Below are 46,238 nucleotides of genomic sequence, written 5' to 3'. Positions count from 1 at the left end.
CCCGTGGACAAACCCATCATACCGAGGCGCTCCTTTTTTGGCAAAGGCTATTTCTTAGCCCTAACAGGAAGGTTCAATGAAACTCAAAAGGAGCTGTCCTTGGGCAGCTCCGCACTAACGTTCCCCGATATCTGAAAAAGTCATAAAATACATTTTCTATGCAAATAGAGTCAACTTTGTAAAGCGAAATTTTTACTAAAAGGTAGGAGCAGGTGGTTCGTCTATTTTCATACGGAGTAAACTATAAGGCTTCTGCCGCAGGTCATTTCCATAATGAAATCTTGCCTGCCGATGTAATTGGTTCACGATGAAATATAAGTATTGATCTGGACCAATAGAAAAAGTATCCGGCCATAAAATTCTCGGATCATGTGCGATGGTTTCCATTATTCCATTCGGCAATATCTTTCGAATACTATTGTTTTCATAGTCTCCAGCGTAAACGTTTCCTTTTGCATCGGTGATCATTCCATCTGAAGCACCTTTTTCTCCCCAATACTTCACGTGATCCTGTAAATTCATATCCGGTATCGTTCGGTCTCTTAGGGCTTCCGTTGAAATCGAGTACAGATGACGACTGGAGAGAGGACAAAAATACAACATCTTGCCGTCCGGGGAAATCGCTATACCATCGGATGCCAATCTAAAGGGTGAAGTAGATCCGTCTTTGTTTCGATTCATCAGGATTTTACCTTCAACTTTCGGTAAGAGAAAGAGATCGGGCGAAGTTGAATTTGCCCCGTTTAACCGTCTCCAGGCATAACCGGTTTCTAAATCAACGACAATAATGGCTCCTGGTCCTCGGGAAGACGAATCCGTTATATAAGCATAACCTGCTTTACCAACACGAAAATCAAATCGGACATCATTCAGATAAGTGGTTGGCAGGACAACATCTTCCGTAAATGTATATACACTTCTTATGGTATTTGAATATAAATCTACAGCGACTAACTTCGCCCCCCCTTTGATGGGTTCAGAGAAATTAGGAGCTCCTGTATCCAGTACCCAAAGCGTACCATTTCCATCAGCAACGACACTTTGGACACTAATGAAGGACGTTGTGATATTCGATGGACTTACCACATTAGCGTCTAAACTAGGATACGGCTGTAATGTATCGTGAATGATTTCAGCCACCGTAAATTTAACGTCGTCTCCCCATTTCGGAAAGCAAATGAAAATACGCCCGGTTTCAGAAACAGTAACGCCTGTAGGCATGGCTCCGTAAAACAAAAAAACCGCCTCAAACTTACCGAAATACTTTTCACTCGGTAACATCACTTGTATAAAATCCTCCTTAACAGGTTCGAACTGCTATCACCTATTTATATGACTGTTTGTTGTTCAAGTGCCTGCATAATAAAATATTTTTACGGGAACCCCGCTGTACTGACGATAGTTGAGGTGCTGCTCGTACAATATACCGATCTGATTCGGTGTGTTCGTTGGAACTGGTTTTGGTCGTGGGACACGATTTTTCTCACATTCCTGATGACTCGAGCGTTCTGCGTGATCTACTTCGGAACCATGACACGAGTGGAAACGGCAACACAAAAGAACGCAGCCAGTACGACACGTTCCTAAATGTCGGGCTATGCCCCGAAGACGTCGCCCCAGCTTGCGCTGGCCGCGCTCCTGCTGCCGCCGCGCGTGGTGCTGAAGAACGTCGGCATTTTAATGACCAACCCGTAATAATAGGAAGCAGAAGAAAGAGGGAGTCCCCTTAAGGGCCTCCCTTTCGCTTGTCATGATTCGCTGTGCTCAGGCGCGTTCGCCGAAGTGCAAAAATGTCTCATTGAAATGGGGGCAATTTCCGTAGTCTGCTTATATCCACTTAAACATCATACGCAATAGACAGACGACCATACCTCGACATTGATGAGCTTGATTCCACTTGTATACGGCGAAAAAAGAAAGAGAATCTCGCCACTACCAAAGCTACCGTTTTATTGTTGGTCCGGCAGACGTAATGCGTTTGCTGAAGTTTGCGCTTGATCTAAAAATTCCTCAGCTTGGGTCAATTGCTGCCGGGCCGTCTCCAAAGCTTGTGAATTTGTTGCCGCATTAGATTCACTTATCGAGCTTATTGCCTGATTTAAAGCCGTTTGCGCCTCAGAAACCGCGTTAGATGCATGCTGCTCGAGCGTATTGCCGCTCGAGTTAAGTGTACCTTCCGCCGGTTTTCTTGCATTTTCGGTGGCTAGATCAATTTTGTTTTCATTGGGCAAGGTGAGTCCTCCTTCCTTGAGCAAAGATCAATAACTTTAACAGAAATATTAAACAGAAATAAGTATGCGGTTGAGATTTTGTTTATATTCTTACGACTGCATGGGAATATCCGGACCCCATATTTCCGGCAATCATTTTTAGTATAAGATCCGATGAGTCGGAGAATCTAACGTTGATGAAAAAGGAGGGAATAATTTCTCAATGAATACGCCAACGCTAGCGCCGCATGAATCAATGGAACTGCATGAAGCGTTAAACTTTAAAACGCTCTGCCTGGCTAAGTCAAAACTTATGCAAGGCTTGGTCTTTGACCAAGAGCTAAAAGCGTTAATGCAGAAGGACGTCATTCAATCCACGCAACAGATCGCCGAGCTGCAAGCAATCTACGCAAGAGCTCCTTTCCAAGCGTCTGTTCCGAATAGCCCCACACCTATAACACATTAAAGGGGAACGCAAATGAATACTGATTATCTAGACCCGATTAATTCATTAAATATGCCGGAAATGGCAGATATGACTTTTGCAATGGACTTCCTTCTTCGTGCCAAGGAGGGTGTGCGAAATTTGTCCATCGCCCTGACGGAAACGGCTTCTCCGGATGTAAGAGCTCTGCTGCGCAATCATCTTAAGCAGGGGATTGCTATGCACCAAGAAATCACGGAGCTCATGATTCGCAAAAAATGGTTCCATCCTTACGAGCTGAACGAACAGTACCAACTCGACCAGCTTTCGGCGAAAAATACGGTGATGATCGGGCAGATGAATTTGTTCCCGGATGATACGTCGCGTAAAGGGATGTTTGATCGGACCCCAGATGAACATATTGGAGGACATAATGCATGAAGGCGGTAACGTATCAAGGGATTAAAAATGTCGCGGTCAAAGAGGTACCGGATCCGAAGATTGAGAAACCGGACGATATGATCGTAAAGATCACCAGTACCGCCATTTGTGGTTCTGACCTTCACCTCATTCACGGGATGATTCCTAACCTTCAGGAGAATTATGTCATCGGGCATGAACCGATGGGGATCGTAGAAGAAGTAGGCCCCGGCGTGACAAAGGTAAAGAAAGGCGACCGGGTGATCATCCCGTTCAACATCGCGTGCGGAGAATGCTTTTTTTGCAAAAATCAGCTGGAAAGCCAATGTGACAAGTCAAACGAACACGGGGATATGGGGGCATATTTCGGCTACTCCGGAACGACCGGCGGGTACCCTGGCGGGCAAGCCGAGTATTTACGAGTCCCGTTCGCAAATTTTACCCACTTCAAGATTCCCGAAAACTGCGAACAACCGGACGAAAAGCTAAGCTTAATCGCCGATGCAATGACGACGGCATTCTGGAGCGTAGATAACGCCGGCGTAAAAAATGGAGATACGGTCATCGTGCTCGGCTGCGGTCCGGTCGGACTTCTGGCCCAGAAATTCTGCTGGCTGAAGGGAGCAAAGCGGGTCATCGCCGTTGACTATGTCGATTACCGCTTACAGCATGCGAAGCGAACGAACAATGTGGAAATCGTAAACTTCGAACAGGATAAGAATATCGGCAACAATCTCAAGGAAATGACCAAAGGCGGCGCCGATGTCGTGATTGATGCGGTAGGAATGGACGGCAAGATGAGCGATCTCGAATTTCTAGCCAGCGGTTTGAAACTGCAAGGCGGCACCATGAGCGCATTTATCATTGCGTCTCAGGCTGTCCGCAAAGGCGGGACCATCCAAGTCACTGGGGTATACGGCGGACGCTATAACGGATTCCCGCTCGGCGACATCATGCAGCGCAACGTGAATATCCGTTCCGGACAAGCTCCGGTCATTCATTATATGCCGTATATGTACGAGTTGGTTACGTCGGGGAAAGTGGACCCTGGAGACATTGTTACGCACGTCATTCCGCTCAGCGAGGCCAAGCGCGGCTATGAAGTGTTCGATACAAAAACGGACGATTGCATCAAAGTCGTCTTAAAACCTTGAATATGGATAAATAAATGGGGGGACAATCCAAATGAATTCCAATTACGCCTTGCATGAGATGCTGGAGGTTCATGAAATGGCTGCGTTCAAGACCGTTTGCATGACCAAATCCAAAACCATGCAAGCTCTGGTAACCGACCCGGAGCTCATACAAATTTTGCAGCAAGACGTGCAATTATCACAGCAGCAGCTTCAGGAGCTCGGTGGAGTGCTGTCTAAAGTGACCCTAACCTAAAGGAGATAGAAACATGAACACCCTAATAGAACACTTGACAGGGCTTCATATGCTGACCGACGATGTGATCGCAATGGATTTTTTGATGAACGCCAAGAGCGGAGTCAGAAACTACGCCATGGCCGTAACCGAATGTGCCACCCCCGAAATCAAGCAAATTTTGATGAAACAGCTCGACGAAGCTATAGACTCCCATGAAAAGATAACAAACTACATGATGCAGCGGGGCCTATACCATCCCTACCATATTCCGGAGCAAATTCAGCTCGATCTGAAAAATATTCAGACCGCTATGAACATTCCGTCCTGACTCCGTATTCGTCCCGACAAAACGCGCAAACCACCATGGTTCAGGCGCGTTTTTTGATTTTAGCCGAAGACTTTAGAGAATAAAATGTTCCCGTGTCAGGCTACGGGGCGCTGTTATTCGAGCCGCTGGTCCTGGAGGAACAGCCCCGGTTCTCCCGCCGCAGCGAAGAAGTGGGGATTGTTCGGATAAGCCTTCGAACCGGATATTACCCATTAGGATAACCCGTTTATGCGCAGAATCGTTGCGACCTTATTCAAATCGGACACCGCCTATAGGGTACAGAAGTGCACGAGTATTTCCGTAAACAAGATTGGATGGTGATGATGGAAAAAACGTTCGGATTTCAGAAAGATCGACTCCAACAAGCACTTCAGTTTATTGTTGACCGCAGGGACCCGCTGTTTTCGGAAATCTAATGGTGTAAAAAGAGCCGCCCCAAATGGCAGTTTGCCAGGGACAGCCCTTATCGGGAAAGTCTTATGGATTAATCAGTTTTGCAGCTTGCAGCAAGCGGCGTACAAGAGCAGCCGTTTCGGCACGAGTCAGATTAGCGTCAACTTCCAGCTTTTCGCCTCGTCCGTTCATAAGGTTAAGGCTGATCGCAGCGGCGACATTCGTCCGTGCCCAGCTCGCTACCTCGCTGCCGTCCTTAAAGGCTGACAAGACGAGAGTAACCTCTGAAGCCGGCAGTTCCGAATTCAGCTTGGCAATCTTTGCAGCGCGTGCCAACACAGCCGTTGCTTCTTGTCGGCTGATGTTCTGATCCGGACGGAATGTACCGTCCTCGTAACCGTCTATCAGCTTGTAATGGATCGCGGCTTGTACCGTTCTCGCATACCAGCTGTTGATAGTAACATCACTGAAGGAATCGGCATACTCAGCTTCTTGAATGCCAAGACCTCGTGTGACGATTGCCGCGAACTCCGCTCTCGTAATCGAGGCGTCAGGGCGGAATTCCGTTGCCGTCACGCCATTTACGATAAGGCGGGAGCTCATGTCGTTGACATCGGCTTGCGCCCAATGCCGCTTTACGTCATCCATTTCGCGAGGGCTGTAAACGACGGAATAGGTGCTGTTGGTCAAGCTATTGATAATGGCGTAGGTTTTGCCGTTCTCTTTCACGACCATGGTCGGCACATGGCTTAGCGTACGGTTCTCCGTCAATACTACACCTGTAGTCAAATCCCTTGCATCGGTTCCGTCAGGAAGAACAATCTTCCGTTCTACATAGCTGTTAAATTGGTTCGCCAAAACCGTCTGGGTGCCGTAGGAAGCCGTAACCTCGAAGTCAACGGGTGCTCCGACAAGCGTGTACTGATTTTGCTTAGCCGCGCCCTCTACTTGGGCCGCCTTGTCTTTAGGCGTTTCGGAGATTTGGATTCGGATCGTAATGTCCTCAAGCTTCACGCCTGCTCCAACCTGTGTGGAAATGCTGTCGATATTGATTTGCGATGCCGGCAGCGTGTAAACCGCTTTGTCGGTTACGATCTGGATTTGCGCATCCTTCGATTGCATCGATTTAACCAAGCTTGCGTTCAACTGCCCGACCGCAACATCGCTGTCGCCGCTTACGGGAATGGTAATCAGCTTGTTGTTTTCCTTCTCCAGCTTCTCCGTTACTTTCTTGCTATCCAGTGTAACCGTTGTAACGGACTGTCCGTTCACCGTTTTTCGCTCAGCGGTCGCCAGTTGATCCTGTCTCACGCCGTCGACGATGATTTCCACGCCAGGTTTAGCTGGCGTGGAGCCGCCGCCACCACCGGAGGATTCGGGCGTATGGACCGTTACAATCGCTTGAGCCTGCTTACCTCCATATACGGCGGTAATGACCGTCTGTCCGTCGCTGAGGGCAGTCACCAGTCCGGAGCTGTTCACCGAAGCAACAGCCGCACTACTCGAGGAATACGTAACGCCCGAGGAAAGCGTAAACGTGCTGTTGTCGGAATAGACGGCAGTCGTTACGGTTTGATGGGTAGAACCCGGCTCCAATGTATAGCCTGCACTGTCCAGTATTAGGTTGGATAAGGTTACAGGAAGCATAAAATAAGCCGTATACGTAATATCTCCTGTTACAACCGTAGCGGCCAGCTGGTCGCTTGTCAGGAGTGTCGCTCCTCCATCTTGGCTCCAGCCCAGGAACGTATTTCCTAACTCAGGAGTGGCTGTCGGCACTGAAACCGGGAACCCTCCGCTGTAAACCGATTCGGTGACCGAGCCGACCGAGCCGTTCAGGTTTCCACCGGTTCCAGCCTGGTAGGTAACGGTAAATGCAGAGCTTTCAATCCACTTCGCATAAAAAATAACAGGGTCCGTAATCGTGAATGTGTCGCCAGGGGCATAAGTAGCTTCTGTGACGCCAGTCCCTGTGGTCCATCCACCGAAGGTGTGATAGGTTTTCACGAGGTTGCCCGTATTGCCGTAAACCGTTGCGGTTTCGCCTTGTCTGTAGGATCCGCTATCAACCGGGACGGTTCCGCCCGTATTGCCGTTGCCGTTGTAGGAGATGGTCGACACCGGCGTCCAATTGGCATACAGCGTTATGTTTTGTGTCATAGTGAGCGTATCGCCCGGAGCGTACGTGATCCCCGTAACCGTACCAGAAGTGGTCTTCCAGCCGTCAAATACATGCCCCGTTTTCACCAAATTACCTGTGTTGCCGTACACGACAGCCGTTACACCCGACTTATGTCCAGGATCAATAGGAACGCTTCCGCCCGTATTGCCGTTACCGTTGTACGTAATCGTTAACGCCGGAGACCATACGGCATATAGGGTCACGCTTTGCGTCAAAGTGATCGAATCGCCAGATACATATTCAGGAACAGTTGCATTGGAGGTGGTGGCCCAACCTTCAAACAGATAGCCCGGTTTCACTAGACTGCCTGCGCCTGCAACGATGGCCGATCCATACGGCTTGTACCCGACAGGGTCAACCGGTACGGTTCCGCCCCCGCCATTGGCGTTATAAATAACGGAAGCCATCAGCTTGGAAACATTGCCGTAACCGAGATTGGTAAGGTATAGGTAACCGGAGCTGTCTGCGGCTGCATCAAGTCCGATGCTTGTTATAGAATTGGATATAGTCGCAATCGAGGTCCAATCGGTCTGGCCGCCATTGTACTTCAGTTTTTTTATACCGCCGCCCATTGCATATAGATTATCGAATTTATCGACGCTGATGCCGTTAGCACTAAATGAATTGCCTTGCCCTGCTGCAGGCGCGACATTCGTCCAGCTGTTTCCTTGAGCGGGAATGGGAGGACCGGGAGGACGCTTTTGAATGATCGAGATGCCGTTCACAGGCGAAGAATCGCTTACGAATACATTCCCTTTACTGTCGGCCGCAAGGTCCCACGGAATATAAAACGACGTACCTCCATTAATATTAAGCCATGTATTCCCGCCGTTAGGCAGCATAAAAATATTCCCGCTAGGTGGAGTTGGGTTGTTAACCCCACTGTATTCACCGAAAAACACATTGCCTTGGTTATCCGCTGCAATCCCTAGCGCAAATCTGAATGTTTGTCCGTATGTTATAGGTACCCATGATTCCGTTCCATGAGGCAGCATCATGATTTTGACAACATTATTTGAGCTGCTGAGGGAGCTATTATCGGTGACATAGATGTTGCCGTCTTTGTCTACCGCTATCCCCCGCGGATTGGTCAGACCGGAGTTGTAGGTAATGTCTTCGACCTTCTGGCCGTTGTCGGATATTTTCTCTACCACACCGGTTATAGTGCTTAAACCTGTAGTACTTCGTTGCCCTACCGTATAGACGGCATCATGGTCGTCAATATCCAACGCATACAGATTATAAGTGTAAGTCCCTGGAGCCGGGACGATACTGGTGTTCCTCGGAGCGGAATAATGATTCCAGCTCAAGGGGCCCGTATAAGCGGGTGATACGGTCACATCCGACCAATAGGCTATTTTCTTGTCGCCGTCCTGCTCATACTCCGCTACGACGTAAATGTGTTGTCCCGGAGAAACGGCCAGAGCTTCATCCGGCTGCAGCTCCGTGTCGTAGCCGAGATCGGACGGATTCTCGCCGACATAGGGCTGCCTGATGCTGCCCGCATCGCCGATCCGGTATTTCAGTGTCAACTCGCCGTAGCGCTCGTCCTGCAGATACCCTTCCGCGATTCTCGCCGTCGTCTTGCCGTTCTCGCTGACGGGCGACCATGACAATCCTCCGAAGGCGGGCGCCGGGGTAACCGTCTCGCCGTGTCGATTGTTCCCCCAGCCGACCAGGGTGCCGTCCGACTTCAGCGCGATCAGGTGAGACCTTCCCGCTGCGATGGCTACGACGCCGTCAAGCCCGGGCGGCGGTTGCAATTGTCCGCCGTCTCCCCATACGACGAGATGTCCGTCTCGTTTAAGCGCCACGGAATAGTTGTCATTCGCATCGATCGCCACGACGTCCGACAAATGTTCCGGAATCCTCTCAAGGTAATAGGGCCCCCACCATCTAACCGTCCCGTCCGACAGCAGCGCCAGCGTGTGATTGATTCCCGACGCAATGGCCGTCGTTTCCGGCAGATCCACAGGCACACTCGTCTGCCCCATCGAACCGGCGCCCCAACTGACGACATCATGATCCCACGTCAGCGCCGAAGCATGGCTGTTCCCGCCAGCGATGGACTTGAACGGAGCATGGATGCTTCTCCATTCCTCCGGGAATGCATAGCTCCCCCAGTTTATAGTCGTCCCGTCGCTCTTCAAGGCGGCAGAGGCGTACCCGTCGAGTACGAGCCCGACAACGCCGGTTGCAGGAACTTCTGCGGGAACCGTGCATCCTTCGCCCAAGGCCGCAACGGAACCATTGGCCTTAATCGCATAGCCGCAGACGTTGGACGCGTAAACCGCTTGCACGCCGGTCAGGCTGTCCGGCACTTGAATCTTGTGTCCGTTGATCCAGCCATAGGCTTTGACCGTTCCATCATCCTGAAGCGAAAGCGTAAATCCGTCCCCAGCTGCAATCCGCGTATGAGGAATGGGCAGTTGAACGGGCGATGCCGTGTAGGCAATATTAAGCTTGGGAGCGGAGGACCCTGATGTTAGAAAGCGGAATAAGCGCTTGTCCGGAGCCTCCGCCCAAGAGCCCTCCAGTACGAGGACCAGTTCGTCCTCTCCTTTGGCGATACTGTCGCGCACCAGCGGCGCAATATTGAATTTCTTCCATTGGCCTTCTTGACCCGACAGGGCAAAAGTTCGCGATTGCAAATTGCCGTAAATAGGCCGAACAGCCGGGGCTTCAGAATTCAATGCGGGTTTTGTCCAGCTCCCGATATGCTGATAAACCGTCAACTCGGGGCTGCCTTCGGCATTGGCGTAATGTTCGTTTACGAACAGCTCCAGATCGGCCTCAAGCACCGTCCCGGCAAAGCCGCTCAACCCGAATTTGAGTACGCTGATGTACGAGTAGCCCGCATCGGTGCCGATTGATATCGTATCCGGGCAAGACGAGGTTGTGCTCATGGTATCCACGTCACTTTTGTACTCGCAGCTTGCCAGCAGCTCGCCGGCAAACGTAGCCGTCGAATTCGTCTCCGCGCTCGCCGTGCCGGCCATCGCGATTGGCGGAACGGCCAAGACAAAAGCCAGCAATAGTTGAAGTTTTAATCTGAACAACAGGCGGAACATCGATCGCACTTTCAATGAAACTCTCCCTTTCTGCACTGGAATCATAGGTTGCATGGGGGTAGAGTAACAATCGACCACTAAACACTTTCCAAACATTTCGATCGTTCAAGATTCATTCTCATCGAAATTCAGTCCCAAGTCGGTCCGAAATGTCATTACTTTTAGGCGATTGACTTCCTCTGCGGCCGCAGCGTCTCCTAGGAACGTCAAATGCAGCGCCAGATGGTCATAATATTTCTCCTGGTAAGGATGCAGTTCAAGCAACCTGCGCAGCAGACGTTCCTTCAGCAAAGCGTCAAGCTCATGCTCCGCCCCTGACTCCAGAAAACGAATGACGGCCGCACGCAGCTCGTATTTTCTGCTATTCGCCCAACTGTAGTTTTCCGTCTCGAAATAATCGCCGCGATAAAGCGACAGCAGTTCCTCCACATCGCTCGTCGGCCGCCCTCTTCCGATCAACTCTTCCAGCCGCGTCACATCGCATGCGACCTCGTCCGTCCGCATCCAATAGCGTTCGTCCCCGAAACCGATCATGTCCGGACAGCCCGCCAGCTTCAATGTATTCCGCACATAGTACATCGTCGTATGGAAAAGCGCTTGCGCACGTTCGGAATCGAGTTCCGGCCACAGGTGCTCGAGGATGCGATACCTATACACGGGAGTACCGCCATGGTGCCACAAATAACCGAACAGTTCTTTCGACTTCTTCGTCCTCCAGGTGATCAAACGACCATCGGCATCGTACAGCTCCATGCTCTCGAGAAGCTTTAGAGACAACGTTCGTCTGGAGCACTCGGGGGATTTCACGCTATCCCGGCTAGAGATCAAGCTTCCAGCCCGCAGCGCGGCTTTCTCACGGAGCTCTGTATGCTTCTCCAATGTTTTGATGAGCCGGTGTTTAACTACGGGTTTGAGCAAATAACCGATCGCCTTCGTATCGAAAGCATCCACCGCATATTGGTGGTGAGCGGTCACATACACGATATCCGCGTCCGGAAAAATCGCGAGAAGGGCGGCCGAAGCCGCAAGCCCGTTCGTCTCCGGCATCTCGATATCGAGGAAGATCAGATCCGGCTGCATCCCTTCCGACTGCGCGATCGCCTCGGACACCAGGCGGAACTTGCCGAGTACCGTGACCCCGCCGACTTCCTGCAGCACAATTTCCATCACGTCGAGGGCGATTTCCTCGTCGTCAATCAAGATCGCTTTTATCATCGCTTTATTTCGCCTCCGGTATTTGCAGCCTGATCTGCGTGCCATGGCCGGCGCTGCTGCGAATGTCCAATCCGCCGCCGCAAACGATTTGAAGGCGACGGTGGACATTGCCGATTCCAACCCCGGCGGCTCCCCCTTCTTTCAGCACACGCAGCAATTCCTCGCCGATGCCGACACCATTGTCTTCCACGGTTATTTCCGCTCCGCTTTCGCGCCTGCATGCGGCAATCCGCAGCGTGCCTCCGGACGGGATCGGCCCGATGCCGTGCCGCACCGCATTTTCTACGATGGGCTGAAGCGTCAGCGGCGGCAGCATGCACTGGAAACCCGCTTCAATCTCCATTCGGACTGCCAGCCTGCTGCCGAAACGCAGCTGTTCGATCGCCAAATAGGCCGTGACCAATTCCATCTCGCGTTCGAACGGAACGAGTTCTCCAGAGAAGACGAACGTAAATTTAGCCCGCAAGTAGGTCGTGAGATGATGAATCGTCTCCCGCAGCTTGTCCACATCTTTATAACTGAGCCCTACGAGAGCATTCATGCTGTTGTACAGGAAATGCGGCGTAATCTGCGCCTGCAGGAAATCCATCTCCCGGCGCACCGCACGTTCGGATGAGCTCTTCATCGCGAGCAGCGACTGTACCCTCGCCCTCAATTCGGCCAACTCAAACGGCTTCTGCACAATATCGTTCGCGCCGGCAGCAAACGAGGCCACGATATCGCCCGTCTGTCCGGAGGCGGTCATCATCAGGACCGGCAGCTCCGCAAGTCCTTGCAGCAGTCGAATCTCCCGGCATACGTCAAGGCCGGAGACACCCGGCATCATCAGATCGAGCAGCAGCAGGTCCGGTTTTATCTTATTGCGGCGCAATGCTTCAATCGCTTCCTCTCCGCTTCCGACCGCCGTATAGCCATAACGCATGGAAGAGACCTCATCGATCAATATTTTCAGGTTGGACGGCTCGTCGTCTACGATAAGAAGGTGAAAGCCGCCCTCCTGATGGTCCTGCATCGGTCCTGTCATCGGGAAGGACATCGTCTCCTCGGCAACTGTGGAAGCAGCCGCCTCCTCTGACGCCAGATCAATCGGCAGCGTAAAAGTAAACCGCGAACCCATTCGGACTTTGGATTCAACCTCCAACCGCCCCCCTTGCAGCTCCACAAGCTGCTTCGCAATGCTCAGTCCGAGACCAAGTCCCTCCACGGCCTCCCCGTCTTCCTCTAGCTGAACGAACGGCTGGAATAAGCCGGCAAGCTTATGCGCGGGAATACCTCTCCCCGTATCCGCGACCGAGATGGCAAGCTCGTCGCCCCTCCGTGCAGCGGTAATGCTCACCGTCCCTTTTTCGGTATATTTCAGTCCATTTTCCAGCAGGTTGTACAATATTTGCTTCAGCCGGTTCTCATCGGCGAGGAGGAGCGGAATCTTCGTCGGCAGTGCATTGACCAGCTGCACCTCCTTGTTGACCGGCGAGATGGATAGCGTCTCCATCACGAACCGGACGGACATGCCCAGGTTGACGGATGTCGTATGGATCCTTAGTTGTCCGTGGCGAATCCGGTTTAAGTCGAGAATATCGTGAACGAGACCCGAAAGCCGTCTGCCCAGCAGATGCAGCATCCGAATATTCTCGCGATGCTCCGCTTGAAGCGGTCGAGTCCGGTTATCCAGCAGCGCCTGCGATAAATTTACGATTCCGTGCAACGGCGTTCGCAGCTCGTGCGAGGTTTTGACCAGAAATTCGTCTTTCTGGCGGTCGTATTGCAGCAATCGTTCGGAGAGCTGTTGGCTTCTCCTAAAGCTAAGCTGAAGTTGATCGGACATGAGCAGCGCTTGCGACAAGACAAGCAGCGCCGGCGTTACGATCATATGATAGGGGTTGTCGAGCGCAAGCTGATAGCGCAATTGAGCATAGAGCCAACTGACGAGCAAAAAGAAAATTCCCAGCGTTATGTAATGACTGCTATGGTCGCCGCGGCTTCGGCTTCGGCTTCGGAAGACGGCATAGAACATAACCCCAAAGGCGGCCGCTTCAACCGCAATCCCGGCCACGAAGAAGTGGACCAAATAACGATTGGGAACCAGCAGAAGGATCGTCAGGTAGACATAAATCAATCTGCGAAGCCAAACAAATACAAACGCGTGCTCCTTCTCCAACAGGTACCGATACACATAATGCGTGAAGAAGAAAATGGATAGGACCGGCAAAAAGAATAGCATTTTTTGAATCCATGGAAACGTTAAACCGGGGACAAAATCAAGCGCCAAGATTTCATTGTCAATGCTGAAGAACAGTCCTAGAGACAGACAGAACAAGCAAAAATGCATTAGATGCGGCTCCCGGCGCCATTGCCTGAACATGCCTGCATAATATAATCCGAATGCAAGAAGAATCGTAATTTGAATCATATCGGCGAGCTTCGAATCCTCGCGCCGCTTCATCACGTCATCTGCGAGTCCAAATTCCGGCGGTTGAACCAAACCGCCTTCCAAGTAGTTAAAGCTGGCGACCTGAATAATAATTTCTACGGTTCCCGAGTCGGCTTGGACCGTGCCGAAAAAAGGCGCGTTGCTGGGCACGAAGCCTTCCGCCGATAAGGAAGGACGGCCGTTGCCTCCCAATTCGATGCCATTCATGAAGATACGGCTGGACATTCGAATTTTCTTCGCCCGAATACTGTACAATGCCGCTTCGTTCGTCCGGATGAGCAGCCGGTACGTTCCGGCTCCATAACCGTTTTTGTCTTGTGAAGCCAGGTTGTTCTTCCAGCCTCCGGGTACTTGAACGAAACGGCCTCCGATTTCGCCGCCAGTCCGAAAATCTTCCGGCCCTAGCAATTTCCCTTCATAAAACTCCCACTGCCCGCGCAGCAAGAGGACTCCCTGCTCCGAGAAATCCCATTGCGTCGCGTCGAGCAAGCCGCTGCTCGCCCTCATGGCATGCGCCGGAGGAGTAAGCCATTGAAACACATTCACGATCGTAACGATGACAAACACGCCAATCATTCCGAGCAATATGGCATTTTTCTTAACCATGATTCACCATCTTTTCAAGCGAATACGTTGACATATCCAGTATACTTTATACGCCCTGCCATCCGCAGCATACCGCACGGCTAGGAATCACTCGGAAAGACATGCCGAAAGCACAAAAAAGAAGACCGCCAATAGGCAGCCTTTTAAACCGAATCTGGCGTTTCGGCAAATCCTTCCCCGCAACCACCAGCGGGGAGGGATCCATGAAGGGCCGATTATATCGCGTTATAAGCGTCGGTGAGCGCCTTAAGCGCGGCTTCGCCACCCGCCTTTTGCCACTTGGAGACGAATTCGTCGAAGGCCGAGATCGGCATCGCGCCGGTGATAATTTTCAAGAAATACGACTAAAATTTAATGAATCGGACGAATTCTAGAGCTACGAATGAGACTTTTTACAAAATCATTTGAGACTTTCTGTTATTATTTTGGTTATAGCTGAGACTTTCCGAAAATTATCATAACAGTCATAGAAGATTGATTGCAATATAGCATTTTCTAAAAGGTGAATAAGCAAAAATTACTGTAGAGTTTGCCCATACCGGCAGCCTGCCTCATTAAAATCAGTTGAACCTTTGAAGACTCTCGTTCTGCAACAATTTGATGTTTCGCGATCAAAGTAAAGCTCCTCCACGGCTTTGGCCCCGATATTGTTCCAATCGTAACGATTGTATCTCCCAGTCCCATTCAGATTTTTGTCCTCTTCCAAGTCCAATAGAAAGTAAAGCTGGTCCATGGTAGATTGGATGTACAAAGGAATCGTTCCTTTCGTAGATGGTCGGGCGCACTTCTAATCTACCAAGAAACGGTTTCTTTTTGTTTTCCTTTTACCCAAAAAAGGGGCTGCCCCCCAAGTCAGTATATTGACCTTTTGGGACAGCCTCTGATTCACAGCCTTATGCGAGTTCGATCTCCCGTCCCTCTGCGGCGGAACGGACGATCGCTTCCGCGATTTCGATCCCGTGAATCGCATCGGGGAACGACACATAGTCCGGCGCAATGCCGGTTGCTATGCAGCCAGCGATGTACTCCAACTGTTCCCTCAACGCGCCTTGCGCCTGGCCGTTCCGCAGCCGGTGAATGTGCAGATCCGGCGTATGGCGTCCGCCGGCATCCCAGAGGTCGAGGCCAGTCCCGCGGTTGTCGAACTGCGCGTTGCCGAGCCGGCCGATCACCTCGACGCTGTCGTTCATCGCGAGGCCGGCCTCGTCCGGCGTCATCCAGTTGCTGTGCACGATGGCGAGGACCCCGTTCCGGAATTCCAAGCAGGCCCACAGAATGTCCGGGTGCTCCGCTCCGGTCACCCATTGGCCGTATGCCCGGACCCGCTTGACCCGGCTTCGGGTGTACCACAGGGCCAAGTCAATATCGTGAACACCGGACAGATAAGCGGTATGCGTGCGGTTGTATAGCTGGAACATGCCCTTCGTCCGGGCTCGCTTGAAATACAGGCTCTGGAGCTCGCCCAGCGTCCCCGCCTGGATGGCCGCGCGGATCTCCGCGTAACGGGGATCGAAGCGCAGAATATGACCCGGCACAATATGGACTCCATGGCGTTCTGCCGCCTCCTGCATCTGTCTGGCCTCCTCTGCCTGCAGCGACACCGGCTTCTCCACGAGGACATGCTTACCCGCCTGCAGAGCCTGAAGCACGAGCGGGAGGCGCCCCTGCTCCGAGGTCACGATGCTGACCAAATCGATGCCGGATGCCCCCAGCAGTTCGGAGCTGTCCTGAATCCGGCGGGCTGCCGGATAGCGATCCCCAGTTCCGTCCAGGACGTCCGTCCGTTGGTCGCAGATCGCGGCGATCTCCACATTGGGAATGGACCGATACGCCTCCAGATGGCATTGCCCCCAGGCACCCAAGCCGATAACGGCTACGCGAAGCTTACGCATGGACACTCCCTCCCTCGGCAGCGGCTGCCGCCGGCAAAGCGGCGATCAGCCGATCGATATCGTCCGAATCGTTGAAGGCGTGCACGGAGGCCCGCAGCCGCCCGTCACCGCCCCATACGTAGATGCCTGTCCCCTGCAAGCGGGCGGCTACAAGCTCGCCCTGCTCGCAGACGAAGCTGACGTTGCCGGCGCGGCGCTCCGGTTCGCGGGGAGTCATGACTTCATAGCCCGCCTCACTCAAGCGGGCGATCAAATACCCGGCCAGCCGCTCGATCTGGGCCTCCACCCGGTCGATCCCAATGCCCAGCAGCAGCTCAGCCGAGAAGTTCATCGTGTAAATTGCGGGGTAGTTGGGGAACCCCAGCTCGAACCTTCGCGCGTCGTCATGGTATTCGAACGTAGCGAACCGGTCGGCGTGGAAGAGTTCCTGCACGCTGCGCCAGCCGGCCGACGCCGGCCGCAGGTCCCGTAGGCGCGCCGGATTCAAGGCAAGGACGCCCAGTCCATGCAAAGACATCAGCCATTTGTAGGAGCTGCATACGACCGCGTCGGCCGCCTGCAGATCTACTGGCACAGCGCCGAGCGACTGTGTCGCGTCCAGCAGCAGGAGCGTCTGCGTCTCGCGCAGCCGGGCGTAGAGCGAACGATAGTCCAGCCGGACTCCGCTCACGAAGCTGACGTGGCTGGTGAGGACGAGCCGCGTGCGGGCGTCGACCCGCGCGAACAGGTCGTCTCCGCTCACCTGCCAATCCCGGTGGGGCACCAGCCTTAGCTCGACCCCGAGCTCCTGCAGCAGCAAGACCGGAAGCATGCCGGACGGGAATTCCAGCGTATGCAGGACGATATTGTCCCCTGCCTGAAGGCGAAGCGACTGCAGGAACAGCGTGATCGCTTCCGAGGCGTTGGAGACCAGGGCAATGTCCTGGGCACGGCCGTTTAGCAGCTGGGCCAGCCGTTTCCGGAGCGACTGCTCGATTTCCGCATTCTTGGCCCGCCCGTCCGGTCCCAGCTCCCGGTTGCGAATATAAGCCTCCAGAGCTTGCGCGGCCCCCTGCAAAGGAGGGGTCTCCGCGCCGCTGTACAGCCATGTGACGCGCTCCAGCCCATGGAATGCGGATTTGGGGATAAGGGGTGAAAGCTTCAAGGGACGTTCCTCCTATGTTGTTTTTGCCCGTGCTTAGAGGCTTGGCGGCAGGTCCCACCGCTCGAAGGCGAAGTGCGCTTGGGCAATATCCTCGCGGGCCCGGCTCCAGACGAACGAGCCGTGTCCCGGATATAGACGCTCGATCCCGAGCTCGTGCAGCTTGGGGATGCTGTCCGCGTACGCCTGAACGTCGCAATCCCAACTGTTCTGCGCATAAATCTTGCCATTGGCGAATATGGCGTCGCCCATGAAGAGCGCCCTTCAGCCGTCCTCGTTCCACACGTAGTAGACGTGACCCAGGGCATGGCGCCTAGTGTGTCCACGACCGGCTTCAGCCTGCAACCGGCATCGATCAAGGCGTACTCCCCACCTCCGTCAAGGGAGAAACACGTTGCAGTCGTAGGGATGGCTCAGTTCGCTGCCATATGTCCACTGCCCGCCCAGACTACACGATCGGAGATGCGCATGCTACGCCCTCCCTCCGGCTGGCCGAAGCCCAACGCGAGCTAGTAATAGAAGTTCGCCGCCAGCCCTACTTCCTGCATCGACACCCACTCCTCCTTCGAATGCGCCTGGGCGATCGAACCCGGCCCGCAGTTTTACCGCTCCATTTCGACCCGCTCATTTTCATTGGGTCTGGAATGCTTTATGCATTTTTGCCGAACACGACCCCACCGTCGATGTAGAGCGGCGAGCCCATCATGAACTTGCTGTCGTCCGAAGCCAGGAACAGCGCGGCAAGAGCAACGTCCTCCGGCCTTCCCAGCTCTCCGCCGAGCTGGCGGGACATCAGGGAGGCGACCGCCGCCTCATGGTCCTCGTATGAGGACTTCAAGTAGCGCTCCACGAACGGTGTCAGGATCGTCCCCGGCAGCAAGGCGTTCACCCGGATGTTGTAGGGCGCGTAATCGACCTGCATCGATTTGGACAAGGCCAGGACAGCTCCCTTCGTCGCGGCATAGGATGCCCGGCGGGCCAGCCCGATCTCGGCGACGCACGAGGACATGTTGATAACGGAGCCTTTTCGCGCGCGCATCATGTGCGGCAGCACATATTTGCTTGGCAGATAGACGCCCTTGATATTCACCGCCGTAATCCGGTCCCAAGTGTCCGGCTCAAGCTCGTGCAGCGCACCTACGCCGCTGATGCCCGCATTGTTGAACAGCACGTCGATACGGCCGAATTGAGCGACGGCTTCCTCGGCGAGGCGGGACATATCCGCAGGATTCGTGACGTCCCCCTGGATGAAGACGGCTTGCCCGCCAGCTTCGCGAATGTCCCGGACCGTCTCGTTCCCCTTCTCTGTCTCGAGATCGTTGACGATGACGATGGCCCCTTCGCTCGCGAACAGGATTGCGGAGCTACGGCCGATCCCGGAGGCGGCCCCAGTGATCAGGGAGACCTTGCCGGCGAGGCGCGTCATGCTTCGCTCCTGGCCGGAGCTTCAGTCCTGACCGCCGGCGCGTAGGCAATGGCGTCGATCTCGATCAGGTAGCTCCCGATGCCGCATGTAATGGTAGTACGGGCGGGAAACGGCTCCTTCAACAGACGCCTGTAAGCTTCATTGTACCCTGGCACATCTTCTGGCCGAGCCAGGTAAGATTGGATCTTCACGATATGGTCGAGCGTCAAGCCGGCGGTGTGGAGAATCGTCTCGATGTTCCGCAGCGTCTGGGTCGTCTGTTCCTCGATCGTATCGCCGATGACTTGCCGGGTTGCGGGATCGACGCCCACCTGCCCGGAAATATAAACGAAGTCTCCCGCCACCAGCGCTTGGGAGAATGGCAAAGGAAATTCCGGCGCATGCCGGGTATGAATAGCAACGGACATGGGTTCACCTCGTGATAGAATATGGAGTCCGACACGTCGGATTGCTCAAATTTAATATATAATTTATCATAATTATATACAATCTATTTTTTCATGAATATTAAGCTTTACCCTTGTAAAGCACATAATCGCGAAATAGAAAAAACTGTTCGCCACGCAGCTAGCAGATGCACTACGGCAAACAGCTTTTTCGTCATCGCCATCTTCCCCTCTAGATCCACCCGTTCCGCGCCAGCTCCGACTTATCGTGGGAGCCAATATCGGCGAACTCCCGGTAGGACCGGTGAATATGTTCCCGCATGACCGCCTCTGCGCGGTCCGGATCGCGTAGAGCGTGTACGTCCGGATCACGTCGATCATTCACGGTGAATCAGTAAAACTCGCCTAACAATTCCTTAATCGTGACTGGACGGTTTTCCTTAATAGAAATATTGGCGGCAGCACCGATCAGAAGCGACATAGCTCCTGCCCGGGAACCGGCTTGCTGCTCAAGCGGGTCCGGTACATTCGTTCTGAAAATCATGCTTCGCAACAGAGCATCACTGCCGCCATGACTGCCGCTGGATTTTTCGATCTGAATGACGGTACGCTCACCTTCCCGGTTATACACATGGATAGATTGATGCCGAGCATCGTGGTCCGGACCGCTATAGAAGCCATCCGCTTCAATTCTCCCTTCCGTACCGGTAAGCGTAACCTTCCAGCCTTCATAGGGACTATAGGCTTTTAACGAATAGGACAGCAAAGCCCCCCGCATATACCTAACGGTTAGTGACAGCGTATCGTAGATGTCGATATCGTCGCTGAATACGCAACGATCCCGGAAATAGCCGTCAACATGCTCCGCTTCCAAGTAAAATTCCTTGTAGAAATGGCCCATGGCGCCATCCCGCATATCAAAATAAAATTCGCAAGACGATTTATGATCACAGGTCGAGCAGCGGTCCCCGCGCTTCTGCCGGGTTGGCCCGTAAAAGCGTGTGGATCCATGGGCAAAGACGGACTCGGGCTCATCGGCTAGCCACCAATTGACCAGATCAAAGTGATGTGTCGATTTGTGCACTAGCAGCCCTCCACTATTCTTCATGTTCCGATGCCAACGCCGGAAATAATCAGCCCCATGCGACTGATCCAAGGACCATTCCAGATGAATGCTTAAGATGTCGCCAATGCTCCCTTCACGAATTAGCTCCTTGATCCGGGCTGTATGGGGGAGGAACCGGACGTTGAAGGTAACGATAACTTGGCGCCCCGTACGCCTTTCAGCATCGAGTATCGCTTGGCATTTCTCACTGTCCGTCGTCATCGGTTTTTCCGATATGGCGTCGCATCCGGCTTCCAAAGCGCGAATAATGTAATGGTGGTGGAGGCTGTCCGGAGTAGTAACGATGACGGCATCCGGCTTCGCCTCCCGGATCATGGCATCAAAATCGACGTAAACGTCGACATTGCCGCATGCTTTGCTCATGGCCTGGGCCCGAACGAGATTGGTGTCGAAAATGCCTGCCAATCTCGCAATCTCTCTCAACTCCGTTTTAAACGACTTGGCAAACATGTTGAAGGCTCTGTGGCCGGCGCCCACTAAGACGTATTTTTTCATCCCCCTTTTCCTCCTTGCAGAGTGTGAACTGCGTTCGACATAAGATTCACCTTTTCCATTGTTTGAAAACATTAGTTCAAGACTGATTCAAGCGTTCTCGGAACTGGCCAGGCGTGATGCCTACCGTTTTCTTAAAATAGCGGATAAAGTTCTGGGAATTTTGATAGTTCATTTTCTGAGCGATCTCGGTGATCGTCATGTCCGTATTTTTCAGCAGCTCCTTAGAGATGCTCAGGCGATATTCCGCAATATAATCGCTGAAATTTACCCCAACTCCCCGGCGGAATACCCGGCGCAAGTAATCGGGATGAAAATTCAGCTGCTCCGCGCATTTTTCCAGCGTTAAATCGGTATCGAAGCGTTCATGGACGAGCTTGAGCATCTTTTCTGTGATGATCTGATACTGCAGCTGAGATTGCTCCTCCCGCCAGCGTACAAGCGGCCTCAATACCCGCTCCTCGAACCAAGCTTCGATTTCGTCGATCGCATCCAGTTCGAACAATTGCTCGAACACCGTTTTGTTGCCTTGCATCAACCCGCGGAGCGGTTCCTCTGGGGAATCCCCGACGAGGCCGATCAGAATGCGGACCAAATGCACCTGCAGTTCTCGGTAGTTGACATTCTCGGCGAGAAGCCATTCGGTGATTCCGCGGAGCGAAGCTTGTGCCGCCGAGAAATCCAATTCGTTCACGGCTTGGAACAGCTGCTTCTCCAGGGAGGTCGGATACTTGACATTCACGTTCTTGCCGGGGAACTGATCCTCGAAGAAGATAAGAGGCTGATCCACCGTTATGCTGCGATGCTTCAAAGATTCGCACGCTTCCCTAAAAGCTCGATGCACATTCGACAAATGCTCATAGGACTTGCTTATCCCGATCGCAGTTGTCAAGCCCAGATTCATCCGTACCAATTGATTCAACCTATCGGTGAATACGATCATGGATTGACGGAAATCGTGCTCATCCTCTTGATCCGCACCGATAATCATGATTTGATACTGACCGATAATAATCGGTTCAAGCCTGCATTCCTCTGGGAAGAGATCGCACATCATATTGCGCAAAGCGAACATGAGCCGCTCCCACTCCAGCTCCGCGTACTTCGATTGCTTCCAGTCGCTGAACTGGACCGCCATGACCCTTAACCTGGTCCACCTGACATCCAATTGATAGAACCGCGCCTTTTGCTCGGCCTCCGATGGATGAACTTCACCGAACAGCAGCTTGAACAGAAACAATTCCCGCAGCTGCAGAGCTTGCCCTTTAATTTGATCATGCATACTGTCCTGTTCGGAGATCAGCGATTCGATGCGGGTGCCTATTAATTGAAATTCGTCGGGCCGTTTTCCCGCTCCAACTGCGGACAGTCCGCCCGCAGCCTCATAGAGCCGCCGAATCGGCATATATACACGACGATTCATTAACGTAGCGGCCAAGAGCGTTAAGAGCAACACACCGATGCAGGCAAGAAGCGTGATCCAGCGAATCGTACGGGAATCCTTCGTAATCTCGGCATTCGAGTAGAAGGAGAAGTAATACCAGCCGTTGTAGCTCGACTTTTTCACAACGGTGAAATATTGCTCATCATAGCGGATAACGGCGCTAGTCGTGTGCTCCAGTGCCTCGGTCACCCGTGCCGCGAACGCATCGCTGAACCGTTCACCAATCGCCAGCGTTCCCTCCGTCTTCGCCAGCACGTCGAAGCTGTCATTGGCAATAAGCTGCACATCGCTTTCTCCAGCGGGTTTAATCCGCTTCTCCAGTTCGTAATGGGGGATCCTTATCCCAATAACACCTGAGGGGGAGAGGGAGGTGAGCGGCGTCTTCTTAATCAGCAGGACCGAGCTGCCTCCGTTCGTCCCCTCGTTTTTCCAAGAGGAAGACCGATTGCCGGATGCATAGCTTGTCAGAAGCTCAAGGTCCGGGCGTTCTGTCAGCAAGGTCACTCCTCGATTGTCGATCACCCATTTGTTCACGTAATTGACGTAGAAAACATCGCTAATCCCCATCTCAAAGCTTTGTAATCGCGACAGCTGCACGGATAAATCTTGAAACGACAAATGAAGTTTCCGATTCGACGGATCCCAGACGGCAGCGTCCTGCAGCAGGGGGGAATTCGCCAGCTGCGTTACATAGAAATCGATTGTCATGAAGAGCTGCTCTAAGCGCAATTCCGTTTCGGTCAACAGTTGCACATTATGTTGATCGACCTGCCGCTGAATTTTGCTGGAGAAAAAGTAGTACGCAAAGCTGCCTAATGCCAGTACCGGAATTGTCCCCACAAGGATACTGATCACCATTAACCGAAACAAAAATCGGGGAGACCTCCATTTCATGCTGCCACCTCATCTCGCTCCGTGGAATCATGCGATACAGATTTACTATGTTCACGTATTCGGGAGCGAGACTGGATTCCCCTCTATGAAGACAGTCAGTCTACTCCTTCAACAACAACCGCCGTGTGAATCTCCAAACGGGGGACTAGGAAGCTGATCCGGTCTTGCTCGCATGTGAAATCGAGCTCGACGCCTTCCGGCTGCAGCAGAACGCGAGTCGCTTGAACACCAAGCGACACTCGGATATTGGTGATTGCCGCAACATCCTCAATAAACGACTTAGAGCCCGCCGCCTTGTCTTCCCGGACATTGATAAGATGCACGATGAGGCGGGACGGCTCACGCTGCCGCATAACATTGACCTCCACGCTGAGCGGCGCCTTCACTTCAACCTTAGGATTCGGATAAAGCTTCCTTATGCCATTCAAGTAAATGTTTCGCAACCAAGGCGAGCCGGAGCTCCAGTAAGCAGCCTCAATTGGCCCGGCAATATACATGCATTTCCCTTTGCCCGGGGTATGAAATGTAATTGCCGGGTCGGGCGTGCGTCTCGCCGGATGGGCATGCTGGTGGTATACGTGCCGATTAACCGTCGTTTCCAGAGCAGGCTCCGTCAGGGAGCACAGGACTTCCGACGATGTAGGCACAACCCGCAGCGACCGCTGATCTGCCTGCTTGAGTAGGATCGGCATGTCCGGCACATTCTCCGCAAGCCTCGCATCTATAGAATCGAGATAGGTCAAACTGTAAGTCGATTCATCCAGGAATTGCACACCGAATAGATCGGCTAGACCGAAATCAGCATCTCGTTCACCGTCCGACTTGTAAAGCGATGTCCGTCCGGAAGCGACTAGACAACCGCCATTCTGGACATATTCGCGGATGCGTCGTTGAACGGTATCGGATAAATAAGCTTGATCCGGTACGATCAGCAGTTCATAACGCTCCAGCCTCTCAAGCAGGTGCGTTTCGTCGATAATGTCGAAATGGATATGGCCCTCGGTTAATATTCGATGAACGCCCTGAAGATGTTCTTCGTTTTTGCTGCGAGCGAGTGCGGCATCCTCCAGCATCCGCTTGTTCTCGAGGGCGTATAGGACGGCAACCATCGGTTCGCTCTCAGCTTCTAGCAGCCAGGGCTCCAAGGTCTTAACCCAATGGTTAGCGGCGCTGATGGCACTCATGACAGGAGCAGGTATGCGGCCCTTGTACTCACCGGACGGATAAGCTACATGCCCGAAGCTGATGGACCCGCCGTTCGCGACGGCGATCGCCGCTGTCGTCATAAGAGTCGGAGTTGGCGCTAGCGTCCACTCTCCCCAGCTGCCCATCTCACTTGGCATCATTAACTCGAAAGGCTTGGCGAACGACCGCTTCCAACGGGCTAGCAGGCTGCCATAAGCATAATGCGGCGGATGAAACTCGGACGTGAAATAATCGGCGTATCGATCAGTCTCAACCTGACCGAATCGCGGGTCTCCGGCATGATTCCAACCAATCAGCAGCTCAGGATTAATCGCTTTAAGCCGCATTGCCGCATCCCGCATGAAATGCTGTCGGATGTCCCGGCGAAATGCCTGCCACTGCGACATCGCAGTAGTACCGGGCTGAGGTGATGTCGGCATGGCATACCCATATCGAGCCTTATAGCGAGTCTGGCAGTATTCGCAATAACAGCAGTTCGTCCATACATAAGAAATATCGAAGAAGAAGCCCGAAACCTCATAATGTGTGGCGATTTCCTCCAGTTGGCCATACACATAGTCCCGATAAGGCGAATTCATGCAAAGAAGGTCGTAAAATCCGAAAGCTTCCGTCACCGGTTCCTGTTCCGCGGTCCGCTGCCGGTAGTCGGGATTCTGCAGGGCAACGTGCGTGTTCAACCCCACATTGTAATAGGCGACCAGGTTGATTCCGTGACGCTTCGCGGCAGCCGACGCCTCGGCCAGCAAATCGCCCTTCAGCTTGGCATTCTTGTGTCCGATCCGTGTGTCGTAGTAACTGTTGCCAAAGGCATCCTTCGTCATGAACGTTATCGTCTGCATGCCGGCTGCAGCTGCGCCTGCTATATACGACTCCACGTCCAGAGTCACTTCCGGAATCGCTTCGCCTGCGTGAAAGTCGAATAAACCCCGGCGAAACGTTCGTTTGTATAGATCACCGCCCATGTCGTCCTCCCGTTACTTATGCGTCTTGGCATATTCCGCTGTGAATTCTTCCGTGATCTTATCGCCGCCGTTTTTACGCCAGCTTTCAATTTGACTCTTCCATTCGGCTTCGTCGATCTCACCGATAATGAATTTATTGCGCGCATCTGTAATTTGCTTATCCAACTGCGCCCCCTTCTCCACATTCGTCGCCGAGATGTAAGGTACCGTCGGATCGAACACCGCCTTCTTCTCGTTCTCCACCAGAATTTGTTTCCACTTGGATTCGAGAGGGGTATCGCCCTTCTTCGGTCCGAACAACCCCAATTTGACCATGAGCTGATTCAGGGGGTTGATCTCATTGTTGTACAAGTCTGTATTAATCTTAGGGATCCCGTTCTCGAGCGTGTATGTGTTCCCCTCAACCCCGTACAAGGTCAGATCGATCATAGGCTGATCCGTCATTTTATCGAAAAAGTGCAGCATATCCTTTAAATCCTGCTCCGTTTTCACGCTGCTCTTCGGAAACATAAACGTGCCCGCGAATCCAGGGCTTCCGGTGGCAAATTCGCCATTTGGTCCTTTCACCCCAGTTATTGCATCCAGCACCGCATTAGGATTTAATTTCTTCAGATCGGCATACAAGGCAGAGGTTATGCCGTCAACAGCCGAATTAATAACCATCCCTGCCTTGCCCTGATTAATATTGGCCACGTAGCCGTCCTTCACAATCAGGAAGTCCTGGTTCATCAGCTTCTCGCTGTACAGCCGTTTCATGAACTTCATCGCTTCCAAGTATTGAGGCGTGGTGAATGCCGGGACCATCTTGCCCCCTTGAACACCCCAGTTGACAGGAGCACCGAAGAAAACAGCCATATCGATAAACGCATTACCATTATCGCTCAGCCCGAACGTATCGTTCTTGCCGTTCTTATCCGGATCTTTATTCGTAAACGCTTGCAAGACATTGTAAAGTTCATCGGTCGTCTTCGGCGGCTGAAGCCCCAGATTGTCGAGCCAGTCTTTCCGGATCATGATTCCCTCGCGGCTGACCGGGCGCGTACGGGGCAATGCGTACAGCTTGCCGTCCACGGATATGTTGTTCAAGATTTGCGGATTTAGCTTGCTCAGGTTCGGATAATCCTTTATATACCCGCCAATCTCCCAGAACATGCCGGAACGGGCTCCATTGACGATATTCGCCTGCTTGTTATCGAGCACGATCAATACCTTCGGCATCGTACCGGAGGCAATCGTGGCATTGAGTTTTTCTTGGTAAGCCGCTCCCACAACCCAGTTCATCTCCAGCTTGACGCCCGTATACTCTTCGATCTTCTTAACAGCTGCGCTATCGGCCTTGATGGGCTCCGTCGTGTACTGCGGGACCATCATAGACACCGTTATTTGTCTCTTAGGCGCAGCTGTCGGACTTGCGGCTGTCGTTGATGAAGATGGGGAAGATGAGCTTTTTGTATCCTCGGAAGAGCTGCAGCCGGCAATAGTCCCAATGAGCAAACCTGATGCGGCCGTCATGAGTGTTACCTTTTTTATCAGTTCCGTTTTCTTATTCATTCTGGAAACCCTCCTTGTATGGTGCTCGATCTATTGGAGTATGGACCCTCAACCTTTTACGGATCCGAGATACAGCCCTTTGGCAAAATGCTTTTGCAAAAACGGATATACGCACAAAATCGGCAGCATGGAAACTACAATTACCGCCATCTTGATTGTTACTGCGGGCGGTACGACGAAGGATTCACCAAACTGCGTCGAATCGCCGAATCCCCCTTGCGAAAGAATCACAATTTGCCTTAACAAAACCTGGATCGGCCACTTCGCAGCATCATTGATGTACAGAATGGCTGAAAAATAGCTATTCCAGTGTCCTACGGCATAAAAAAGCGTTAACGTGGCGAGCGCAGGCTTGGAAAGCGGCAAAATTATTTTATAGTAAATCTGAAAATCGTTGCAGCCGTCGATCTTCGCGGATTCCTCCAGCCCTTCAGGCAGCTGTTGAAAAAAGTTTTTGAGCACAATCAGATAAAATGCGCTAATCGCTCCGGGGATAATTAAGGACATGTAAGAATCCATCATCCCCACTGCCTTGACGACAAGAAAAGTCGGAATCATGCCACCGCTGAAAATCATAGAGAACGTAACAAGGAACAGCACTCCCCTCCGATAGCTCAGATCTTTTCTTGCTAGAGGGTAAGCCATCAGACTGGTCATCAACAGGTTCGTAAAGGTTCCAACGATGGTGATCATGACCGAAACCAATAAACTTCTGGAAATGGAGCTAGTCGAGAAAATATACTTATAAGCCGTAAAATCAAGCTTGCTTGGAATCAAAAGAAACGGTTTCTGCGTCACCTCCTCCGAGGAGGCAAGTGAAGCAGCAATAACGTACAAGAAGGGCAGCAGCGTGATTAGCGAAACAAAAATCAGGAACACAACATTCATCGTATCGAATATACGGCTAGGTAGGGACAAATTACGGGTCATAGGTGCCACCGCCTCATGTAGTTAAGCGTATTCAAAATATACCATCCTCTCCTGCTTTTCGGGCCCCGTAATTGGCCGCGATCACCAGGATGGCTCCAACAAGCGATTTGAATAATCCCACTGCGGTGCTGTAGCTATAGTCTCCTTGTTGAATGGCAACCGTGTACACATATGTGTCGAATACTTCGCCAACCTCACGATTCAAGGAATTCAGCATAAGGAAGATTTGCTCAAAGCCTGTATCCAAGAAACTGCCTAACCGGAGGATAAGGAGGATGATGATGGTGCTTCGAATCGCAGGCAGAGTAACATGCCACATCCGGCGCAGCCTTCCCGCACCATCAATCGTGGCGGCTTCATATTGCTGAGGGTCTACTCCGCTGATGGCGGCAAGAAAAATAATAGTGCCCCATCCGCTTTCCTTCCAGATCACTTGGGAAGTGATCGCTGTACGAAACCAATCCGAGCTTTGAAGAACATCTACGGGTTTCATGCCCGCTGAGGCCATCAGATGAGGAACAATTCCATCTTGAGTCGTAAATAGAGTATAGCAAATGCCAATCACGACGACCCAGGAAATAAAATGCGGCACATAGATGATCGTTTGTACCGTACGCTTGAATGCTTCTAATCGCAATTCATTTAGAAGCAATGCAAGAATGATCGGCAGCGGGAAGAAGAAAACAATGTTGTACAGGGCCAGCATGAGTGTATTACGGAACAGCATCCAGAAGTCGGAGTCGCCGAAAAACCGTTCAAAATGTGCCAAACCAATCCATTCGCTGCCCATAATCCCCAAAAACGGCTGATACTTCTGAAAAGCAATGAGCATTCCCCACATCGGCAAATACTTAAATACGAGAAAATAGAGTAGTCCAGGGAGAAGCATCGCATACAGCCACTTGTTGCGTATGAGTACGGCCAAGAAATGTTAACCTCCTTTCCATGTCTGATGAAATCGTATTCATCCTTACCGTAGCCGTTCCCGTATGGTGCCGTCTATAATCCGAACCGTACTTCGTGACTTCCACAGCGTGATAATCAGGAGCGGACCATTGTCCAGCCGGGGGGAAGGTCTGTGATTAGGCTGTGGCCGTATAAAAATACCCCGAAGCCCTGTCAAAGGGGATCGGGGATATCAGGATAACTCTATCACCGCGTCAATTGGGTCTTCCTCTTTCAGAATAGGCCCGGCTCTGAGCGTTTTGTTTAAATTACTGCCTAACGGCGATAATCCGATCCACATACAAATTTCTTATAGCTGTGGAATTCGGCGGCGCCAGCCAAAGGTAATGGACCGTCAAGGCAGGATCGTACTCGTACACCCACGGGAATTCCACATAATGATACTCCCCGTCGGCGAACTCTCCGTAGGCTTTCCAAGCCGTATCTTCCTTCGGCGGATAGATGCCGTAATCAAATGCCTTGGCGCCTGGTGACCCGGTTCCGGGATCAATCCGGACGTTCGCATACAGCTTCCATTTCCCTGTTCGCGGAAGGGTCAGGTCGGGCAATTGGATCGCCCATGCGTTTGTGCTTCCCGTGACTCTTGCGGCTGCATTGTCGGAAGCTTTCGGATCCTGTACGATTTTGGTGCCGACCGGAGCATGCAACCGGAGTGCGTTATCCTGATAATCAATCCAGTCCGTTGCAGGCAAATTTCGCACAAAGTCTGGAACCGTCGGAACCGTTCGGCCGACCTCGATCATTTCATATAGCGATGCGATACTGCTATTGACCTTGTAATGGACCACATCCGCCGTATAAGTTTTGAACCGCTGGAATCGGTTCGTAAAATCGTAATCCCATGCGACGCCTCTATCACCGGCTTCCTTCATGTACTCAACGCCGCGCATAAGAATGACATAGTCCACTTCCACGCGAGCCTTCTGCACATGCTCCAGCAGCACCGGTTCATTCGCGACCGCAGCCGCTGCTTGTTCGAACCATTCGTCCGCCTGGCGCATCAAATCGAAGGTCAAGTAGGATGATGTTATGGGCGTGGAACCGGTTAGAGCGGAATCGCTTTGTTCAAACGTCTGTTGCAGCAAGTTCAAATAGTCGCTGATGTACGGCGCGGCGTCTCCGTAATAGCCCTGTACGAATTCGTCGATCAACGCCTTGTAATCCTGGTTCGGATTCCACAACAGCTTTGCGCCAACCCATGCACGAAGATAGGCAAAGCCGGTATCGCCGGGAGCGTAAATATTTTGCATTTGCTGGCCGAAATAGCCCTTGAACGCCGGGAATTGGGCGATAAACTGCAGCGTTTCGCTCATCGCTTTCAGGTTCGGATATGGCATCAAATAGCCGCCTCCGTTAAAATCGGTAAGATAATCCCAGAGAATCACGTTTTTCGATATATCCGCCCATTGCCGTAAATTGTCTTCATAAAACCGGTTTTGCGGAGCGTTGACCGGCCTGCCGTGATCTTTAAAGACCGGAGCCGCCGTAATTACAACGTTGTCCGCAACCGTCATCCCCGTAGGCGCTTCGAAGCTGAACATGTATGCCAAGGTACCGATTCTCGCCTCTGGAATAACGGCGCTTACACGGCGGGCAACATCGCTGACGAGATCCAAGGTGGGGGCCGCCAATGAACCTCCATGCAGCTCCGCAAACGCCTGACTGGCCGCGTCCGGTATCCATATGTCATCTCTTTGGCTAAATCCGTAGGAAGCGTCTTTCCCTTGGGCTTTCCGCTGGTTAATGATGCCGATCAAGTTAGCAGCGGCAATCTGCCGGACTTTCTCATCCATCGCCAGCAATTGCCTGCCGTTGTGATATTCGGTTTGCGGAACGATGCTGTAAAAATTGTGCACGTCGTACGGCCAATAGTTCGACCAGCTGTCCAGCCAAGGCTGCGACTGCGGAACATGATTGTATCGGTCTCTATATTTTCCGTTGAGCAGATTATGAGCGCGGTACTGCTCGTCATTGCCGTCGCTGACATACATTTCACGATATTCGAAGCGCGGCACCTGAACGTCATTGCCGACCGTCACTTTCAGCTTGGAAAGATTGGGGACGTATGTATGCTCCGGCGCAAACCATTTTACACCCGCGTATTGCTCCAAAAAATAATTGACTCCGTACATCGTGCCGCGCGAATGGCTTCCTGCAATGACGATGTATTGCTGCGACTTGCGGATGACAAATCCGTCCTCTCCTAGCATATTCCCGGAAAGTTCCGGAACCAGGTTCTCGGTCAGCGCGTTTCTCCCCACGAGCACCGTCGGTCCATTAGGCGGAGCCGAGCCCGTCGACAGTTGAAAAGAGGCGCCTGTGACCTGCGTCAAATAATCGACCAACTCTTCGGCCGCATGCGTCTCCATACTGTTTGCGCTCGAATGGACGAAGACCCGGTACATCGCATTGCCGTTGTTGGCCAGCATGACATTTTGTTCATTACCGGAGTCGTTGTTTTCGTTTTCAGCGAACGCAAAGCTTTGAAAGACCGCACACACGAGAACAAAAGTCAAAATACAAATGATCGTTTTCCTCGCCAACCTGATCGCCTCCTATTTTTTGAACATTGACTGGGGTAATCCACAGATTTTCTTGAATGAATCAAAAATCGTAAGCTCGGTATGTTTCAGCAAGCTTGGACGACTCGACGCGGTATTGGGCCAAGTAATCGCTCAAATTCATGCCCATTCCTTCCCGGTGCTCGAAGACGGACTTATTTTCCCGGGACAGCATTTGCAATCGCATATAGCCATTTGTTACGCAAAAGTACGGCCAAGGGCACCAAGCCTCCTTTCTTGCAGATGAAATCGCTTTCATCATTAAGGTAGCCGTTCCCGCATGGTGCCGTCTATAATCCAAACCGTACTTCGAGGCTTCCGCGGCGGGATAATCAGGAGCGGACCATTGTCCTCCCGGGGGATCGTTCATGATTAGGCTGAGGCCGTATAAAAATACCCGGACATTAACAGCACTAATCAGCTCACGGTCCTGTCCGTTTATTGTCAGAATACGAATTACGGTGATTGGTTGACCGTTTCCGGGCATAGCCCAGGCATGCGTTATTACTCCACCGGCTTTCAGGAACCTGAACGCTCAGGGTTAAAAGTTTGATTCGGCATTCACAGCACAAGACCAAGCGTTGAGTACCGACGTCAGCTTTTCGTTTACCGTGTTAACCGGCTTCCTGACGAACTGGTTTTAAGCCTCCATTGCGATTGTTTAATAGAAAGACGGTACAGCCCGCAGACGTACCGTTTTTTCTTTGTCACCTATTGTTCAAACAATAAACCTTTTGATATAATATATATTATATATAATATAAAATACATTCCCGGAATGTGCCTGTATTGTTATCGATATTAAACATACGCGGAGGTAACTATGTTGTATCCCGGCTATGCAGAAAACAAAGATGTCGAACCGCTGAGTCTCCCCCATTTTCCAACCGTTCAGCAAACGGTGGTATGGCGCAATTGGGAGCTTGTTCCGCTGGACAGATTGGCCAAGATTCTCAGAACGACGGAAGAAAATGTGCTTACGCTTGCGCGGGATATGGGTCTACGCGTTCCTCCCCGAATCGACGAACAATGGCTGATCCGCGGGTATATTACGATCATACGCACCAATTGGCATATTCTGCCTTACAATCAGCTGCTGGAGCTGCTCGGTTGGAGTCCAGACATGCTTGCTTATGCGCTCAAAGAGGACGATTTTCTTTGGGTCAAATTGGGCAATGTAAAGCCTGCGGTCGAGCCGGTCGTTTACATACCGCTTACACGGGAAGAGGAGCTTCGTACCCGGGAAATACGCGAAACGATCGATGCCCATTTTCCGATTAGCCGGGACGAAAGTCCGGTCAAGCCTTTTGATTTCTTGAATAACTTTACATGCAATAACGAATCCGCTGAGCCGTGGGCCGTTTCGGCAAATCCCGACGAAGTGCTGTTGAGCCATGAATGGACGATCGTCTATCCCGAAGGACGGGAAAGAGTCGAAACATTTGCGCGCCGCTTTGTTGCCGAACATGAAGCGGTATGGGGAATCCGGTTATCCGCTTCGCCCATTCTCGACTCCGACGCCCAAGACGGTGAAAACACAGCCGTTCAACGCGGAATCGGCGAGGTCCCTCAGCGGATCCTCTCTCTTTCTATTAAGCCCGATTCCGCTTTATTGTCCGAAAGCCATCGTATCCGGGTGAGCGCAGAACGCATCGATATCCAAGCCGTCGACGAAGTCGGGCTACTAAGAGGCTTGAACTGGCTGCAAAAAAAGATGGAAGAACGCAACGCGCCTTATCTCGAGCCTAAATCAACCGTGCGCAACACCCGCTTCGATCTGCGTTATGTGTATTCCTACTTCGCCGTATACGGAGATCCTCTTTTGGACGCCGACATCGACCCTTATCCGGAAGAGATGCTGTCGCAGCTTTCCAAGCTGGGCATTAACGGCGTTTGGCTGCAAGCCCTACTTTATAAGCTGGTTCCTTTCGAACGCGCGCCGGAGTTATCCGTCGATTGGGAGAAGCGCATTGAAGGCTTAAAGAGACTCGTCGACCGCGCGGCGGACTACGGAATCGGCATCTACTTATACTATAACGAGCCGCGGGCAATGCCTTTGTCATTCTTCGAGAAAGTCCCGGACTGGAAAGGACATGCCGCTCTTGAGGATGCATCGCTTTGCACAACGCATCCGGAAGTGCAAGACTATCTCAGAACGGGTACGGCGCGGCTGTTCACGGAAGTTCCGAAGCTCGCCGGCCTCTTCACGATCACCATGTCAGAAAATTTGACGAATTGCTTTTCCCGGGCCGGCGGCGGAAACACGAATTGTCCGCGCTGCGCAAGCCGATCGCCACATGAGGTCGCATCGGAGGTCAACCGGATCATTGCCGAGGCTGCGCATAGCGTGGCGCCCAACGCCAGAATCTTATGCTGGACTTGGGGATGGACGCAATGGCTCGGATGGAGCCCCGAAACGATAGATGAAGCTATCGATTTGCTGCCCGATCGCGTAAGTGTGATGAGCAACAGCGAGGAAGGCCTTATTACGAATATCGGCGGCGTCGAAGGGCATGTGGTCGACTACTCCATTTCGCAAGTGGGCCCCAGCGAGAAATCATTGCGCATTTGGAGCAAGGCAAGGCAAAGAGGGTTGTCCGCCGTAGCCAAGGTGCAGTTCAATATCACCTGGGAATGCGCATCCGTTCCTTACTTGCCTACTATGGATCTGCTGGAGCGGCATTTAAACAACTTGCAAAAGTCGGGCGTAAGTGGACTGATGCTCAGCTGGACACTCGGCGGCTACCCTTCCTTGAATTTGGAGTTCGCTTCCCAGTATTACTGGGACACGGAACAATCGAGCGTCAAGGGGCCCGAGCTTGTCGCCGGCAACGTATTCGGCGCAGAAGCAGGCGCCGTCGTCAGGGAAGCTTGGAGCGCATTCAGCTACGCATTCGGGCAGTTTCCTTTCCACATTGGCGTTGCCTACACCGCGCCGCAAAATATAGGTCCGGCCAATTTGCTGTACGACAAGCCGACAGGCAGGGCGGCCACCATGGTCGGCATACCCTACGACGATCTGAAGAGCTGGCGATCCATCTATCCGGAGGAAATATTCGAGGTACAATTTCAAAAGGTTGCCGACGGCTGGAAACGGGGTATCAGCATTCTTCAGGAAGCGGAACCGCTCATCGACTGCTCGGACAGCAGGAAGAAGGCCGCATTCTTCGATTTGCTGCATGTGGCAAAGGCGGCTTACTGCCATTTTAAAACTTCGCATTTGCAAACGAAATTTATAAGACTAAGGGATAAGCTGGATACCACCGCAGACGAACCGCAATTCCAAGCCATCAAAGCTCAACTTTACGTCATTATCGAAGAGGAGATCGAACTGGCCAAAGAGTTGTACGATATCGTCCGGAACGATTCCCGTATCGGCTTCGAGGCGAGCAATCACTACTTCTATACGGCCCAGGATCTCATGGAAAAAGTAATCAACTGCATGCATGTGCGTCAAAGGCTCGAGGAACGCAAATTGCCGTTAGGTTAGAAGCAAACAACCGTTCGACGATTACCGCTTACTTCTCCCCCTGGTTTTGATTATGTCGTGGACAATGAATGTATCCTGATGCAGAACGGTTGTTGAACGAATCAAGGAGCAGTTTGCCGCAGCAACTGCTCCTTGATTTATTCTGTAAACCATAGGTTTTTAAAGTACAGGGGTAAACATAATGTCCGTCACCGCCGCCCTAACCGCTTCAGCCATGAGCCCTCCGTTCTGTTCCTTCGGAAAATGCCAGCCCTGCCGCCGCTCGGGGTTCAGCCGACGCGGCTTGCGCATCGTTACAGAAACGACCCGCCCGAGCTCGCCCTGCTCGAATCTTTTCAACGAAGCAATCAAGCAAATCTTATCGAATATAAATCCGCGTCGCGCATCCGCGCGGTCAATACTACTTCTTTGTCTGCAAATTGGGCAAGCTCACCATGATCAAAGGTTATCACGCGGTCAATGGAATCACCGAAAATCTCGCAGCTTTCAAGTGTTTCTCCCGTGGACGACTGCAAAGTAAAGTAAATATAACCCCGTGCCGATGTCGAAAAGTTAATCCTCATCTCACCGCTTGTAAAAGTAAACGGCTTGGTGGTTATTACTTTTTCGGTATACCCGGCGTGGAGCGAAACGAACCCATCGCAGCGTATGGTATATCGCCACAATTGTGCCGGCACACCCATCCAATGATTGTCAAAACTGTATAACGACAACTCGTGCGGTTCGCCTTCTACAAGGGGAGGCGTTTCGATAAGCCCGCGTGCCGGGAAGCAGTCGCCGTAAACCCAATTCGAACCGTTTTCCATACCGGGGCGCATAAAAGCCTCATCATACCGCGTAAAATTTAACCCGTCGCGGGAAACCATAAATACGCAGTCTGTAACCGCAAGCCCGTATCGCTTGTGATTCTTCGAGGGCGCCATGCGTTCAAGACGTTTTTCTTTTCCGCAAAGCTGCTCAAAATTGCCGCTCCATTCGGGGCGTTCCACATATCTCGACGGAAAACCTATATACATATGCGGTGCGCGGACATACGGCGAAACACAGTTTGTATAAAGCGGATAATCCTCCGAGTCTCCAAAACGAATCGGTTCGGGATCGCTCCATGTTTTGCCGTCTTCCGACCAAAAGTAACGTATATCGCGTATCCCGGCGTTCCAGTCGTCGCCTATGATATTGTGGAACCCGCGTATATATCCGCGATAGATCCCCGCAAGCTCATCCCAGAAAACAACGTTGAGAGAATCCATATATCCTTTTGTAGTGATAATATCACCCATTGTAAAGTGAAGTCCGTCGGGGCTTGTGAACATTCGCAGCTCAATTCGCTGCCCAAACTGCGGATTATTATATTTTCCAACGCCTTTATATCTCTCGGACGCAGGAACGGCCGGGTTATCATCGCGGAAGACCATAAAGTTATCAAAATTATTCGTATTTTTGTCTAAAATAATATTGTTCTCACGCGAGCCTTCCCATTCGCAGATTCCGAGCGCAGGCTTTGTCCACGTCATTCCGTCGCGGCTTTCGGCATAACAAACACGAATACCATTCGTCGTGTGATCCTTTTTGTCGGGGCTAAACATTTGCCAGGCCAGATAGTACATCCTGTATATCCCGTTGTCATGTAAAATATTGTGGTAATTGCAACCATCGCCCTCCCACGGTGCATCATGGTTTATTGCGATTTCGCGGCGAGTCGGTTCATGCAAGCGGAATTCTGCTGTCGTTTTGGCATTGTCAATCAAATAGTCGTCGAAAAAGCATTCGCGTTTGGATGAAAGGTTTATCATGTTTACTCCTTTATTTTCCTATATTTTTAATTTTACTAAATTGGGACAGCGCCATTTATGCCCATGTAGTTCCATTCCAGTATTTTAATGCATTTGAAATCACCGCTACTTGTCCAATTCTGGATTTAAAAGATGGCGCTGTCGTCCAAAAATTTCGACTGCCATTTACGGTATCATCACCAGCAGTCGAATTTGCACCTTGATAAATATAAGAAGTTCCGGCAGCTTCAACAATGTTGTCGAAAGATGAAAATTGTGCGTTATTGTCCGATACGATGTACCACTGCCATCCGCCGGACACTTTCGACTTAATGGTGTTCCCTTTAATCATGCCCCCCGTAATGGCGGCTCCTAAAATATGAAACACATAGCCGCTCCCAACGACATCCCGAATAACCGTATTACCCTGAACTACCGCATCAGATGAACTTCCGCTAATCCTAAATACGCTCCCAGAATTACCCGTCAAGTTTGTGAGCGTGTTACCCGATATATCGGCAGCATACGAATCGATACAAGCGATAGCCCCGCCTGGCGGATTAGAGCAACCATCCAATCGATTACCTTTTATCGTTGCATGATTGGACCTGTATAATTGTATGAAATAAGCGCTAACGTCTTGAATGGTATTACCAACGATGTTCGCATAATTGGCCCTATCCGTGTGAATACCTTGTGCGACTTTGTAAATATTGTTTGCTGATAGAACTACATGTTGAGCGTCATTTAAACTAATCCCTGTTGTACTATACGTGCCATTAAACATTCCGTGTATGATATTGCCGACAACTGAAATTTTACTATCAAGACTTTCAATACCTAGCGGCGGGTATGTATCAAGGGTGATCCCACCAACTTGATTCCCGATACAAATATTTGATGATACGACACTATTTAAAGTATTTACAGAACAAACAATCCCCCAACCACCCTGATTTGCAGAATCCTTTTTGTTGCCATAGGACAAATTACCAATAATGCGTGCTTTCTTAGTTGTATTGCTTACTACAATTCCGCTACGCTTAGCATCATGTGACGTGACGCCGCTAATAGAAACATCTTCGCCATTTAAGATTTGAATATTATCATACAATGATGCATTCTTATACTCTCCGCCGGTAATGGAAACTTTCGCAAGTGGTGTAATGGCATATAATCCAATCATACCGCTATCAACTTCAATGTTTTCACAGATTAGTTTTTTCTTAGCTCGGGTAACAATGTTGATTGAAACAGAAGGTTTAAATTTAGCGCCCTTTAAAATTAATGAATCACCTGAATGTTTAATAGAGCAATGAGATTCTGACGTAATGGTTCCACCTGCATTATTATCCTTGTTTTGATCAATCTCAATGTCACCATCAATCATTAAATTATAAGCAGTGTTTAAGAGAGTTGTGTTTGACCCTGCGAATAATTTAATGCCGCCAGAACCGATAAGTTTAATATCACCAATCGCGGTCAAGCCTGATGTGCTAATATACAAGCCGCATAAGTGGATAGGTAATTTTAATGTTGCAGAAACATCAAATAATGCTTGGAGTTTTGTGTATTCATTGGTACCATCGCCTTTTAAACCCGCAAGAGTTGCTAATAGTTGATCATAATAACCAACAAGCACCCAGCCATTTAATGTGTAGAATCCGTCATTTACATTCGATTTATTAGCATCGTAAATAAACATAGCGCCAGTGGCTTTCATTCTGATCGTTCTGGTTTGAAAATGACTATCCAGAGCTAACATTTCAGAAATAGATTCAATCGTATAGACGGATGATTCATTAATCTCTTGCTGTGTTTTTCCGCTACTATCGAGAATAGCACTTGCTGGATGTGCTTCAGCCATATCACGACCTGCCAGCTCGTTATGGGTTATAAGCTCAAGCTTCGCCGCTATTCCTGGGGGAATTTTGCCCTTGTCGTTAGACCCTTCGTATACGGTACCGGTAACCGATGAACCCTCTTTCCCGTAAACCGTTGACGATCCCCCGAGTATGCTGCCCGCGGCCAAGGCCACACCGGCCATACCGAAAGACGTTAGTAGCTTTCTGCGGCTTATATGGCTGCCGGACTCCTCCGGCCGTTCCTGCTCCTGCTCCAAACCTTTCCCCGCATGCTGCTCCATCTTTTATTCACCTCATCCATGTCGATTTTTCGGTCAAATATTGGTCTTTACCGATTGGACGGCTCCGCCATTTCGATGCGACCGGATCAAGGCATCGGCTGCATATACTGAACAGAGGCCGTCTTCGAGCGTACAGACCGGCACGGCGCCGTTTTGCGCGATATCGACGAGATGCTCCACTGCCAGCTGAATAAGGCTATCGCGCGCCAGCAGATTGGTCTCCTCGCGCTTCAGCGTCAGGTGTGTGCCTTGAACCGACGTGTGCTTCGCAACCGTATAAAAGCGGATGTCATCACCCGTCCGTTGCAGCTCGATTTTGCCTTTGGCGAAGTACAAGTCCATCTCGAACATAAGAAAATGGCGGTCGTCAAACGCCTCCGCATACCCGGGGACGCCATTGTCCAGCGAAAATAAGAAAGAAAACGTCGGGTCTCCTTTGCCATCCATGTTCGTCGCGACTTGCCTGACGACTTGGACTTGAGCGATCGGACCCGCTGCAAACCGTATCAGATCAAACATATGGGAACCGTTGTTGCCGATCCCTCGCGTATACCGCACATGGATGTTGGTCAGCTTGCCGAGCTCCCCGGACATGACCACTTGACGAATTTGACGAACGCCTTCGCTCCATCTTCGCGAAAAATTGACGACAACGGTTCTCCTATGGCGCTCGACGAGCTCGGCGATTGCCTCCGCCTCCAGAACGGTCGTCGCAACCGGCTTTTCCAGAAAGAGGACGCGCGCTTGCGAACGGGACAATACCGTCCGCAGCAGCTCCAGACGCACATGCTCTGGCGTGCAAATGCTTATCACATCGAGCTGCTGCTCGCTGAGCATCGCCTCCAAGTCCGTGTAAAACTTTGTTTCCGGCGCGATAAGGGCGAGCTGCTCGCCCTGCTCCCGGCGTACGCCTACGGCTGCCGAAAATTCAATATGCGGGTTTAACCGGTAAGCCAACGAATGGCTTAATGGCACATCTTTTCGCGGTATATCCGCCCTCAATCCGATATAGCCCAGCCCGATAACAGCAGCACGGTATTTACTCATCGCGATCCCTTACCTCGCCATTCCTGTAAGATGGTCCAGACAGTTCGGTTACCGGGATACCTTCGGGCTCACGGACGCGGCATACTGCTTGTTGCGATCGTCGATCATTTGCGAGCCTCCCATTTCGAGCCAACGCGCCATGATGCCATCCCAGCTGTCGACGCGTATTTCGCCGTTTAACACCCGCACCTTCTGCTCGTTAAGATAATCGTTCAAAGCACCAAGCTTCGGATACGACTGCCATTTGGTCGTATCGTAATACACGCCATAATCGATCGGTTCGAATCGCGGCAGCCGGTTTACCTGCTCCCGCTTCAAATTGTACTCTGCGAATGTCCATGTGTTAACCGGCCATACCGGCTTGCCCGGCCAGTTAATAAACACCGTTTTGTATTTGGCGTAATAATGCGCTTTGGCCAAATTCGTTTTGTCCTCGGAGATAAATTCGACCATCCCGTCCGGAGTCGCCGTGTAGTTGTCGCCTTCGATACCGAACGAGGTCAGCATGTTCCCTTCGTAAGTTGCCTGGTAGTCAAAAAACTTCATAACCGTTTCGGGACTGGCATTCTTTTTGTAAATGACCCAGACCGAGTAAGCGATCGGCGAGACAGGCAAACGATTGAGGCCTTGTTCGCCCTCAAGCACAACCGGAACATAGTTGTAGTCCGGCACGGATTTCCTCAGCACCTCGCCGGCGTTTACTATCGTTCCCGAAAACGTGGCGGCAACCGCCCCTGCCCGGTTATCGGCAATCAACTCCTGTTGTTTGTCTGCAGCCGACAACAGTAAATCCGACCACAAATATCCTTTCTCGTTCCAACTGGCGAGCTTGGCAAGAAACGGCTTATAGGCAGGATGAAGCTCAGGCGGCTTCAACTTCCCGTCGGCGTCCTGCCACCAGGCATAGCCCTGCGGTAGAAAGCTCGAGCCGAGAACGCCCTCCAGCATATTAAACGTGCCGCCCGATGAAACGGTAAGCGGTACTGTGTCCATCTTGCCGTTACCGTCGGGATCTTGCTCCTTGAACGCTTTCAACACTTGCTCAAATTCGTCTATCGTTCGCGGGAGCGGCAACTGCAGCTTGGCGAGCCAGTCAGCGCGGATTTGCAGCGCGCTGAGCGTATGCAGACCGTTCTCGATCGGAATACCGAGAATATTTCCTTCATACGTCGCCAGCTTGAACGCTTCGGGTACGACGTTTTTCTTGAGATGGGTCCCGTACCGGTCAAGCAGGTCGTTGAGTGGCAAAAGGAGTCCTTCGTTAAACGCCTGTACCGCCTCGGTTATCGATAATTCGGCGAAGTCCAGCTGCTCGCCGGAGGACAGCATGGCCGCCCGCTTCGACCGGCACGGCCCGCCTGATCCCCCATCCGAGAAGACGATGCGCACATCAGCGCCCGTTTGCTCCAATATTCGATCATGCACCCGCTTCTCCTCAGCCGTTTGACGGTCAAAGGAGGGGCTGCAATTCAGCCCGACGATGCGAATTCCGCTCGATATTGGTTGGTCGTCGTTCGGACCTGATTGCTCCGGAGCAGCCGAATCGCAAGAAGCCGATGCGAGGAGAACGATCAGGAGCATGGGGGCAAGCATCGTTTTGATCCCTCTGTATGAACGCATCGATTCAAGCCCTCCTTATACTCCTAAGCCGTCCTGCGGCAGTTTACTTCGCTTTCAGCTCCTGCAGCTTTTTCACAGCGCTCTCTTCCGACAACCGCAATGCGGTATTCAAGTCGATCTCGCCTATCATAACCTTATTCATATTCGCAACATACAGCGAGGCGATCGGTATTTCATTGACGCTTTTATACGGAACTTCCGCCAGTTTGTTGTAGAAGTAGGCGTTCCAGTTTTTATCCTTCACCTTCGTACCCTGACCGAATTCTTTCTTGACATCCAAGTTTTTCACCACCGGCATAAAGCCTTTTCTGGCAACTTCGGTCTGGAATTCGTCCGATAGGAGATACTTCAGCATTTCCATTGCCGCATCCGCGGTTTTTTTGTCTTTGGCCATCCGGGTAATACCGAAATATTGCGTATACGGCTGTCCACCCACATTCGGCAAATCCTGGAACGACGGAAGCGACACCCAGTCCCAGTTGAATTTGTTTAATTGATCCTCGCGGCTATTGGCTACGAAAGCGGTCATCCCGCCAATCATCGCGACTTCCTGATCTTTGAAAAAGCCGTCGATGGCATTGTGTTTCTTCAAATACTCCTGAATGCCTGATACCTCGGCAGGGGCGATCAGCAGCGTCTGGTAAAATTTCTTCCAGCGTTCGTCCCGGTTGATCGTAGGCGTCTGTGTCTTCTCGTCAACGAGTGGAATGGACAGCGGATTCATGGACAGCATGTAATTCGTAAACGGCAAGTATCCGGCATACGTTTTATCGCCCTCGGTCCGGGTCAGCTTGCGCGACATATCGAGGATTTCTGCCCAACTGACGCCGTTTTTCGGATAGGGGACGCCGAATTTATCGAAAATGTCTTTGTTGTACATGATGCCGAGCGTATCGGCAACGACAGGAAGCGCATACATGCCGTAGCTCGAATTCCGAATGCCGCTGATGTTCGACGGGTCAATCCGGTTCAGATCGACCTGGTGCTGCTTGATCAGATCGGACATGTCCAACTGCAAATCGTAGGAGATGACCTCGTTTTCGAAATAACCGACATTGGCGAAATAAACATCGTAATGGGTATTGGAGGCGAGCATGCCGGGAACATCCATCCCTTTGCCCGTGTTCTGGATGTACTTGATCGTGTCGTTGGGAAATTTCTTTCTCAGGCTGTTGCCGAACCGATTATCGAAATCGGCCGGCGTCATCCCGTTCTGCGAGTAAAATACAACTTCGGCGGGCTCCCTCGGTTTTTCTTCCAACTTCGCTTTATCATCCTTGTCTTGGCCACCGGTGGTTGGTTTATCGCCGCCGGTCGTGACCGTACTCCCCCCGCTGCAGCCTGCCAGCATCAAAGCAACGGCCAGCAGCAACAACGGAATCATTGTAAAACGTCTCTTCACGTTCATCGGACCATGTCCCCTTATTCCTTCCTCATATTGATCCCGGCCCCGGACGCCGGAACAATTTCAACCTACCCCAGCTTCGGCGATCTTTTCAATCACAATATATTAAAACCGTTGCAACGAGCGGCTTCCAGTCCCAAGTTCAACGAGTTGAATATTGTGATACAAACGAGCGGAATGATCGTTCAGCTATCGGCGAGTTGCGGCTTTTTCTCCATGTTCCGCGTAAACAACAGCTCTCTGTACTCGGAAGCAGTGATGCCGGTGTACATTTTGAATACTTTGGCAAAATAACTGTTGCTATTGAAGCCAGAGCGTGTGCCGATGTCGGCGATTTTCGTCCGGGAGTCGGCTAGCAGCCGCTTCGCTTCCTCGATACGGAATTCGTTCAAATATTCGATCGGAGTCCGGTTGTACCTTTTTTTGCATACGGTAATCAAATGCTGCTTCGATAGGCCCAAGTGTTCAGCCATCTCATCCAGCGAGAAGTTTTCCGTGTAATGCGCGACTATATAGTCATGGATTCTGTCTGCATAATCTTTCGTTTCCTCGGCATAATCGCGGAAGCTATGAAACTTCGCAAACAGGAATTGCTTCACCGCAGTGACGTTCATAATCCCTCTGTCCGTAATAAGCTGATTCAATTCATTTAAAAACGTTGAGCTATGCTGGCCGAACATGCGAAGCAGCAGCGTAACCGTCTGATAAAAATTAAGATTATATTCCACGACAGTCAGTTGCCCGGAAAATAGAGCGTTCAGCGCCTCCGTAAAGCTCCGTTCGTTTTGCTGCCGGATCGCCAGCTCCAGTTCCTCAATAGCGGCCGTTTTCATCGGAACCTCATAGTCCATCGGCAGCTTGTTAAAACAATAGACCGGACTGTCCGCCGTATAAATACGGCCGATGTTGTAGGCGTACAACGCTTCGATATAAGACTTATGAATGTCTTCCAATGAATGAATGCCGCCGATGCTGATGACGACCGAATCCAGCTCGGCAGGTTCTAGCGCAAGCAAAAGCTCGGTCATAAACCGGTTCATATCTTCATGCTCGAGCTGGAACAGGATGAATTCATCTCCGTTTGGTTCCTTGAAAGGCTCCAATCGGAACGATGACGACGCAGCCATGCGCTGCTGAATGTGCTGAATCTGGGAAGCTGCCGTGTTCTCGGTTTTCTTTCCTTCTTGCGGATGCTTTAGGGTGATGATCGCTACAACGAGATAGGGCGACATCTCAGGCCATCGTCGGACGAGGTCCGGACTGACCGGAGTTTCCCCGCGAATGAAACGGCCAAGCAGGGATCTTCTTTGCTGCTCTTCACTTTCCGTCATTCTAGCGACAACGCTGCGGAAGGGCTTATACAGCTCGCGTGCCCCAAACACGATAAATACCGACATGACACCGATTACGGTGAACAATGCCGACAGCAATTTATTTTTGAGGGCTCTTGCCTCTTTGTACAACAGCTGAGTATTCACTTCGCGGACTAAAGCCCAGTCAAACGCTTCCAGCTTGATCCGGTCGACTTGCATATTGGAATTTCCCGTTTGCTCCGGCAGCACTGTACCGATCCATGTTTTGTCACGGTGATACATAACTGTGCCTTTCGCATCGGTCAAATAGTAGTTGTACATCTGGGCGTTGCCATTCAGCTCGCTTAGAAAGGACATATACATTTTATCCAAATCTACATTAAAGATGATATAGTTCGGTTCCTTTTGTAGCCCGGGAAGCTTATGCACGATGGATGCCATCTGTTTGCCTGGCTTCGAATATCCTGCCTTAATCTCGTACTGGTACAAAGGGATTTGCGGCGTTTGCGAGGCAATCCACGGAATGGCGCTCCGCTCGGGATTACGCTCGATTCCGTAATTGGAAATCAGAAGCGACCGCTCGGCGCCGTTATACAGCATATATTCGGTGACGAAAGGACTAACAAACAAAAGTTTGTTCAGCTCAAGCCACGCCTTCCAGTGCTCCGTCGTCGTCTGCAAGTTGGTGAAGCGGGCATCGCCGGCGGTCGTGCTGGCGAAATCTATAATCTGCTGCAGCATCCGTTCCATCAGTGTCCCGGTGCGGGCCAGCTCGGTTCCGTTTTTGGCGTCGACCAGACGGATCGTTTGCTTCATAAATAGATTCGTGTTGTAAGCGCTTGATAATAAAGCCGGAACGAGCGACACAACGATCAGCACGATTGCCACCCGGGACAAATAGGAGCGGGTATCACGTTTCAACGCCGATTCCCCCTTCATGAACAAAAAAGGAGCCCAAGCAAAGCCGCTCCTTCCCATTCATCATACTGCGCCTGAGCTGATTTATCGACAACTCGGGACCGATATACGGCTTGACGATTCGAATCATCCGGTATTATCCTTTTACGGATCCTACAATCATACCTTTCACAAAATAGCGCTGTATAAACGGATACACGAGCAGGATCGGCACGGTTGTAATCATAATCATCGCGGCGCGGACGCTATCCTTGGAAAGCACGGCGAGCAGCCCCAGCGATTCGGATACCCCGCTCATGTTCGGATCGAAGGAGAGCAGCATGGACTTCAGCAACAATTGCAGCGGCCATTTGCTCTGATCGGACAAGTAAATCGAAGCCGAGAACCAACTGTTCCAATAACCGACCGCATAGAACAAACCGATGGTAGCAATCGCCGGCATCGACATCGGCAATGCGATTCTAGCGAATACGATCACATCATTCGCCCCGTCGATGCGTGCGGATTCTTCTACTTCCTGCGGGATTTCCATAAAGAAGTTGCGCAATAAAAAGGCATACCAAACATTGAGAAAAGACGGAATCATAACGGCCCATAATGAATTTTTCAAACCGAGAGCGGTGACAAGGAGGTAGGAAGGAATCAGCCCTCCTCCAAAAAACATGGACGCCAGTAAAACCACTGTGACCACGGTACGATAAGGCAAGTATTTCTTGGACAAGGCATAGGCCAGCGTTCCCGTAAAGAGCAAACAAAAGAACGTGCCGAAAAAAGTAATGAACAAGCTGTTGCCGAAGGCGCGATACACTCTGGAGCTGCCTGACAGCAAGTAAACATAAGAGTCAAACACGATATGCTGCGGAAAAAATGTAATTCCGCTTCGCATGATGTCCTCATTG

At 51.5% G+C, this 46,238-nt stretch carries 32 protein-coding genes (1 of these 32 cut by a window edge); 6 read left to right on the top strand and 26 right to left on the bottom strand.

Annotated features, from left to right (window positions below; all coding sequences use genetic code 11):
- Window positions 1–195: 195 nt before the first annotated feature.
- The gene (locus tag ACI5FR_RS05690) at window positions 196–1,281 is read right to left on the bottom strand and encodes an L-dopachrome tautomerase-related protein (protein ID WP_405451513.1); all 1,086 of its coding nucleotides are present in this window, start codon (window positions 1,279–1,281) and stop codon (window positions 196–198) included.
- Window positions 1,282–1,949: 668 nt separating this feature from the next.
- Window positions 1,950–2,231 carry a hypothetical protein gene (locus ACI5FR_RS05685; protein WP_405451474.1) on the bottom strand — a complete coding sequence of 94 codons (282 nt, stop codon included), beginning with the start codon at window positions 2,229–2,231 and terminating at the stop codon, window positions 1,950–1,952.
- A 202-nt stretch (window positions 2,232–2,433) separates the two neighbouring features.
- Here ACI5FR_RS05685 and ACI5FR_RS05680 point away from each other — a divergent pair, with 202 nt between their 5' ends.
- From ACI5FR_RS05680 to ACI5FR_RS05660, 5 genes are read left to right on the top strand one after another with little or no spacing between them, the layout of a single operon-like run.
- Window positions 2,434–2,676, top strand: coding sequence for a spore gernimation protein GerQ (locus ACI5FR_RS05680; RefSeq protein ID WP_405451472.1), 243 nt, complete (start codon window positions 2,434–2,436; stop codon window positions 2,674–2,676).
- A gap of 12 nt (window positions 2,677–2,688) precedes the next feature.
- Window positions 2,689–3,075 (top strand): spore coat protein, encoded by a 387-nt coding sequence (locus tag ACI5FR_RS05675; RefSeq protein WP_028552140.1) that lies wholly within the window; start codon window positions 2,689–2,691, stop codon window positions 3,073–3,075.
- A complete protein-coding gene (locus tag ACI5FR_RS05670; protein ID WP_405451468.1) occupies window positions 3,072–4,208 on the top strand; it encodes a zinc-dependent alcohol dehydrogenase in 1,137 nt (378 codons plus the stop codon). Before ACI5FR_RS05675 ends, ACI5FR_RS05670 begins: the two co-directional genes overlap by 4 nt.
- Window positions 4,209–4,239: 31 nt before the next feature.
- Complete coding sequence (locus ACI5FR_RS05665) at window positions 4,240–4,443, top strand: hypothetical protein (RefSeq protein WP_405451465.1); 204 nt, start codon at window positions 4,240–4,242, stop codon at window positions 4,441–4,443.
- 13 nt (window positions 4,444–4,456) lie between these two features.
- Window positions 4,457–4,753, top strand: a complete 297-nt coding sequence (locus ACI5FR_RS05660) for a spore coat protein (protein WP_405451463.1) — start codon at window positions 4,457–4,459, stop codon at window positions 4,751–4,753.
- 477 nt (window positions 4,754–5,230) lie between these two features.
- Here ACI5FR_RS05660 and ACI5FR_RS05655 read toward each other — a convergent pair whose 3' ends face one another.
- The 16 genes from ACI5FR_RS05655 to ACI5FR_RS05580 form a co-directional block, all read right to left on the bottom strand.
- Window positions 5,231–10,408: an S-layer homology domain-containing protein gene (locus ACI5FR_RS05655; RefSeq protein ID WP_405451510.1), complete on the bottom strand. Its 5,178-nt coding sequence runs from the start codon at window positions 10,406–10,408 to the stop codon at window positions 5,231–5,233.
- A gap of 96 nt (window positions 10,409–10,504) precedes the next feature.
- Entirely contained in the window at window positions 10,505–11,614 is a 1,110-nt protein-coding gene (locus ACI5FR_RS05650; RefSeq protein WP_405451460.1) for a response regulator, read from the bottom strand.
- A gap of 4 nt (window positions 11,615–11,618) precedes the next feature.
- Complete coding sequence (locus ACI5FR_RS05645; RefSeq protein ID WP_405451458.1) at window positions 11,619–14,651, bottom strand: ATP-binding protein; 3,033 nt, start codon at window positions 14,649–14,651, stop codon at window positions 11,619–11,621.
- Between the two features lie 893 nt (window positions 14,652–15,544).
- Window positions 15,545–16,543: a Gfo/Idh/MocA family protein gene (locus ACI5FR_RS05640; protein ID WP_405451456.1), complete on the bottom strand. Its 999-nt coding sequence runs from the start codon at window positions 16,541–16,543 to the stop codon at window positions 15,545–15,547.
- A complete protein-coding gene (locus ACI5FR_RS05635) occupies window positions 16,536–17,687 on the bottom strand; it encodes an aminotransferase class V-fold PLP-dependent enzyme (protein ID WP_405451453.1) in 1,152 nt (383 codons plus the stop codon). The genes ACI5FR_RS05640 and ACI5FR_RS05635 overlap by 8 nt, the downstream gene beginning before the upstream one ends.
- Window positions 17,688–17,720: 33 nt before the next feature.
- Window positions 17,721–17,936, bottom strand: a complete 216-nt coding sequence (locus ACI5FR_RS05630; RefSeq protein ID WP_405451450.1) for an MBL fold metallo-hydrolase — start codon at window positions 17,934–17,936, stop codon at window positions 17,721–17,723.
- A 397-nt stretch (window positions 17,937–18,333) separates the two neighbouring features.
- Entirely contained in the window at window positions 18,334–19,110 is a 777-nt protein-coding gene (locus tag ACI5FR_RS05625) for an SDR family NAD(P)-dependent oxidoreductase (protein WP_405451447.1), read from the bottom strand.
- A complete protein-coding gene (locus ACI5FR_RS05620; RefSeq protein ID WP_405451445.1) occupies window positions 19,107–19,517 on the bottom strand; it encodes a RidA family protein in 411 nt (136 codons plus the stop codon). The genes ACI5FR_RS05625 and ACI5FR_RS05620 overlap by 4 nt, the downstream gene beginning before the upstream one ends.
- A gap of 211 nt (window positions 19,518–19,728) precedes the next feature.
- On the bottom strand, window positions 19,729–19,881 hold the full coding sequence (locus tag ACI5FR_RS05615) for a hypothetical protein (RefSeq protein WP_405451442.1): 153 nt from the start codon (window positions 19,879–19,881) through the stop codon (window positions 19,729–19,731).
- A gap of 6 nt (window positions 19,882–19,887) precedes the next feature.
- Entirely contained in the window at window positions 19,888–21,117 is a 1,230-nt protein-coding gene (locus ACI5FR_RS05610) for a Gfo/Idh/MocA family oxidoreductase (protein ID WP_405451439.1), read from the bottom strand.
- 76 nt (window positions 21,118–21,193) lie between these two features.
- Window positions 21,194–23,428: a helix-turn-helix domain-containing protein gene (locus ACI5FR_RS05605; protein WP_405451436.1), complete on the bottom strand. Its 2,235-nt coding sequence runs from the start codon at window positions 23,426–23,428 to the stop codon at window positions 21,194–21,196.
- Window positions 23,429–23,547: 119 nt separating this feature from the next.
- Window positions 23,548–25,620, bottom strand: coding sequence for a beta-galactosidase trimerization domain-containing protein (locus ACI5FR_RS05600; RefSeq protein WP_405451433.1), 2,073 nt, complete (start codon window positions 25,618–25,620; stop codon window positions 23,548–23,550).
- 12 nt (window positions 25,621–25,632) lie between these two features.
- Window positions 25,633–26,991, bottom strand: coding sequence for an extracellular solute-binding protein (locus tag ACI5FR_RS05595; protein WP_405451508.1), 1,359 nt, complete (start codon window positions 26,989–26,991; stop codon window positions 25,633–25,635).
- A gap of 228 nt (window positions 26,992–27,219) precedes the next feature.
- The gene (locus ACI5FR_RS05590) at window positions 27,220–28,101 is read right to left on the bottom strand and encodes a carbohydrate ABC transporter permease (RefSeq protein WP_405451430.1); all 882 of its coding nucleotides are present in this window, start codon (window positions 28,099–28,101) and stop codon (window positions 27,220–27,222) included.
- Between the two features lie 31 nt (window positions 28,102–28,132).
- Window positions 28,133–28,990: an ABC transporter permease gene (locus ACI5FR_RS05585; protein ID WP_405451505.1), complete on the bottom strand. Its 858-nt coding sequence runs from the start codon at window positions 28,988–28,990 to the stop codon at window positions 28,133–28,135.
- A 325-nt stretch (window positions 28,991–29,315) separates the two neighbouring features.
- On the bottom strand, window positions 29,316–31,610 hold the full coding sequence (locus ACI5FR_RS05580; RefSeq protein WP_405451427.1) for a DUF4838 domain-containing protein: 2,295 nt from the start codon (window positions 31,608–31,610) through the stop codon (window positions 29,316–29,318).
- 841 nt (window positions 31,611–32,451) lie between these two features.
- On the opposite strand from ACI5FR_RS05580, the gene ACI5FR_RS05575 reads away from it, so the two are divergent.
- Window positions 32,452–35,118, top strand: a complete 2,667-nt coding sequence (locus ACI5FR_RS05575; protein WP_405451425.1) for an alpha-galactosidase — start codon at window positions 32,452–32,454, stop codon at window positions 35,116–35,118.
- A gap of 159 nt (window positions 35,119–35,277) precedes the next feature.
- On the opposite strand, the gene ACI5FR_RS05570 is transcribed toward ACI5FR_RS05575, so the two are convergent.
- The 8 genes from ACI5FR_RS05570 to ACI5FR_RS05535 form a co-directional block, all read right to left on the bottom strand.
- The gene (locus tag ACI5FR_RS05570; RefSeq protein ID WP_405451422.1) at window positions 35,278–35,457 is read right to left on the bottom strand and encodes a hypothetical protein; all 180 of its coding nucleotides are present in this window, start codon (window positions 35,455–35,457) and stop codon (window positions 35,278–35,280) included.
- 8 nt (window positions 35,458–35,465) lie between these two features.
- Window positions 35,466–36,911: a glycoside hydrolase family protein gene (locus ACI5FR_RS05565; RefSeq protein WP_405451421.1), complete on the bottom strand. Its 1,446-nt coding sequence runs from the start codon at window positions 36,909–36,911 to the stop codon at window positions 35,466–35,468.
- A 55-nt stretch (window positions 36,912–36,966) separates the two neighbouring features.
- Entirely contained in the window at window positions 36,967–39,036 is a 2,070-nt protein-coding gene (locus ACI5FR_RS05560; protein ID WP_405451418.1) for a NosD domain-containing protein, read from the bottom strand.
- A 33-nt stretch (window positions 39,037–39,069) separates the two neighbouring features.
- Window positions 39,070–40,083: a Gfo/Idh/MocA family protein gene (locus ACI5FR_RS05555; protein WP_405451415.1), complete on the bottom strand. Its 1,014-nt coding sequence runs from the start codon at window positions 40,081–40,083 to the stop codon at window positions 39,070–39,072.
- 48 nt (window positions 40,084–40,131) lie between these two features.
- Window positions 40,132–41,703, bottom strand: coding sequence for an extracellular solute-binding protein (locus ACI5FR_RS05550; protein ID WP_405451412.1), 1,572 nt, complete (start codon window positions 41,701–41,703; stop codon window positions 40,132–40,134).
- A 43-nt stretch (window positions 41,704–41,746) separates the two neighbouring features.
- On the bottom strand, window positions 41,747–43,087 hold the full coding sequence (locus ACI5FR_RS05545; protein ID WP_405451410.1) for an extracellular solute-binding protein: 1,341 nt from the start codon (window positions 43,085–43,087) through the stop codon (window positions 41,747–41,749).
- 206 nt (window positions 43,088–43,293) lie between these two features.
- A complete protein-coding gene (locus tag ACI5FR_RS05540) occupies window positions 43,294–45,342 on the bottom strand; it encodes a helix-turn-helix transcriptional regulator (RefSeq protein WP_405451407.1) in 2,049 nt (682 codons plus the stop codon).
- Between the two features lie 133 nt (window positions 45,343–45,475).
- Window positions 45,476–46,238 carry the 3' portion of a carbohydrate ABC transporter permease gene (locus ACI5FR_RS05535; RefSeq protein ID WP_405451405.1) on the bottom strand. It continues 107 nt past the right edge of the window, so 763 of the gene's 870 nt are visible here — the last part of the coding sequence; the start codon falls outside the window, past its right edge; the stop codon is at window positions 45,476–45,478.

Origin of the sequence: Paenibacillus sp. HJGM_3 (genome assembly GCF_045062745.1) — a bacterium.
In the GTDB taxonomy this organism is placed as follows: Bacteria; Bacillota; Bacilli; order Paenibacillales; family NBRC-103111; genus Paenibacillus_AA.
This window is presented reverse-complemented; position numbering and strand designations above follow the sequence as displayed.

Excerpts from the sequence above, each read along its gene's own strand:
- ACI5FR_RS05690 (WP_405451513.1), bottom strand. The coding sequence starts at position 1,281 with ATGTTACCGAGTGAAAAGTATTTCGGTAAGTTTGAGGCGGTTTTTTTG.
- ACI5FR_RS05680 (WP_405451472.1), top strand. The coding sequence starts at position 2,434 with ATGAATACGCCAACGCTAGCGCCGCATGAATCAATGGAACTGCATGAA.
- ACI5FR_RS05675 (WP_028552140.1), top strand. The coding sequence starts at position 2,689 with ATGAATACTGATTATCTAGACCCGATTAATTCATTAAATATGCCGGAA.
- ACI5FR_RS05670 (WP_405451468.1), top strand. The coding sequence starts at position 3,072 with ATGAAGGCGGTAACGTATCAAGGGATTAAAAATGTCGCGGTCAAAGAG.
- ACI5FR_RS05665 (WP_405451465.1), top strand. The coding sequence starts at position 4,240 with ATGAATTCCAATTACGCCTTGCATGAGATGCTGGAGGTTCATGAAATG.
- ACI5FR_RS05660 (WP_405451463.1), top strand. The coding sequence starts at position 4,457 with ATGAACACCCTAATAGAACACTTGACAGGGCTTCATATGCTGACCGAC.
- ACI5FR_RS05650 (WP_405451460.1), bottom strand. The coding sequence starts at position 11,614 with ATGATAAAAGCGATCTTGATTGACGACGAGGAAATCGCCCTCGACGTG.
- ACI5FR_RS05645 (WP_405451458.1), bottom strand. The coding sequence starts at position 14,651 with ATGGTTAAGAAAAATGCCATATTGCTCGGAATGATTGGCGTGTTTGTC.
- ACI5FR_RS05640 (WP_405451456.1), bottom strand. The coding sequence starts at position 16,543 with ATGCGTAAGCTTCGCGTAGCCGTTATCGGCTTGGGTGCCTGGGGGCAA.
- ACI5FR_RS05630 (WP_405451450.1), bottom strand. The coding sequence starts at position 17,936 with ATGGGCGACGCCATATTCGCCAATGGCAAGATTTATGCGCAGAACAGT.
- ACI5FR_RS05625 (WP_405451447.1), bottom strand. The coding sequence starts at position 19,110 with ATGACGCGCCTCGCCGGCAAGGTCTCCCTGATCACTGGGGCCGCCTCC.
- ACI5FR_RS05620 (WP_405451445.1), bottom strand. The coding sequence starts at position 19,517 with ATGTCCGTTGCTATTCATACCCGGCATGCGCCGGAATTTCCTTTGCCA.
- ACI5FR_RS05610 (WP_405451439.1), bottom strand. The coding sequence starts at position 21,117 with ATGAAAAAATACGTCTTAGTGGGCGCCGGCCACAGAGCCTTCAACATG.
- ACI5FR_RS05600 (WP_405451433.1), bottom strand. The coding sequence starts at position 25,620 with ATGGGCGGTGATCTATACAAACGAACGTTTCGCCGGGGTTTATTCGAC.
- ACI5FR_RS05595 (WP_405451508.1), bottom strand. The coding sequence starts at position 26,991 with ATGATGGTCCCGCAGTACACGACGGAGCCCATCAAGGCCGATAGCGCA.
- ACI5FR_RS05590 (WP_405451430.1), bottom strand. The coding sequence starts at position 28,101 with ATGACCCGTAATTTGTCCCTACCTAGCCGTATATTCGATACGATGAAT.
- ACI5FR_RS05585 (WP_405451505.1), bottom strand. The coding sequence starts at position 28,990 with ATGCTTCTCCCTGGACTACTCTATTTTCTCGTATTTAAGTATTTGCCG.
- ACI5FR_RS05575 (WP_405451425.1), top strand. The coding sequence starts at position 32,452 with ATGTTGTATCCCGGCTATGCAGAAAACAAAGATGTCGAACCGCTGAGT.
- ACI5FR_RS05565 (WP_405451421.1), bottom strand. The coding sequence starts at position 36,911 with ATGATAAACCTTTCATCCAAACGCGAATGCTTTTTCGACGACTATTTG.
- ACI5FR_RS05560 (WP_405451418.1), bottom strand. The coding sequence starts at position 39,036 with ATGGAGCAGCATGCGGGGAAAGGTTTGGAGCAGGAGCAGGAACGGCCG.
- ACI5FR_RS05555 (WP_405451415.1), bottom strand. The coding sequence starts at position 40,083 with ATGAGTAAATACCGTGCTGCTGTTATCGGGCTGGGCTATATCGGATTG.
- ACI5FR_RS05550 (WP_405451412.1), bottom strand. The coding sequence starts at position 41,703 with ATGCGTTCATACAGAGGGATCAAAACGATGCTTGCCCCCATGCTCCTG.
- ACI5FR_RS05545 (WP_405451410.1), bottom strand. The coding sequence starts at position 43,087 with ATGATTCCGTTGTTGCTGCTGGCCGTTGCTTTGATGCTGGCAGGCTGC.